43 protein-coding genes (1 of these 43 running past the window's edge) are annotated in these 57,671 nt (G+C 62.1%); 16 read left to right on the forward strand and 27 right to left on the reverse strand.

The window, feature by feature from the left end:
• From EK23_RS06160 to EK23_RS06175, 4 genes are all read right to left on the reverse strand, one after another.
• Window positions 1–215, reverse strand: a 215-nt coding sequence (locus EK23_RS06160) for a transposase (RefSeq protein WP_145998572.1), incomplete at its 3' end; no start/stop codon positions are given.
• 113 nt (window positions 216–328) lie between these two features.
• Window positions 329–1,462 carry an LBF_2804 family protein gene (locus EK23_RS06165; RefSeq protein ID WP_045224477.1) on the reverse strand — a complete coding sequence of 378 codons (1,134 nt, stop codon included), beginning with the start codon at window positions 1,460–1,462 and terminating at the stop codon, window positions 329–331.
• 67 nt (window positions 1,463–1,529) lie between these two features.
• The gene (locus EK23_RS06170; RefSeq protein WP_235281934.1) at window positions 1,530–2,852 is read right to left on the reverse strand and encodes an MFS transporter; all 1,323 of its coding nucleotides are present in this window, start codon (window positions 2,850–2,852) and stop codon (window positions 1,530–1,532) included.
• Complete coding sequence (locus EK23_RS06175; protein ID WP_045224478.1) at window positions 2,849–3,673, reverse strand: hypothetical protein; 825 nt, start codon at window positions 3,671–3,673, stop codon at window positions 2,849–2,851. Before EK23_RS06175 ends, EK23_RS06170 begins: the two co-directional genes overlap by 4 nt.
• 199 nt (window positions 3,674–3,872) lie before the next feature.
• On the opposite strand from EK23_RS06175, the gene EK23_RS06180 reads away from it, so the two are divergent.
• Together EK23_RS06180 and EK23_RS06185 are read left to right on the forward strand one after the other, a co-directional pair.
• Window positions 3,873–4,814, forward strand: coding sequence for an ABC transporter ATP-binding protein (locus EK23_RS06180; RefSeq protein WP_200892102.1), 942 nt, complete (start codon window positions 3,873–3,875; stop codon window positions 4,812–4,814).
• Window positions 4,811–6,178 (forward strand): hypothetical protein, encoded by a 1,368-nt coding sequence (locus EK23_RS06185; RefSeq protein WP_045224479.1) that lies wholly within the window; start codon window positions 4,811–4,813, stop codon window positions 6,176–6,178. The genes EK23_RS06180 and EK23_RS06185 overlap by 4 nt, the downstream gene beginning before the upstream one ends.
• Before the next feature lie 40 nt (window positions 6,179–6,218).
• Here EK23_RS06185 and EK23_RS21545 read toward each other — a convergent pair whose 3' ends face one another.
• Complete coding sequence (locus EK23_RS21545; protein WP_052807972.1) at window positions 6,219–8,210, reverse strand: proline dehydrogenase family protein; 1,992 nt, start codon at window positions 8,208–8,210, stop codon at window positions 6,219–6,221.
• A gap of 450 nt (window positions 8,211–8,660) precedes the next feature.
• Here EK23_RS21545 and EK23_RS06200 point away from each other — a divergent pair, with 450 nt between their 5' ends.
• Window positions 8,661–9,833, forward strand: a complete 1,173-nt coding sequence (locus EK23_RS06200) for a cytochrome-c peroxidase (protein ID WP_082053987.1) — start codon at window positions 8,661–8,663, stop codon at window positions 9,831–9,833.
• Window positions 9,834–9,873: 40 nt separating this feature from the next.
• Here EK23_RS06200 and EK23_RS06205 read toward each other — a convergent pair whose 3' ends face one another.
• From EK23_RS06205 to EK23_RS06265, 13 genes are all read right to left on the reverse strand, one after another.
• Window positions 9,874–10,560: a protein-L-isoaspartate(D-aspartate) O-methyltransferase gene (locus tag EK23_RS06205; RefSeq protein ID WP_045224480.1), complete on the reverse strand. Its 687-nt coding sequence runs from the start codon at window positions 10,558–10,560 to the stop codon at window positions 9,874–9,876.
• Between the two features lie 41 nt (window positions 10,561–10,601).
• Window positions 10,602–11,630 carry a zinc-dependent alcohol dehydrogenase family protein gene (locus EK23_RS06210; RefSeq protein ID WP_045224481.1) on the reverse strand — a complete coding sequence of 343 codons (1,029 nt, stop codon included), beginning with the start codon at window positions 11,628–11,630 and terminating at the stop codon, window positions 10,602–10,604.
• 339 nt (window positions 11,631–11,969) lie between these two features.
• Window positions 11,970–12,911, reverse strand: coding sequence for a methyl-accepting chemotaxis protein (locus EK23_RS06215; protein WP_082053988.1), 942 nt, complete (start codon window positions 12,909–12,911; stop codon window positions 11,970–11,972).
• A gap of 14 nt (window positions 12,912–12,925) precedes the next feature.
• On the reverse strand, window positions 12,926–14,047 hold the full coding sequence (locus EK23_RS24125) for a methyl-accepting chemotaxis protein (protein WP_045224483.1): 1,122 nt from the start codon (window positions 14,045–14,047) through the stop codon (window positions 12,926–12,928).
• A 39-nt stretch (window positions 14,048–14,086) separates the two neighbouring features.
• Window positions 14,087–15,178, reverse strand: coding sequence for a protein-glutamate methylesterase/protein-glutamine glutaminase (locus tag EK23_RS06225; protein ID WP_045224484.1), 1,092 nt, complete (start codon window positions 15,176–15,178; stop codon window positions 14,087–14,089).
• Between the two features lie 21 nt (window positions 15,179–15,199).
• Window positions 15,200–15,703 carry a chemotaxis protein CheD gene (locus EK23_RS06230; protein ID WP_045224485.1) on the reverse strand — a complete coding sequence of 168 codons (504 nt, stop codon included), beginning with the start codon at window positions 15,701–15,703 and terminating at the stop codon, window positions 15,200–15,202.
• Window positions 15,700–16,512, reverse strand: coding sequence for a CheR family methyltransferase (locus EK23_RS06235; RefSeq protein ID WP_045224486.1), 813 nt, complete (start codon window positions 16,510–16,512; stop codon window positions 15,700–15,702). The genes EK23_RS06230 and EK23_RS06235 overlap by 4 nt, the downstream gene beginning before the upstream one ends.
• Window positions 16,513–16,548: 36 nt before the next feature.
• Complete coding sequence (locus EK23_RS06240) at window positions 16,549–17,091, reverse strand: chemotaxis protein CheW (RefSeq protein WP_045224487.1); 543 nt, start codon at window positions 17,089–17,091, stop codon at window positions 16,549–16,551.
• 12 nt (window positions 17,092–17,103) lie between these two features.
• Window positions 17,104–20,064: a methyl-accepting chemotaxis protein gene (locus EK23_RS21550; protein WP_082053989.1), complete on the reverse strand. Its 2,961-nt coding sequence runs from the start codon at window positions 20,062–20,064 to the stop codon at window positions 17,104–17,106.
• Between the two features lie 94 nt (window positions 20,065–20,158).
• Complete coding sequence (locus tag EK23_RS06250) at window positions 20,159–22,342, reverse strand: chemotaxis protein CheA (protein WP_045224488.1); 2,184 nt, start codon at window positions 22,340–22,342, stop codon at window positions 20,159–20,161.
• Between the two features lie 11 nt (window positions 22,343–22,353).
• A complete protein-coding gene (locus tag EK23_RS06255; protein WP_045224489.1) occupies window positions 22,354–22,683 on the reverse strand; it encodes an STAS domain-containing protein in 330 nt (109 codons plus the stop codon).
• A 32-nt stretch (window positions 22,684–22,715) separates the two neighbouring features.
• Window positions 22,716–23,084: a response regulator gene (locus EK23_RS06260; RefSeq protein WP_045224659.1), complete on the reverse strand. Its 369-nt coding sequence runs from the start codon at window positions 23,082–23,084 to the stop codon at window positions 22,716–22,718.
• 535 nt (window positions 23,085–23,619) lie between these two features.
• Complete coding sequence (locus EK23_RS06265) at window positions 23,620–24,060, reverse strand: EamA family transporter (protein WP_045224490.1); 441 nt, start codon at window positions 24,058–24,060, stop codon at window positions 23,620–23,622.
• Window positions 24,061–24,260: 200 nt separating this feature from the next.
• Here EK23_RS06265 and EK23_RS06270 point away from each other — a divergent pair, with 200 nt between their 5' ends.
• From EK23_RS06270 to EK23_RS06320, 12 genes are all read left to right on the forward strand, one after another.
• A complete protein-coding gene (locus tag EK23_RS06270; RefSeq protein WP_045224491.1) occupies window positions 24,261–25,316 on the forward strand; it encodes an adenosine deaminase in 1,056 nt (351 codons plus the stop codon).
• 311 nt (window positions 25,317–25,627) lie between these two features.
• Window positions 25,628–25,936: a hypothetical protein gene (locus EK23_RS06275; RefSeq protein ID WP_045224492.1), complete on the forward strand. Its 309-nt coding sequence runs from the start codon at window positions 25,628–25,630 to the stop codon at window positions 25,934–25,936.
• 146 nt (window positions 25,937–26,082) lie between these two features.
• Window positions 26,083–26,601, forward strand: coding sequence for a DnaJ domain-containing protein (locus tag EK23_RS06280; RefSeq protein ID WP_045224493.1), 519 nt, complete (start codon window positions 26,083–26,085; stop codon window positions 26,599–26,601).
• 123 nt (window positions 26,602–26,724) lie between these two features.
• Complete coding sequence (locus tag EK23_RS06285) at window positions 26,725–27,114, forward strand: hypothetical protein (protein ID WP_052807975.1); 390 nt, start codon at window positions 26,725–26,727, stop codon at window positions 27,112–27,114.
• 440 nt (window positions 27,115–27,554) lie between these two features.
• A complete protein-coding gene (locus tag EK23_RS06290) occupies window positions 27,555–28,313 on the forward strand; it encodes a dienelactone hydrolase family protein (protein WP_052807976.1) in 759 nt (252 codons plus the stop codon).
• A gap of 244 nt (window positions 28,314–28,557) precedes the next feature.
• A complete protein-coding gene (locus tag EK23_RS24440; protein ID WP_268748165.1) occupies window positions 28,558–28,692 on the forward strand; it encodes a hypothetical protein in 135 nt (44 codons plus the stop codon).
• A 268-nt stretch (window positions 28,693–28,960) separates the two neighbouring features.
• Complete coding sequence (locus tag EK23_RS06295; RefSeq protein WP_045224495.1) at window positions 28,961–32,125, forward strand: metallophosphoesterase family protein; 3,165 nt, start codon at window positions 28,961–28,963, stop codon at window positions 32,123–32,125.
• Window positions 32,126–32,135: 10 nt separating this feature from the next.
• Window positions 32,136–35,609, forward strand: coding sequence for a DUF6603 domain-containing protein (locus EK23_RS21555; protein WP_145998573.1), 3,474 nt, complete (start codon window positions 32,136–32,138; stop codon window positions 35,607–35,609).
• Between the two features lie 10 nt (window positions 35,610–35,619).
• The gene (locus EK23_RS06305) at window positions 35,620–38,217 is read left to right on the forward strand and encodes a hypothetical protein (protein WP_145998574.1); all 2,598 of its coding nucleotides are present in this window, start codon (window positions 35,620–35,622) and stop codon (window positions 38,215–38,217) included.
• Between the two features lie 16 nt (window positions 38,218–38,233).
• Window positions 38,234–39,049 carry a coiled-coil domain-containing protein gene (locus EK23_RS06310; RefSeq protein ID WP_045224497.1) on the forward strand — a complete coding sequence of 272 codons (816 nt, stop codon included), beginning with the start codon at window positions 38,234–38,236 and terminating at the stop codon, window positions 39,047–39,049.
• A complete protein-coding gene (locus EK23_RS06315) occupies window positions 39,046–44,178 on the forward strand; it encodes a hypothetical protein (protein ID WP_045224498.1) in 5,133 nt (1,710 codons plus the stop codon). Before EK23_RS06310 ends, EK23_RS06315 begins: the two co-directional genes overlap by 4 nt.
• A gap of 2 nt (window positions 44,179–44,180) precedes the next feature.
• The gene (locus tag EK23_RS06320; RefSeq protein ID WP_045224499.1) at window positions 44,181–45,896 is read left to right on the forward strand and encodes a hypothetical protein; all 1,716 of its coding nucleotides are present in this window, start codon (window positions 44,181–44,183) and stop codon (window positions 45,894–45,896) included.
• Between the two features lie 318 nt (window positions 45,897–46,214).
• On the opposite strand, the gene EK23_RS06325 is transcribed toward EK23_RS06320, so the two are convergent.
• The 8 genes from EK23_RS06325 to EK23_RS06360 form a co-directional block, all read right to left on the reverse strand.
• Window positions 46,215–47,402: a glycosyltransferase family 4 protein gene (locus EK23_RS06325; RefSeq protein WP_045224500.1), complete on the reverse strand. Its 1,188-nt coding sequence runs from the start codon at window positions 47,400–47,402 to the stop codon at window positions 46,215–46,217.
• A gap of 45 nt (window positions 47,403–47,447) precedes the next feature.
• Window positions 47,448–48,578: a glycosyltransferase family 4 protein gene (locus EK23_RS06330; protein WP_045224501.1), complete on the reverse strand. Its 1,131-nt coding sequence runs from the start codon at window positions 48,576–48,578 to the stop codon at window positions 47,448–47,450.
• 193 nt (window positions 48,579–48,771) lie between these two features.
• On the reverse strand, window positions 48,772–50,025 hold the full coding sequence (locus EK23_RS06335; RefSeq protein ID WP_145998575.1) for a hypothetical protein: 1,254 nt from the start codon (window positions 50,023–50,025) through the stop codon (window positions 48,772–48,774).
• A gap of 449 nt (window positions 50,026–50,474) precedes the next feature.
• A complete protein-coding gene (locus EK23_RS06340) occupies window positions 50,475–51,740 on the reverse strand; it encodes a heme biosynthesis HemY N-terminal domain-containing protein (protein ID WP_045224503.1) in 1,266 nt (421 codons plus the stop codon).
• Window positions 51,737–53,800: a fused uroporphyrinogen-III synthase HemD/membrane protein HemX gene (hemDX, locus tag EK23_RS06345; RefSeq protein WP_052807978.1), complete on the reverse strand. Its 2,064-nt coding sequence runs from the start codon at window positions 53,798–53,800 to the stop codon at window positions 51,737–51,739. Before hemDX ends, EK23_RS06340 begins: the two co-directional genes overlap by 4 nt.
• Window positions 53,793–54,761, reverse strand: coding sequence for a hydroxymethylbilane synthase (hemC, locus tag EK23_RS06350; protein ID WP_045224504.1), 969 nt, complete (start codon window positions 54,759–54,761; stop codon window positions 53,793–53,795). The genes hemDX and hemC overlap by 8 nt, the downstream gene beginning before the upstream one ends.
• 44 nt (window positions 54,762–54,805) lie before the next feature.
• Entirely contained in the window at window positions 54,806–55,549 is a 744-nt protein-coding gene (locus EK23_RS06355) for a LytR/AlgR family response regulator transcription factor (RefSeq protein WP_045224505.1), read from the reverse strand.
• Window positions 55,527–56,549, reverse strand: a complete 1,023-nt coding sequence (locus EK23_RS06360) for a sensor histidine kinase (RefSeq protein ID WP_052807979.1) — start codon at window positions 56,547–56,549, stop codon at window positions 55,527–55,529. Before EK23_RS06360 ends, EK23_RS06355 begins: the two co-directional genes overlap by 23 nt.
• 192 nt (window positions 56,550–56,741) lie before the next feature.
• On the opposite strand from EK23_RS06360, the gene EK23_RS06365 reads away from it, so the two are divergent.
• Window positions 56,742–57,227 (forward strand): FKBP-type peptidyl-prolyl cis-trans isomerase, encoded by a 486-nt coding sequence (locus EK23_RS06365; RefSeq protein WP_045224507.1) that lies wholly within the window; start codon window positions 56,742–56,744, stop codon window positions 57,225–57,227.
• Window positions 57,228–57,306: 79 nt separating this feature from the next.
• Here EK23_RS06365 and rimO read toward each other — a convergent pair whose 3' ends face one another.
• Window positions 57,307–57,671, reverse strand: partial view of a 30S ribosomal protein S12 methylthiotransferase RimO gene (gene rimO / locus EK23_RS06370; RefSeq protein ID WP_045224663.1) — the end only. The gene runs 946 nt beyond the window's last position; 365 of the gene's 1,311 nt are visible here — the last part of the coding sequence; the start codon falls outside the window, past its right edge; it ends in the stop codon at window positions 57,307–57,309.

Genomic DNA, 57,671 nt, shown 5'->3' on the forward strand with positions numbered 1-57,671 from the left:
CGGATCGGCACGAAATCGATCGTTTCGACCGCCGGATATCTGGAGGCACTTACGCTGCCCGATTCGCGCAGCCAACGCCGCGCCAGGTTGGCGTTGATGCCGTGTGCCAGCGCGACCGCGGCAATTGAGGCACCGGGCTGTCGGCAGGCGTCCACCACCTGCCGCTTGAAAGCAACGCTATGGAAGCGCCGGGTACGCTTGGGAGATGAGTCCATGAAAGTGTCCACTAAAAACTGAAGTGGACACTATCTTGCGCAATCCATCGGGCGCCTTACAGATGGGATTACCGGACGGATACAGCGGGACGACAATGAGTGAGCCGTTCTGACTATCCCGCCGGCATCGCGACGGGGGCCGGATTCAGCAGTGACTGGGTCATGGCATCCAGACCTTGCCCATCCACGAAGGCACGTCCATAGGCGCGCAGATCGGCGTAACTCAACTGCAGGATACCGGCCTGGTTCAAGCGCTCCAGTTGGCGGCGCTCACGCCAGGAAACGCTGCCATCCAGCAGGAAACCCAGCACGATGACCAGCCGGCAGATGTCCGCCACCTCGCGCCGCGCGATCTTCAGCTTGTCCAGGTAATCATCCGGCAGCCGGTGCGCCTCTTCCAAGGGGATTCCGTAACGGTCGATGATGGCCTTGCTGAGGTGGTAGTGATTGGCGTGGTAATCCCGCTTGTTCACCGCGATGTACTGCAGGGTGTCGTAGATCAGGGAACGCTCGTCCTGGGAAAGCTGGAGGTCCGGCAACTGGCGGCACACCATTTCCACGGAGGTCTGCCCCATGATCACCACGCGGGCGTTGCGCAGGATGGCCCGGCAGGTCAGGACGTTGATCAGCATATAGAGCGGCATCCCGGAAAAATCCAGGTAGACCCGCAGGATCTCGCGCCCGAACAGGTTCACCAGCACGGCGCGGATGATGGCGCCTCCGATCAGGCCCTTCAGACGGTTCACCGCCAGGTAGAGGAACAGCACCCAGGGATGCATGCGCTCGAACGGATCGATGCCAAAGCGTTGCTGGTCCGCGAAACGGCTTTCCACGGCGATGCGCACCAGTTCGGTCGCGCGGGCCGCCTCCCGGCGGCGGTGAATATAGCCGGTGGCCACGGCAATGCCATGCACGGCGGCCAGGTTCACCAGCAGCAGCAGGTACAGTTCCCCCACCGTCACCACCAGCATCCAGGCGTTGCGCAGCAGGGGCAGCCCGTCGGTGGCGTGCACGAAGGGCCCCCCCAGATGCACGACGCTGGCCTCGAAAAACGCGGGGAAGCTGTAGATGGGAAGAAAGATCGTGAGGTAGGCGATCAGTTCCATCAGCACGGCGGCGGCCATGGCGTAGCGCTCGGTGCGCAGGACCAGGCGAAGCTCCTCGGGATTGAGCAGGCGCAGGTCATCGTCACCCGCGACCACTCGGATGGGCAATGCCTGAAAGATGCGCAGGTACAGTCGCTCCATGGGAGCTTGATTGTGCCGCCTTGCCGGCGGCGCGGCAAGACATCCCGGCGGCCTTCGGCCCTGTGGCTTAGTCCTCGCGGATCAAGCTGTGCCGGGCGGTGTCGCGCATGCGCACATAGACCAGCAGGGACAGGCCGATCATGGCGGTGACATACCAGTAAAAGCCACTCTCCAGCCCTTGCTGCTTCAGCCAAAGCGCCAAATATTCGGCCGTGCCGCCGAATAGCGCATTGGCCAGCGCGTAGGGCAAGGCAACGCCCAGCGCCCGGATGTGCGCGGGGAACAACTCCGCTTTCACCACCGCGTTGATGGCGGTGTAGCCGCTGACGATGGCCAGCGCCGCCAACACCAGAAAAAAGGCCACGAGCGGCTCGCGCACAGCGGCAAGGGTGCTGAAGATGGGATAGGTGAAGATCAGCCCCAGCACCCCGAAGGCCACCATCACCGGCTTGCGGCCGATGCGGTCGGACAGCGCGCCCACCCCCGGCTGAAGCAGCATGTAGACGAACAGCGCGGCTGCGGTGATGCGGGTGGCAGACTCGCGGCTGAAGCCCGAGGTGTTCACCAGAAACTTCTGCATGTAGGTGGTGTAAGCGTAGAACGCCAAGGTGCCGCCGGCGGTCAGCGCCATCACCAGCAAGGCCTGGCGCGGATGATGGCGCAGCAGCCGCCAACCGCTGGATTTCGGCCCGCCGCTGGACTGGGCCATGCGAAAGCTCTCGGTTTCCGCCAGTCGCCGGCGCAGCCGGAACACGAACAAGGCCAGCCCCCCGCCAATGGCGAAGGGCACGCGCCAGCCCCAGGCTTCCAGATCCGCTTCTGGCAAGCCCGCTTGCAAGGCCAAAAGCACGCCCAGCGCCAGTAACTGGCCCAGGATCAGGGTCACGTATTGGAAGCTGGAATAGAAGCCGCGCGCCTGACGCCCCGCCATCTCGCTGAGATAGGTCGCGCTGGCGCCGTATTCGCCGCCGACGCTGAGCCCCTGCATCAGCCTGGCCAGAACCAGCAACGCGGGCGCCAGGTCGCCGATCATGGCGTGGCCGGGCGTGACGGCAATCAACAGCGAGCCGCCGCACATGAGGGAGACCGAGAGGGTCAAGCCGGCCTTGCGGCCCTGCCGGTCGGCGTACATGCCCATCAGCCAGGCGCCGAAGGGGCGCATTACGAAACCCACGGCGAACACCGCCGCCGCGTTCAGGAGTTGGGCGGTCGGGTCATCCTGGGGAAAGAAAACCGGCGCGAAATACAGCGAAAAAGCGGAATAGACATACCAGTCATACCATTCCACCAGATTGCCGGCCGCGCCGCCGAAGATGTGCCGAAGGCGCTCGCCGCGGCTCGCACCCTGATTCAGAGCCCGAGCCACCGCCAACTCCGGCGGCTCTCTCAAGGGGATTTCTCCACCAGCAGCCTGCTGATATCGGTCTGGGCGTGGTATAGCACCAGGGCCGTGACATCCCGCCGCTCCACCGTCGCCACCATGCCAACGCCCTTGGCGAAAAAACGGTACTGGGTGTCGGCCACCGTCGCCGGCCCGATCCGCCCCTTGAAAATGGATCTGACCAGCACCGCATCGAAGCTGCCCGCCGGCACCGCGACCTTGACGACCCCCAGGTAGCGATACGTCACGTCGATCCGCCCCTCATGCTTGAGCGTGTCGGGCTGATCGAGTTCGTAGACCTTCACCTTCATGCGCACCCTATGCTCCTGCCCCGCCGTTACTCCCTTAATCAATACTGGTTCCGGTGGGTCGTAGCGGGTGACCACGCCCTCGTTCAGATCTTCGATCCCCGCCATGACCAAGCTGCCGTCCCCGGTCTTCTTCAACACTCCCACCTCGGGACTGCCGATCCCCACGCGCCAGACGCTGCCCCCCGAGGCATCCTTCTCGACACGGGAGCGGTGGCTCTCATGCCGCTCGCCTTCAGGGCGCAGAATGACCCGATAGCGGCGGTTGCTGACACCCAGGCCTAGATAAGGCTCCGGATCGTCCATGGCCGGCGCGCCCACGAACGGGCCGAGCACGCCTTCGCCCAAGCCATGTACGATGGCTTTGCGGTCTTCATCGGCCAGACCCTGCGGAGCGGCCTCGCCGGCAGCCTGAGCCAAGGCGGGCAAGGCTGCCAGCAGGGCCGCGCGGAGCAGGCTCAGACCGGTAGTTGCCCTGCCATCTTGGACCCGCTTCTGAACTATCGAAAATTCAGGCCTCATCGCGTCGAAAGAGTGTTCCCATGTTCAGTCAGTTCAGGCCGCAAGCCGTATCACCCACCTCAAAACCCGCCGCACAGCGTCGGGTTAACAGTGTCTCCTCTGGGCGCAGCCTTGTCCAACCCACGACAGCCTGTCTATCAGTGCTGTGCCTGCCGCCGCCGATGGGCGACAATGCCTTTTTGGGCACAGGAAAGCCTCCATGATGCAGCCTGCGATTACAGTCGATCGACTGGTCTTCGAATACCCAGGAGTCCGAGCTCTCGACGACGTCAGCTTCTCCATCGAGCGGGGCAGCATCACGGCGCTGGTAGGGCCCAATGGCGCGGGCAAGACCACCCTGCTGCGCTGCATAGCCGGCCTGGACCTACCCTTGTCGGGCGACGTCCGTGTCGATGGCATCGATGTGCAGCGGGAACCCCGCGCCTGCCACCGCCACCTGGGCTATCTCTCCGACAGCTTCGGCCTGTACGAGAACCTGAGCGTCCGGCGCTGCCTGCGTTATTCCGCCGAGGCCAATGGCCTTGCACCTGCCAGCGTGGAGCCGGCGGTGAAACAAACGGCCGAAAGGCTGGGCCTCGCCGACCGCCTGGAACAAAAGGCGGGCGAACTTTCGCGCGGCTTACAGCAGCGGGTAGCCATCGGCCAGGCTATCATTCACGGCCCCCTGATGGTACTGCTGGACGAGCCCGCCGCCGGCCTGGACCCGGAGGCGCGTCACGAGCTCAGTAGCCTGTTCCGCCACTTGCGGGCGGATGGGTTGACCTTGCTGGTGTCCTCGCACATCCTGGCGGAACTGGCCGAGTATTCCACCCACATGCTGGTACTGCAGGCCGGCCGGCTGGTGGACCATCGAACGGTCATTGGGCAGGCCAGCGCTTCAACGACACTGGAGCTTCAGTTAAGTGCGGCGGTAGCCGACGCGAGACGCCGTTTGGAAGTTCTGCCAGGGGTCTCGAATGTCCGGGCGGATACCGAAAATCGGGTCTGCTTTGACTTTGCGGGCAATCTCGATGCCCGCCACCAGCTCCTGCGTACCCTGATCGATGCCGGCCTGCCCATCTGCGGCCTGCAGGAGGTGGCGCCAGACATGCAATCCGCCTATCTGGACAGTATTTGCGCAGCGCGCAGGAACGAATCATGATCCGCAATCCCGAATTGCTGCGCAACGCCTGGCTGGAACTGACGGCCCACCGCCTCATAGCCACGCCGCTGGTGATACTGCTCCTGATCGCACTACTGGCCAGTTCGGACGCTGAGGATTGGAAGCGCACGGCAGCGCCCATCGCGATCGCGGGATTTGTGCTGGCATCGGTGCTATGGGGCGGACGCCGGGCTTACGACACCATCGTCGAGGAAGTGCGGGCGCATACCTGGGACATCCAGCGCATGTCGGCCGTGTCGCCCTGGTCCATGACCTGGGGGAAGATTCTGGGCGGCAACCTCTACACCTGGTACGTAGGGACCTGCTGCCTTGCGACCTTCATGTTCACTTACGACGCCTCGGCGGGTGGCGGGTACGCCAACTGGCCAGCTCCCAGCCTGTGCCTGTTGCTGGTTCTGAGTGCGCTGTTCGCCCACGGCGCAGGGCTACTGTCGGGGCTCAACGCGGTGCGCTCGGGCCGCCTCGTGAAGCCCGCCCGCAATCTGCCCATCACCGTCCTCGGCCTTCTGCTGCTGTTCTGGTTAGGACAGGTACTGCTGCATCAGGCGGATAGTCCGGTGTTGTGGTATGGCATCCCGTGGCCGGCGCATGACTTCGTGCTCGGCAGTGTGGGTGTGTTCGCGGCCTGGTCCTGGTTCGGGGCTTACCGGCTGATGTCGCAGGCGCTGGCCGTACGCCTGCTACCCTGGGGTAGCCTGGCCTTCGTCCTGTTCCTGACCTTCTACCTGTGCGGTTTCGTGGATTCGGCCACATGGAGCTATCCGAGCCGCTTCGCGGCCCTCGGTGCCCTGATCGGGAGCGCCGCCACCTATGTGGAAGCATGGAAGGAGCGCCGCGACTGGATCGCCGTCAGGCGTTTCCTGCGCAGCTGGCGCGCCGGCTCGATCGACGAGGCCCTGTTGGATACGCCTTCCTGGTTGGTCGTGGCGGCTTTTACCCTGCTGATGTCCGCGCTGACGGGGCTGCTTCCAGACAACCAGCCGCCATCATCACTGCCTGGCATGTCGCAGGAATTGTTCACGACGCTGGCGCTGTCGCCCACCGTTTTCGCCCTGCTGATGCTGCGCGACATTGGCCTGCTTTACTTTTTCAGCCTGGGCCGGCGCCCGGAGCGCGCTGCCTCGACGACCCTGGTCTACCTGCTCCTGCTGTACATCGTGCTGCCTGGCCTGCTGAACCTGATCGGGCTCGGCTTTCTGGCTTTTCCTGCCGCCTTTCCGCTGCAGCCCGGTGCAACATGGCTAGCCCCGATGATCGCAGCCGGCCATCTAGCGGCGGTAGGCTGGCTGCTAAAAATTCGTCTGCAAGAGCTGGGTCGCCATGGCACCCCGGCACCTTCGTGAGACAATGACCGCGGGGCATGATCGCAAGCAGGACATAGACCTAGAACTCGTCTCTTCCCAGGACTCGCCGTAGCGCCCTGACTACAGTATCCCGAAGTATCCAGGCCACGATGTGCGGTTTCCTGACAGCCTGGGACAGCGCGTAGGGCAGATAGGCCTCCCCATACGGGACATAGAGCCTGACACCGACGCCCATTTCCCGGGCAACGGCGCGCGCGGCCGCCGTGGGAAGACCGTACAACAGCTCCAACTCACAGGACGTGCCGGCCGCTTGCAGTCGGCGCAGCGCCTCGCGCACGAGCCACGCATCATGCGTTGCAACCGCCACATGCTGCGCACCGCCCGCTAAGCGGTCAATGACTGCAAGGTAACCCTGCCGCAGGTCAATGTCGGGAGCATCAGGATCCTTCCATTGGCCCTTCACGACTCGCACGTTCAGGCCCAATTCCACCGCCCGCTGCGCGTCGTCGAGGCTCCGCCGCCATCGGCCTGGCAGCGTACATCCAATCCGGGGAAAACGCTGGACGGCGGAAGAGATCATCTCGAAAGTCGCATCCGCCGCTTCCGGCCCAAGGGAATCGAAGTGGATACCGACATTGGCCTCGCGCGCCTGCTCGACCACCTCGGTCATCAAAGCGAACGAAAATGCCACGGTGGGGGCTTTTACCGACACGTAGGAATCCAGTCCTTCCGCACTGACCGCAGTCACGGTGGCAAGATAGGCGTCGGTGACTGACCGGGAATCTTCGTCTGCCTCGTTCCAGTAACCCACCGTGCTGGCAATTCCCTGCCCAGAGAACTTATGACAGGCAGCAATCGCATCCTCGAGCTTCGGACCCGCTATATAGGCCTGCCGCACACGCTCAGGCAACCGACGGTCGATGAAACGAGCCGCCCGACGTCTGATGGGCCTGGAGCGCCGCAGAATCGACTGCTTTAGACGCGGCAGGAAATTGGTAAGGCCGCTGCGATTGAATGGATAAACCCGGACCTCGACGCAGTCCCGCTTGAGCGGTGTCCACACGTTCGTCCAACTTTCGGCGTAGCCGAGAAACTCATAGGATAGGCAGCCCCTTTCGGCAGCATAACGCAAGGTATGCAGCATCAGCAGATGGCCGGCGGAGCAGCTTGCGTAGCTTTCGTCGTAGCCGACCTTGAGGAGCCAGAATCGGCCCCCGTGCTCTGCGGCAATCTGCGTTGCAACCGCCGTGCCGGCGATGCGCATGAAGCCGATGCGGAGAATTCCCTGCTCACAGGCCATGCGCGCATAATGCCGATAAAATTCACCGAGGGGCTCATCCCGTTGGAGTGAAGTACCCCGAATTCCCTTCCAGCCCAGTCCCTCAACCCGAAATGCCTCAGCCAGCAAGGGATCCAACTGGCTGGGCGTCGGCGCGTGAATTTCGAACGTAACCGTACCCAAGGCTTCAGCGCGGCGCCGGGCCCTTCGAAAATCAGAACGTCGACCGGCATTAAACCGCTGCTCAGGCTCCAGCCAACCCTCGTCGAGCGGAATGTAAGGACACGCCCCTTGAGGGACAAGGTGCACCCAGCCCCGCCCCTTGAAAGCCTGCGTCAAGGCGGCAATGACAGGAGAATCTGCGAAGACCCTTTCAAGGGCGATGGCACAGCCCTCTCGGCAGAGCTTGTTAGCCAGCCCGGCAAGCGCCGAAGCATCCGTGTAGAGGAAATCCATGGGCTCACCCAGCCGCCTCACCCCCAGCATATTCAGCAGCCGCGGAGACTCAGGACTATGGGTCAGGGGTGCGATGGCAAAGGAACCGTCCGGCTCACGGTGGACAAAAATGCGCAGTTGATCGCCAGCACTGATGGTCTCCAAGGCGGCCTTTGACCAGATCAGATCCTGAATGGGACTGTCCAACTGACAGGCGGAAGACTTCCAGATGTCGACCAACCCATGCACTGATTCGAGACCATCGACCGCATCGGCCTTGCTGCAGCCCCCATCAGGCCCGCCATCAGACGCTGAGCGGATCGTCCCGCGTGTCGTTTTCCAATCGTTCACTGTCATCAAATACCTTATCAGTCTGCTGCTGCGATAAGCCCGCGGAGTAAGATCTTGGGCCTCACTCGCTGCGCTATCGAATTCACTCGGGGGCTTACGCCTTTGTCCGAGATCAACAGGGATTCCCCAAGCTGCCGATCACATCTCTCTGACACCGGTATCGTCATTGGCGCCCAATTCACAGCGCCAAACCATACGACCTTGACCTACAGAAAGCGCCTTAACGATCTCTAAAATGGCCCAGCTTGATAAGCTTTATAGTTATTTCAGCGAAAAGCCAATTAATATTAAGTTAATGATTTTATTAAATAAAATAGTCATTAATAATCTGTAGTTTTACTTAATGTGCGCCAATGATGCTAGACAGCACCTAAATTTGATAAGGCAATTAGCCTTGCACGGGAGAGAAGTTGAGAGCTATTATCAAAAACACATCTTTCGTGACCGCTCCTCTCAATGCAAAAAGCAGTATTCAAGGCCCTAATGGCCGCCGTTCTCGGACTCACCCTGGCCACACCTTCGCATGCACAGCGCTTCTTGCGGAATTTCGGACTCACGGCCAAGGAGGATCTGGGCAGGCGCATCTTCTTCGACACTAGCCTGTCCTCACCGCCGGGCCAGGCCTGCTCCAGTTGCCACGACCCGGCGTTTGCCTTTTCGGACCCCAACGCCGCCTCGCCCACCTCAAAAGGTGCCAATCCGGAAATTAGAGGCAGCCGCAACGCGCCTTCGATCATGTACGCCAGTTTCAGCCCGCGATTTCACTTCGATCGTGACGAAGGCTTATTCATCGGCGGGCAGTTTCTCGACGGCCGCTCGCCTACCGTCAATGACCAGGCCAAACAGCCGTTCCTGAACCCCATCGAGATGGGCAACGCCAGCGGCGACGAAGTCGTCGAGAAAATCCGCCAGGCAGACTACGCCCACCTGTTCGAGCGGGTATTTGGAGCCGGCGCCCTCGCCAATCCGAAGTCCGCCTACAACAAGGTGGGCGACGCCCTGGCCGCTTTCGAGCGCAGTCCGGCCCTGCGTCGCTTCACCTCAAAGTACGATTACGCCCTAAAGGGACGCGCCAGACTGACGGCTCAGGAGACCCGCGGTCGCAAGCTCTACGAAGCGGCCGACAAGGGCAATTGCGCCGCCTGCCATCCGAATCGGCCCGGCGCGGACAGCTCGCCGCCCTTGTTCACCGATTTCACCTACGACAACCTGGGCGTTCCGAGCAACCCGGACAACCCGTTTTACTCGCAACCCGGCGCGGTCAATCCGCTCGGAAAGCAATTCGTGGACAAGGGGCTAGGCGGCAGGCTGGACGTATTCGCCGAAAACGGCAAGTTCAAGGTACCGACCCTGCGCAATATCGCCGTAACCGGCCCTTACATGCACAACGGCTATTTCACCAACTTGCGCAGCGTCGTCGAGTTCTACAGCAACCGCGATGTCAAACCGGTTTGCCCCAACCGATTTACCCGGACAGGAGAGGCGCAAAAGCTCAACTGCTGGCCGGAACCCGAGGTGAAGGAGAACCTCAATCGCGACGAGTTGGGCGCCTTGAATCTGAGCAATCAGGAAATCGACGATCTGGTCGCATTTCTGAAAACCCTGACCGACGGCTACAAACCTAAGTGACGGTTCTCCTTTTGACGGACCGTCACGGATCGACCCGCAATCATGGCCCGCCCAAAGTCTCGGGCTTAGCGAAGGGATGCTGTCCCGTGAGCGGCACGAAAGCGACTCCGAGAATTTTCCGACTCGCATAGGAGCCATCCTCGGCCTTTTCTATCAGCCGCAATTCCTGATATTGATAGGGCGGTCCAATCGGGATCACCAAGCGTCCGCCAGGCTTCAGCTGTTCGAGCAGCGGCTCCGGCACCTCCGGCGCCGCCGCCGTCACGATGATGCCGTCATAGGGCGCATGCTCCGGCCATCCGTAATAGCCGTCACCCAGACAGGCGGAAACATTGCGGTAACCCAGCCCGTCCAGACGCTCCCGCGCTTGCCGCGCCAGTTCGGGAATGATCTCGACCGAATACACCTGCCTAACTAGGAGCGAGAGAACAGCGGCTTGGTAACAAGACCCGGTGCCGATTTCGAGCACGCTGTGCTCGGGCTCGGGCTGCAACAAGTCCGTCATCAGCGCCACGATGAATGGTTGCGAAATGGTTTGGCCGAAGCCAATGGGGACCGGTCCATCATAGAAGGCGTAGGCGCGGGTTTCCTCCGGCAGAAACTGATCCCGCGGCACCTGCCGAATGGCTTGTATCACCCGTGGCGCCAACGCCTCCATGCCCGTATAGGGCCGCGTCAATTTCATTTCGGCATCGATGTCGAGCATCATGCGGGTCATGTCATTCATCGCCACCTCGCCGCTCAGGGAGGGCCTGTAAGGGCAGACATTCAGCCTATTCTTAGCACCTTGGCGCCACGGACCTCGCGCTGCTTCAACTCCACCAAAGCGCGATTCGCCTCCTCCAGCGGAAATTCCTCCACATCCGGGCGAATCGGGATCTGCGCCGCCAGGACCAGAAACTCCCGCACGTCGGCCCGCGTCACGTTGGCGACGCTCTTGATCTCCTTCTCCAGCCACAGATGGGCCGGGTAATCGAGGCGCAACAAGGCGTTCTTATCGGAATCTTCCTTGCGGATCGCGTTGATCACCAGCCGGCCCCCGGGTTCCAGATGCCCCAAGGCGGAAACCACCGTGTTCCAAACCGGCGTGGTGTCGATGATACTCGCCAGTTTCTGCGGCGGTGCGTCATCGCTGCCACCGGCCCAACTTGCGCCCAATTCTAGCGCGAAGGCGCGCTCCTTCGGATTACGCGCGAACACGTATACCTTCAGATCCGGGTGAAGATGGCGCAGCACTTTCAAGACTAGATGGGCCGAGGCACCGAAGCCGGTCAGCCCGATCGCCTTCCCCGCCACCGGTGCAGCCAGCCGGATCGAACGGTAGCCGATGGCTCCCGCGCACAGCAGCGGTGCCGCTTCCACGTCGCTGAAGACATCGGGCACCGGGTGGGCGAAAGCGGCGGGAACTGTCATGTATTCCGCATAACCGCCGTTGACGTCCCGTCCCGTGGCGCGGAACCGGCTGCAGAGGTTTTCGTTACCGCCCAGACAGTGATGGCAGACACCGCAAGCCGAATGAATCCAGGCCACGCCCACGCGCTGTCCACACGCGAAGCCAACCGTACCGGCGCCCAGCGCGGCCACGCGGCCCACCACCTGATGCCCTGGCACCGTCGGCAAATTGGGCGGTGGGGTTCTGCCCTCGATTTCGTCCAGTTCGGTGTGGCACACGCCGCAGGTGACGACGCGAACCAACAGTTCACCGGGCCCCGGCTCCGGAATCGGAAGATCAGCTAAGGTCAGTGGCTCGCGGCATTGTTCCAGACTGACGATCTGCTTCATCACCATGGCTCGCATGAAAGCTCCCCTCCTATGTTGTTGTTCGTTGTCGTCTCGGACAAAAGAACGATCGATTCAATCATCCACAATCGATGTCTGAGAAACAATTTGTAGGACTACGCTTACGAAGCAGCGTCAATGGCTTATCTATGTTTCTGAAATGTCAAGACTAATTTCGGGTCAAAAATTAACCGATCTAAGGTTTGTACCCGAAAAATCAATAATTAGCCTGATCAAGCCGCAGCTTATGCACGGAGTTATCCACAGCTTCTGTGAATTTCCGCGGAGGTGTGGACCGCAGTAAGGGCGGCCACGAATCGAATGGTGGGTTGCGGCGTCGAACGCCGCCATTTTGGGTCAGACCGAGGTCATTGGCTCTGTAAATGCGCGCGACACATCAGCCAGTTCATCACTGACCGCATGAGCGAACTCGAGCGACTGCAGTATCTGTCCAATTTCTGCCTGAACGCGCCCGTTGGTGCGCTGCAGCGTTTGCCCGTAGACACTCAACCGCTGGGTCACCGCCTTGAATTCCTCGATCATGCGGTCGATGGAAGCAGCAATGGTGCTGATCGCCTCGGCGTCGCGCCGCATCAGTTCCGAGGACAGTTCCACGGTGGTCTTGATCGCCTCGTTGATGGTGGAAGCAATCTGCCCCATCTTGCTGCTGGTCTCGGCAGAATAGACCGCGAGCAGATGTATCTCTCCGGCGATAACCGCCAGGGCTAATCCATGCCGGCCCGCGTGGGCAGCCTTGATAGCCGAATTCAGGGCCAGCATCTTAGTCTGCCACGCGATCGCATGCATCTGCGTGGCCATGGTGTCCAGATCCCCGGTAAACCGCATCAGTCCATTGAGCTGCTCGACGATGACTGCCTGTCCGGCACGAGCACCGCGCAGCGTCTCCACCACCTCGCCCAGTTCACGCTGACTCTCGGCGACGACGGCCAAGGGGTTGCCCCAGCCATGGGCCCGGGCCAGATCGGATGCCGCGACGCCCTGGTTCAGGTCAGCCAGAATGCGCTGAAATTCCCCGGCTATGGCGGCCACCGCCTCGTCCATCTGGCTGCGCACGGTATCGATCTGACGGGACCAGATGGGCAAGGCCTCGCGGCAGATAGCTTGGCGCACCTGCTCGGCATCGTTCGCGAAGGCATCGGAATCCGCCGCCATCACTGCGTCAGCAAGCGAGGCTGCCTCGCCTTGAGCCACGACGGTCAGGCCCAATTTTCCGGCTGCAGCGGTAATCGCATCCTGGGATAGTGACGGTGAAGTGATCAGGAGACAGGTTCGGGACATGCTTGCATTCCCTCTCAAAAGAACGTTATGTCGGAATCTGCAGGTGACTCCTGGGAAGCACCCACGTGGTCGTAGTGCTGCTCCTGGGTGGTGTAACTCTGCTTCATCCGATCCAGCCAGGCGGAGGCGTCCAGCGACGCCAATTCGGAGGCTGCGGTTTCGTCACCCAGCAGGCGTTGCAGTTCCTGCATGTGTTCCATCACGTGCTCGAGGATCTGGGCGATCCGGTCCTCGAACTGGAGCGAGACCAGCACCTCGCTTATATCGTCGCCCACCCGCGCGTGCGCCTCATGCAGGATTTGCGACGCCATGTGCAGGCCTTTGGAGATCTCGCTGAAATTGCCTAGCACCTTGGACACAGCGGTCTCGGTCTCGCTCACCACGGCCGCGTCCCGCCGGGTCCACTCTGCCGAAACCTGCGAGGTATTCTTCAATGCATCGGCGACGAGGCGCACATCGTGGTTCATCTTCTGACTGGTTTCTGCCGTGTGCGCCGACAGCTTGCGCACTTCCTCGATCACCACGGCGAAGCCCTTGCCCGACTCGGCCGCGTGCGCCACCTCGATGGCGGCATTCATGGCCAGCAGATTAGTCTGCATCGCGATATTGGCCATCTGCGCGGACATGTCGGTCAATTCCGCGATGTAGCGGCGCATGCCCGCGATATCCTCGGCAATCCCCAGTCGCCCCTTACGTATCTGCTCCAAGGTGTCCATCAGGGCTTCCAACTCCCTGCTGCTGCGCTCCATTGCATCCGCGGCGCTGTCCTGGGCGCCGTCTTCGCCGCCGCCAGGCAGATGCGCTGCCTGCAGCAAATTGATCAAAGAACTGAAGCGAGCGGCGAGGGCCGTCACCTTCTCGCGGGTTTCGGTCCGGGCGGACTGCAGTTGTTCGCGACAGGCGCCAAGCTTCTCCACAGGACAGGTAGGCACCGGCCCACCCGATTCAACCCGGGCCCGCATCCAGGCGGCCGGCTGCCTCGCTTCCGGCAGGGCTTCAAGCATGGGCTCTGTGATCTCCTGAACCTCCCAGCCTACAGTCTGCATTCGAGCGCATAGGCCCCTGGCATCTACCCCGTCAGTGTCTTCGAGGATCAGCAGAATTTGATGCATGCCTTCGCTGGCTGTTGTATGCATCTTGGGTATCCTTATCGAACCGGGTTCGATCGCTATCAATCAGACGAGACCCGGCGAGTGCGCCGACTGCCGGGCAAACGTAACGATTTCCGTGGGAATCTGGCTCAGGCTGACGATCCTGTCCACCGCGCCGAGCTTCACCGCTTCCTTGGGCATGCCGTAGACCACGCAGCTCTCCTCGTCCTGCGCCAAGGTCTTCGCCCCCATGTCGTGCATTTCCTTCATGCCTTTGGCACCGTCATCGCCCATCCCGGTCATGATGATGCCCAAGGCATTGCGGCCGGCGTATTTGGCCACGGAACGAAACAGCACATCCACCGAGGGACGGTGCCGGCTCACTAGCGGGCCATCCACTACCTCCACGTAATACTGCGCGCCACTGCGCTTGACCAGGACATGCCGGCCGCCTGGCGCAATCAGGGCCAATCCCGGCACCACGGTATCGCCATTTTTCGCTTCCCGCACCGAAATCTGACAAAGGCTGTCAAGGCGTTTGGCGAAGGCCTCGGTGAAACGCTCCGGCATGTGCTGCACGATGACGATGCCAGGGCATAGCCGTGGCAAGGCGGTCAGCACCGCCTCCAGCGCCTGGGTGCCCCCGGTCGAAGTGCCGATGGCGACGACGGAATGGGTGGTCTGTGCCAATGCCGCGGTGGGCGCCGACAGGATGGCGTCGGCCGAAAGCTTGGGCGCGGGCGTGGCAGCGGACGCAGGCGCCAGGCGTCTGACGTTGGCCCGGGCCGCCGCGCGGACAGCGCTTACCAGATCCTCGGAGGCTTCCTCGAGGAACCGCTTGAGCGCGTTCTTCGGTTTGGTGATGATGCTGACGGCGCCGGCGGCGAGAGCCTGCATGGTGGTTTCGGCGCCGCGCTCCGTGAGAGTCGAACAGATCACGACCGGGGTGGGATGTTCCGCCATGATCTTGCGCAGGAAAGTCAGCCCGTCCATGCGCGGCATTTCCACGTCCAGCACGATCACGTCCGGCCACTGCAGTTTCATCTTTTCTAGCGCGAACACGGGATCAGCCGCCACGCCGATCACCTCGATGCCCACTTCGTCGGCAAACTTGGCACTCAGTACCTGCCGGACGACCGCCGAATCATCGATGATCAAAACCTTGATCTTGGACATGCAGACAGCCTTTTCCGAATGCTAGGAGTCACACGGTTCCTGATGCTTGAGCCAGACGTGCCCGCTCCAGACATCGAATATCACATTGCGGTGACCGATACCCTCCAGGTGCTCGCCCACGCAATTCAGGTTATAGCGCTTGATCAGATCCCGGGCGGCTTCCACATTGCGGCGTCCCACCTGGGTCGCGGGAATCTTGGGCGATTTGGGAAACATGTCGCCGCCACCGAACAGCTTCACCTGATATTCGCCTGGCAGGGTTCCACAACGGCGGATCTCCCTGAGCAGCAATTCCAAGGCCTCATCAGCATAACGCCCGTCAAGCTCGCCGGACTTGGCATTGCCATTGCGCGAGGGCAGCAAGTAGTGACACATTCCGCCCACATGGCGATCCGGATGCCAGAACACCAGGGAAACGCAGGAGCCGAGCACCGTGCGAATGCGTTTGTCCGGACCACCGAAATGGAACTCACCGGGCTTCAGGAAAATTTCGACGAGATCGTCGGGCTTGGGCGCAGACTTCATGGCTTTCGGTAGATGGACGGGGAAATGAACTCGAAGGCATCGCTGACGCCATTGAGACTTTCCGAATGACTGATGATGAAATAGCCTCCTTTCCTTAGTAGCGGCAGCATTCTGGAAATTACGCGGCGCTTGGTCGCGATGTCGAAATAAATCATCACATTCCGCAGGAAGATCGTATCGAATTGCCCGAGTTCCGGCAGGTCTTCAATCAGGTTCACATAGAGGAATCGGACCCTCTCGCGCAAACCGCGTTCAATCAGAAATTGGCCCGACTGGCTGCCCACGCCCCTGAGGCAAAACCTGCGGAGGTAATCCTTGGGAATCTCCGCCGCGCGCTGCATCGCATACAAGCCGCCGCGCGCCTTTTCCAGGCAGCGCATGCTGATGTCCGAACCCGTAATTTCCCAGGGCCCATTACCGAGCGTATCCGCCAGCACCATGGCCAGGGTGTAGGGTTCCTCGCCGGTGGAACTGGCCGCGCACCAGAGACGGAAGGACTGGCTCGGCCTCCAGCCGCTCAACACATGGTCACGCAGAAACTCCATGTGCTTGGGCTCGCGGAAGAAGTGCGTTTCGTTGGTGGTCAGCAGGTCGATCGCCGTCTGCAACTCGTCAGCGTACTCGCCGCCCGAGATCAAACGGAAGTAATCGCCGTAGCTCTCCAGTTGGTAGTGCTGAATTCGCTTTGCCAGCCGGCCGCTGACCAGCGCCATCTTGGAGTCCGGCATGTGAATGCCGGCACGGTCGTAAATGAGCTTGCTGAACTGCGAGAATTCACGCTCGGTGATCGAGGCAGGCTTCGGGCTCACGACGGTCTCTCCTTGGCGCGGCGAAGCCTGCGGTGATCAGTCGACAGTAGCCGGAACCGTCGGTTCTCCACCCAGGCCGGCCAGCAAGGCCATCTCGTCCAGAGACAGCACCGCTTCGATGTTGAGGATGATCACAAAGCCGTCATCCACCTTGCCCATGCCGCGTATGTAATCGGCACGGATCTTCGCTCCGAAGGCAGGCGCGGGTTCCACCGAATCCTCCGGAATTTCCAGGACCTCGTAGACCGCATCCACCATCACGCCAATATCGTGCTTTTCGTCCTCGATGGCTATCTCCACAATGATGATGCAGGTGCGGCGCGTGATTTCCCGGGTAGGCTTGCCGAAACAGGCGCCCAGGTCGATGACCGGCACCACGGCGCCGCGCAGGTTGATCACGCCGCGGATGAACTGCGGCATGCGCGGCACTTCGGTCACTTGGCCGTACTCGATGATCTCCTTGATGTTCAGTATGCCAATGGCGAAGGTTTCCTTGCCGACCAGGAAGGACAAGTACTGCTGCTGCCCCTCCATGGCCGGCTTCGCCGTTTTGGTCTCCACGCTGGCGATGGCTTTCATGTCGCCGCCTCCCTAGAACCTGACGAATTCGGACTCATCGGGATGGGACGTTAGTTCCACCTCGCGATGCGCCGGCTTTTTCGCCTTCCCCGGTTTATTGCCGGCCACCGAGACGCGGGTCGGGCGCGGAGCGGCGCTGTCGAACTCGGTCGCCACCTTGAAGAAGGCCATGAGGTTCTGCAGCTTCTCCGCCTGACCACTCATCTCCTCTGCCGTTGCCGCCAACTCTTCCGATGCCGAGGCGTTCTGCTGGGTGATCTGGTTGAGTTGGGACATGGCATTGTTGATCTGGCCAACCCCGGAGGATTGTTCCTCGGACGCGGAGGAGATTTCCTGGACCAGATCGGAGGTCTTGCCGATGCTGGGTACGATCTCGTCCAGCAGCTTGCCGGCCTTTTCCGCCATGCCAACGCTGCTCCCCGCCAGTTCGCCGATCTCCTGGGCCGCGACCTGGCTGCGCTCCGCCAGCTTGCGCACTTCCGCGGCAACCACGGCGAAACCCTTGCCGTGTTCGCCGGCGCGGGCCGCCTCGATGGCCGCGTTCAAAGCCAGCAGGTTGGTCTGATAGGCAATGTCGTCGATGATGCCGATCTTGCCGGCGATCTGCTTCATGGCGTCCACCGTCTGGGTCACCGCCTGACCGCCTTCCTTCGCCTCCTTCGAAGCCTTGCTGGCCATGTCATCGGTGATCTTGGCATTCTCGGTGTTCTGCGAGATGGAGGCGCTCATCTCCTCCAGGGATGCGCTGGTTTCCTCCACGCTGGCCGCCTGTTCGGTGGAAGACTGCGATAGCGACTGCGCCGTAGCGCTCACTTCAGAGGTTGCCTCCGCAAGGGAATTGGCCGTATTGCGAACCTCCGTCATGGTCTGCGCCAGCTTGGCGACGGTGTTGTTGACCGTATCCCGCAACTGACCGAGGGTACCGCGATACTCGGCGTCGATGCGCTGACGCATGTCGCCATTTTCCAGCGCCACCAGGATCTTCATCACCTCGTTGACCGGCCCGATGATGGCGTCCAGGGTGCCGTTGATGCCCTGGATGATCTTGTGGAACTCGCCGTGGTGGCGGGCTGCCTCTGCGCGGATATCCAGTTTGCCGTCCTGCGCCGAGCGAGCGAGCATGTCAGTGTCGTCCACCAGCGCCTTGATGTTGTTCTTCATCAACACCAGCCACTCGTGAATCTGATCCTCGTCCGAGGCCTTGGCCATCTCCGCCGTCATGTCGCCGTTGGCAATCTTGGTGACATAGGCAATCAGATCCGACAGCCACGCATGCACGCCATTGATGGCGTTCTTCATCTGCTCGTGGTCGCCTTTGCAGGCGATATCCACCCGCTCGCGCAAATTTCCGCCGCGGATCAGGCGCAGAACGCGGTTGCCCTCGCCGATGGGCAGCAGGATGGCATCCAGCATATCGTTGGTGCCCCGCACGATGTCCGCGTAAGCCCCCTTGAATTGCTCCGGCTTGCCGCGCTCCGACAACTGGCCGTCCCGCGAGGCCGCCGTCAGTCGCTGTAATTCCTTCTGCAGGCCCTGCACCACGACCGCGACATTGTTCACCGCCTGCTTCATCTTCTCGTGGTCGCCCTTGTAGGTAGCGGCGATCAACTCGTCGATCTTGCCGTCGGAAATCTGCGCCAGGATGCGGTTGCCCTCGCCGATGGGCAGCAGGATGGCATCCAGCATCTCGTTGTTGCCCCTCACGATGTCCGCGTAAGCACCCTTGAATTGTTCCGGCTTGCCGCGCTCCGACAGCTGGCCGTCCTTGGAAGCCACGGTCAGGCGTTGCATCTCCGTTTGCAGGCCTTTCAGGGCATCGACCACCTGAATCAGGCTCTTGGCCACCACGTCCTTGTCGGAACGGACTTCGATCCTGGTGGAGAAATCACCGGCGGCAATGGCCTGCGCCGCCAGGCCCTGTTGCGCAATGCCATCGATGGCCAGGTTGAAATTGTTCTTCAGTATGTTGAAGTCGCCGTTGTAACTGTCGGTGATCTTGGGCGGCGTATCGCCCTTGGCGATCTGGCTGATGTAGTCAGCCGCCAGGTTCAAGGGAGCGACAAAGGTGTCCACGGTCTTGTTGATGCCCTCGACGATGGCCTTGTAGTCGCCCTGATGCTTGCTGGTGTCGGCGCGCACGTTCAGCTTGCCTTCCAGTCCCGCCTTGGTCAGCGTCGCCGTGTCATCGATCAATGCGCGCAGCGCTTGTGACATTTGCTTCATCCTGGCCAGCACGCTGGTGGCGTCGCCAGCGCGCAGATCGATCTGGCTGGAGAGGTCGCCCACAGCAATGCGGTCGGCGATGGCCGCCGCCAGGGCCGGCTCGCCGCCCAATTGCGCCATGATGCTGCGGATCATGAAATAGGCCACCGCGACCGCGATCAAAGCAGCCAGGACACTCAGGACGATGATCTGCTGCCGCGCGGCCTGATAATTCGCCGTGGCGACCTTGAGACCCTCATCCTTCAGCTCGATCTGGTAATCGCTGAGCGCCTTGAGCGCCTCGATGAAGCGGGTGTTGGCCGGCCCCCAGGTGTTCAGGAGCAGATCCTGCGCCTTGGTGCGATCGGTCTTGAGGGTGGTGATCACGGCGTCGTAGTCGAGCTGGTTGCGCTTCTGATTGATGTTCTCCAGCAGGCGCTTGCCTTTGTCGCTGACGACTTGATCTTCCAGGAGCTTGAGCGCCTCCGAGTTTTTGTCGCGGTTTTCCTGGATCGTCCGCCGCGCGGCCTCGACGTCATCGTTGTCGGTCGCCAGGAACAACTGGCGCATCCAGCGTCCGTTGTCGACCGAGCGGGTCGTCATGTCCGCCAGGGCCAACACCTTGGGGAAGCGGTCATTGGCGATCTTCTCGCTGGCTTCGTCCTGCTCGGACATGGTCGTGATGCCCTTCCATGAAATTATGCACAACAGGACGACCATCACGCCAAAGCTCAGCGCGAGGCGCACTTTCAAAGACATATTACCTAACATGTTTGCTCTCCCTCACCAAAGTTGCTCACCACGCGAGGACTTTCTCTTGTCTTCGGCCCGACGTGGTACCGAATCGCTTCCGCGACGCCGCGACCTAAGCCCGGCTCGTCGCATGATTCAAATGGGCATTGTCGTGCTCTTCGATCCGGACGATCTGCCGTATCAAGCCCGGCACATCCAGGATCAGCCCGACCTGCCCGCTGCCCAGTATCGTGAACCCGCCCAGCCCCTGGGTCTGGCTGAACAGCCGGCCCAATGGCTTGATGACTGTCTGGAACTCGCCCAGCAGGCGGTCCACCACCAGGCCCGCTCGCTGCGCGCCGTGGCGCACGACCACCACGTTCTCGCGCCGGGGCACCGGCCCTTTCACGTCGAACAGGTCGCGCAAGCGAATGCACGGCAGCACTTCTCCGCGCAGGTTGATGTAGTCCGTCTCCGAATCCTGCGCCAGTTCGATGCACTCCATGACCATGTCCAGCGGCACCACGTAGGTGGCGTCGCCCACCGCCACCATGAAGCCGTCAATGATGGCCAGGGTCAGGGGTAGCCGGATGCGGACCGTCGCTCCGTAGCCTTCTTCGCTTTCCAGCTCGATGCCGCCTCTCAGGGCCTGGATATTGCGGCGCACCACATCCATGCCGACGCCGCGGCCGGACAGGTTGCTGACCTTCTCGACGGTGGAAAAGCCCGGCTCGAAAATCAGCTGGTAGATCTCCTGATCCGTCAGTGCCTGATCCGGCTTGACCAGATCCTTTTCCAAGGCCTTTTCCAGAATGCGTTGCTTGTTGAAACCGGCGCCATCGTCCGCCACCTCGATGACGATGCTTCCGGCATCGTGAAAGGCATTGAGCTTGAGGCTGCCGCGCTCCGGCTTCCCGCGCGAGCGGCGCACATCGGCCGGCTCGATGCCATGATCCATGGCATTGCGCACCAGATGCGTCAGCGGGTCGCCGATTTTTTCCACCACGGTCTTGTCCAGTTCGGTCTCCGCGCCGCTGATGGTCAGCTCGATGTCCTTGCCCAGTTCCTTGCTGACATCGTGAACCACCCGTTGGAACCGGTTGAAGGTGGCGCCGATGGGAACCATGCGCAAGGTCAACGCGGAATCGCGCACTTCTTCCACGAGCCGCGACAGGGTAGCCGTCGCTTCGAACAGCTCCGCCGCCCCGACGCTCTTGGCAATCAGGTTGACGCCGGCACCGGCGATGATCAGTTCGCCAATGAGGTTGATCAGGCCGTCAAGCCGCTCCGCATCCACCCGGATCAAGCGGCTTTCGCTGCTCCTGCTTTCCCGTACCTGCTCCTGCCGTTCCAGGGCCGTGGCCACCACGGAAGGGCGAACCAGGCCTTGCTCCACCACCACTTCGCCGATGGGCGACGGCGGCACCTTGTCGTCGGCGGCCTGGAGCTGCAAGGCGACCTTGAGTTCCTCTTCCGTCAAAGTCCCGCAGCGGACCAGGATCTCTCCCAGCCGCATGTCTTCTTCCGGCAGGTTCTGGATCAGTTCCTGATACTCGGCGATCTTGCTGTGCGGGGGCAGTATGCGCACCACGCTGTCGTCGCGGACGAACTCGAAGGCATTTTCGATGGTGGCCTTGTCGGCATCGGTCTGATAATCCAGTTCGAAGCCGAGATAGCACGATTCCGGGTCCATCTCGTCCGCAGGCGGCATGTCGTCCGTCAGTGTCACGATGCGCACAATGCGGCCGAAGGTGTTCAAAAAGCGTAGGAACGACATGGGATCCATGCCGTTGCGCAGAACGTCCGGACCGAAGCGCAAGGAAATGTGCCAATGATTGCTTTCCACCGCGTCATGAGCGACTTCGCGCTCGACCCTGGCTTCTTGCACGGTGGGCAAGCCTTGCGTGCCTGCTCGCTCCGAAGCGGGAGCGCCCAGATACGCCTTGAGACTGGCCGCCAGGCCATCGCTGCATGCCTGGATCGCGGTGTCGGGCTGTTCCCCCTTGGCGATCAGATCGATCAGCACGCCAAGCTGATCACACACCTTGAGCAGCAGGGCGACCAGGTCGGGAGTCACGGAGAGCTGGCCACCGCGCACCCGGTCCAGCACGCTTTCCCCTGCATGGGTAAAGCGCACCACGTGGTCGAACCCGAACAGACCGGCAGTACCCTTGATGGTATGCGCGGCGCGAAAGATGGCGTTGATCAGGTCAGTGTCGTCGGGCCGCTCCTCGATCAGCAGCAGGGAATCTTCCATGTCCCGCAGCAGTTCTTTGGATTCGGCGACGAATGTGGGTAATGCTTCTTCCAGTTCCATGGCAGTCCTCGCTAGACGGTCGTGCCGCCGGAGCGGATTACGACGGGGTCGCCAAGCCGGCCGCTCAATTCGAACAGTTCCAGGGCATCCACCACTGCCTGGCTGTGTTCCACGAAGCGGAAGGTTTTAGCCCGCGCGGCCGCCTCGCGCTTGGCCAGCACCATGAGTTGAAGCCCTGAGGTATCGATTTCCTCGACCTGGGACAGATTGACTTCCAACTCGGCGTTTTGCTCGAGGGCGTTCAACAGCACGCCCTTCAACTCCATCGCGCGGTAGATGGTCATCTCTCCTTCGATGTCCAGCCGCGCTGGCTTTTGCGGCGGTCCATGATGCTTGGCCATGCACGCCCCCTTATTGTTTTTGGACAGAATCGCTACGGCAGGATCAGCTTCGATACCGCCATGAGCATCTGTGCAGGTTGAAATGGCTTGACGACCCAGGCTTTGGCGCCGGCAGCCTGGCCGGCACGCTTCTTTTCTTCCTGGCTCTCCGTGGTCAACATGATGACCGGGGTGAACTTGTAGGCAGGTAGTTGCTTCATCTCCTTGACAAAAGTAATGCCGTCCATCCTGGGCATGTTGACATCGCAGATGATGAGATGGATCTTCGTGCCGTTCAGCTTGGCCAATGCATCCACGCCGTCGCAAGCCTCCATGACGGCATAGCCGGCGCCCCTGAGTGCGATGCTGACGACTTGCCTCAGGGAAGCCGAGTCATCCACAATCAGGATTGTCTTCGCCATCACGACCTCGGGCACCTGGTTTTGATAGGCAAAGTGTAGACAAAGCCACCAGAAAATTTGTCGCAGCAGAAGCTTTGAGGCCTGAGCGCAGACTTCTTCCTGAAGCGAAACAGAAGCTTACTCAGGCAAAAATACTTATATTCCGATGAACACTGAAGATCGCCGGATCAAGGACAAGCAGTCCTATTTCGTTGCTTGCATAAGGTACAGATGGGGCACGAACATCTGCTTGTGGCGGGCGTCAAAGCGAAAAAAAGCCCCGGCGCGGACAGCGAAACCGGGGCGTCATTGACCCCTGAAACTGAAAAGCAGGGGTACACACACTCAACTCACTCACCAGTCACTCTAGACCCGGCCGGGAGAATCGGACTCTCGTGGGTGCCGGCGCTAGCCAGTGATCCGCCCCGGGGTAGGGAGCGGACGGGATAAATATAGCGGGAAAGACAAGCGTGACTGAACCGTAGTTATACGTATGTGGCAAGCATGGGAAGGAGGCCGCATTCGGCTTGCCGCGGGGAATGGCGCCTGAACCTGGCTAAGCTCGGTTGGCCAGGTAAACCACTGCGACGCCACTTAGGATCAACGCGGCGCCAAGAACGGTCATCGCGTTGAATTGCACTTCACGAAAAAAGGCCCAGGCGAAGAAGGCGACGAACAACGGATAGGAAATTTCGATGAGCGACGCCAGCGTCGCGTTCTTTTCGCCGATGGCCAGGTAGATCAGCAAGGCCCCAACGCCGGAGGTAACGACGGCGACAACCAGCCAGACCCAATCATCGCCGATAACACCCCTGATGCGAAACAACATGCCCAACCTGCCGGTGGCCAGCAAGGCCGCGAGGCCCATGACGGTAGCAACCGCTGCGTAAAGCGTGAAGAAGAGTACCGGCGGTATGCCGCGCTCGATCGCCCGGCCACTTGCGGCATAGCTGACGCCCCAGATCACGGCTGCGGACAAGGCATAGACAAACCACATGACTGATTTCGCAAACTTGATGCGTTGAGTTGATTGGCCCCTTTGCGCCCGGTCGAAGCAGATAGGATACCTTTTCCGAACCATGCCGGCCCTGGCTGGCGACGCGACTTCCGTTCGAACATCCTAAGCTTAATTGCGCGGCCGATGGGCCGCCGAACGCGGTTCGCCCCATTTTGAGTGCATGTGCCAAGGAGCTTCCCATGCCCCCACCCATCGATTTCGACCGTATCCCGCGCGACCAGCTGCCTTGGCTGCTGCGCAAGATGCCCAAGGCCGAGTTGCACATCCACATCGAGGGCACCCTGGAACCGGAGTTGATCTTTACACTCGCGCAGCGTAATGGCGTCAACCTGGCCTATCCCGGCGTCGAGGCACTGCGCGAGGCCTATGCTTTCACCAACCTGCAGAGCTTCCTCGACATTTACTATGCCGGGACCAGCGTGTTGCGGCAAGAGCAAGACTTCTGCGACATGGCCTGGGACTACCTGGAGAAGGCCGCTGCCGACCATGTGGTACGCGCCGAAATCTTCTTCGATCCGCAGACGCACACTGAACGCGGTGTCTCCATCGGAACCGTGATCCGCGGTCTTCGCCGCGCCTGTCAGCGAGCCAATTCCGAGTTGGGCGTCAGCGCGGACCTCATCCTGTGCTTCCTGCGTCATCTCAGCGAAGACGCAGCTTTCGAGACGCTGGGGCAGGCGTTGCCGTACCGGGAGCACATCATCGGCGTCGGGCTCGACAGCTCCGAGATCGGCCACCCGCCCGAGAAATTCGCGCGCGTGTACGCCAGATGCCGCGAATTGGGCCTGAACGCGGTGGCGCATGCCGGCGAGGAAGGCCCTCCGGCCTACATCAGCGGCGCATTGGACATGCTTGAGGTCCAACGCATCGACCACGGCGTGCGCAGCGCCGATGACCCGGAACTGCTGCAGCGCTTGGCGGCAAGCCGCCTGCCGCTGACCGTCTGCCCGCTATCCAACGTCAAGCTGCGCGTCTGTCGAACCCTGGCGGAGCATCCACTGCCTGCGCTGCTTTCGGCCGGCCTGTGCGCGACGGTCAACTCGGACGACCCGGCCTATTTCGGCGGCTACATCAACGACAACTTCCTTGCTCTCTTCGAAGCCCTGCCGCAATGGGGTGCGCGGGAAGCCTGGCAGCTGGCTTCCAACAGCTTCGAGGCCAGCTTTGTGCCGCCGGCGCAGAAGGCGATCTGGCAGGCCGAGCTCGACCGCCTATTCGCTGCAGCGGTGGTCTGAGCAGGGGTTCCGAGGGCCGGATGGCGCTAAGGATTCAGCCGCGCCCTGGCATTGAGGGCTTGCATGCCCCACGTGCCGTTTGTCCGATTTGTCGCCTCCCGGACAATTGACGTCCCGATCAAGCCCATAACCTTCAATGCCTTACAAAGCCAGAGCGACTGGCACGTTTCTCGCGTGATAGCTCAGGAGCAACGTCATTCGTGGCCTGCTTTCGCGTGGGAGCCCGGTTGACTACAGGACGCGCCGCGCCGGCTGAAACGATCAGGCGAGCCACGTAAACAGACTGCATGAATCAACGATGGGAGTCTTCCATGGCATTTGATATGAAACAGGCCTGGTCAGAGGCCGAGGTTGCTGAACTTCTGGCATCGGTGGAGGACGACCGGGACTGGCGCCTGGAAGTGGATAAGCAGGGGATCGTTGACCTGTTCGACAAGACCAGCCACCCCACCGACGCCGCATACGACGAGGAACTGCACTGCTACTTCGAACTGTGGCAACAGGGCACCGATTTCGTCGGCTCTTCCGCGGCATCCGATAAACAGTTGGTGGCCACCCTTTCGAGTGCCTTGCGCAGAAATTATCCCGAACTGCAGCAAGGCGCGTTCATCTACGTCTGAAACCCTTGGTGCCCGAATGGCTCCCGCCTTACCTGCCCCCTTTATCAAGCGCTGCGGCGCCCGCAAGGCGTTGTACGAAACATTACGCGTCCAGGCCGCTGGGAAACCGGGAGACTGCTTGATCCTGCAAAAACTGATGAACGCGGATGCGTGACGACAGGCCCTGGTTTTCGGAGAAAGAACCCTGGGTGGTCTGGAACGGCTCCTACGGAATCGCCACCACGGCCGCAACCGGCCGGGTGGAAATTGGCCCGGAGGGCAGGCGCGCCTGGCTCGAGCAACCCTTCGACATGGTGGGACCGTTCGACCTCGATGAACTCGAGACGCGCGGCCGCATCGACTTTGCCGCGTGTATCGTCATGTCACGGCAGAAATGGCAGGACGATCAGGTGGAACTGCGCCGGGAAGCCCACGCGAAACGCCGTGCAGAACAGGAACGCGCCCATCGAGGCCGCGGCAGGCACCGGAACCATGGCCAGCCATTCAACGAGCGGCAATACCGCGAAACGCTCAACCTGCCGGTCGACGGCAAGCTCAAGCCCTCGCAGATCAAAGCGGCTTTCCGGCGTCTGGCCCAGAAGGCGCATCCCGACGTCGGCGGCAGCCACGAACAATTCATTCGCATAACGGATGCGCGCAACGCGCTGCTCGATAGCATTCGGTAAACACCACCGGTGACGCTGGCCTGCCAGGGACTCGGCATGCGCCAGGCTGCGCCTGCCACTTCTGACTTCGCGAAGTACCCTGATTCATAGCCCCAAAAAGCCACACCAACCGGGAGATAGCCCATGATCGATGGCCTGATGCTGAACCTGATTCGAGAAGCCTGCATGAACATCGTCATCCTCGCGGAGAACACCGAGGAAGCGGGTTTCGCCCGATCGATCATCACCCGCGAGGAAATCCGCAAGCAGCTGCACACCATCACCCAGACCGCGGCCAATCTGGCGCCGGAAACCCGCCAGGCATTGCCGAAGATCGACTGGGCGGGCTGGTCCGAGACCTGGCGACGCATGCAGATCGGCGGCAACGATGAGCACCATGCCATGTGGAATGCGGTGTGTATGCTCGCGCCCGCAACCCTGACATGGCTGCGGGTGTACCCTAAATACCAGCCTGATCTTTTTGTATTCAAACCCAACACCACCGCCTGCGGCGATGAACCGGACAAGGTGTGAACGGCAAGCGCTGTGGACAGGGTACGCGACGGAAGCGGCCGGCGCTGCATCCGACGGGACCGGCTTCGCGCATGCACGCGCGGTTGCAGGGCGGACCCTCAATGTCTCGCCTGTTACAAAGCGCGGTAATGCCCCACCGCAATCGTCAACATAATTACACGCATTCGGGTGTGGAATTTGGTGCCCGCGCCCGAACTCAATCTGCGAAACGGCCTCATCGCTGCCTCCAGGGTACGGCCTGCCTGAGCGCGGGCGGATCTTGAGCAACCCAACCAGGAACCGCCTTCCTGAATCCAGGCTTGGCACCATTTCTGCGTTACCAAGAGCAGCATCGAGACGGCGCCTCTAGCCTGGATCGCCCAGCGCAGACTGCCCGGTGTCGGCGGAATCCCGCCTTTCCTGCTTTTCGAACCCCTTGGACCAACACGATGAGGTGCGCGATGGATATCACAGCCGGCGACGGTCATAACTTTACCGCTTATCGAGCCGAACCGGCCGAAGCTCCCACGGCTGCCGTGATCGTTCTTCACGAGATTTTCGGCATCAACGCCAATATACGGCAGACCGCGGATGCCCTGGCCGAACTCGGCTATCTGGCCGTGGTGCCCAGCCTGTTTGATCGGGTACAAAAGGATGTGTCCCTGGGCTATGCGGCCGAAGCTGTACAGGAAGGATTGGACATCGTGAAGCAAATTCCGCTGGAAAAGAGCCTGGCGGATCTGCAGGCGACCGCCGAAGCGGTGGCATCCGCGGGCAAGGTAGGCGTGCTGGGCTTCGACTGGGGCGCGTTCGTGGCTTTCCATGCCGCCAACCGGGTCAGCGGCCTCGCGTGCGCCGTTGCCTATTACGGAGCCGGCATTCCCCATCAGACAGGCACCAAGCGGCGTATCCCCACCATGCTGCATTTCGGACGACTCGACCCTTACATCCCCATGGACTCGGTCGTCAATTTCCGCTTGGCCAGACCCGATGTCACGGTTTACGACTACCCGGCCGGGCACGGCTTCGCCTGTGCTGACCGGGACAGCTACGATGCCGATGCTGCCGCCAGAGCCTGGGCGCTCACGACCACCCTGTTCTCCCATCGCCTGGTGGCGCTTCCGGTGGTAACCCTGATCAATCAGGGCGCCTACGCTTCCAGCGGCGGTAAGGACAAAAAGAAGAAAAAGCTGGATCTGGAGGAACCCGTCGGCATATGAGGGTCATGGCTCTCGCAGAATGGTGGAGACGTGAATCAATATCTCGCACCGGGTTCCAGCCTTCGCACCGGCCGCAGGGCCAGGCTTGAAGCGTAAAGGGAGGTAGCTGAGGAAAAAGTCGCGGCCAGCGGAGCGCTGTTTTGGGATAAATGGCCAGCCGCGCAAAATAATGACAGGGAAGGAGGAGGAGACCCTGCCACGATCCCAGTTTATATCGCTTTTGCGTCTTGCATAGGCTTTCGCCATGGACAGTGTATTTCGATCTGCCGAGCCGAAATTGGCAGTCGGCACTTACATGGCCGCTGAGAACGCTCATTTCGACATTCTGGCCACCCACTTCGGCGAGGTGCGCGTGGCACGCCCGATCAAAATCGCATAAACCGCCAGCCCGGACCTGAGCGCTCACCAGTCAGTTGGCGACATGAACACAGTGCGGCCCCTATCCGGATGCTCCACGCGGTTTCGGCACCATGCACTATTGCCCGGCACGGTGCGATTTATCACTTCACCGGCTTTTCGGTAATTTTTCGCATCGCGGTGCTCGGAAATCCGCCTTACTATGTCCACCCGGTAGCGGCCTTCCCGTCCATTGCGGCGGTGAAAGCCCCTTGCGGGGCAGCCTTTCAATGCGATCAGGGAGAAGAGGCATGGATTTACCACTCATCCTGGCAGGACCGATTCTGCGGCGGACGGAACCGAATCTGGTATCGGTCTGGCTGGCCCTGCGGGAATCAGCGGACATCACGCTGTCCATCTGGGATGGCCTGCAGAGCCACAGCGAATCCATGCCGACTGCCCTCGCGAGCAGCGCGCCGCAGCGCAGCACCCGCCTGGGCAAGGCGCTGCATCTGGCGGTGGTCACGCTGGTTACGCCAGCACCCGGGCTGCAGCCGGGCCGCAATTACGCCTACGATCTCGCCATCAAGACCCAGGGCAACCCCCAGCCACAGACCTTGAACTCGTTGGGGCTGCTGGAGGACAAGCCGTTCAACTGGGACGATCCCGCCAGCTTTGCCAGCGCCCATCTGGCCCTGGGCTATGGCCAGGGGCAGTTGCCCAGCTTCGCCCTCCCGCCCAAGGATCTGGATCAACTGCGCCTGGTTTATGGCTCCTGCCGGTTGCCCTGCAATGATCATCTGGACGCCATGACCTGGATCGATGATCTCATCAGCCGGAGCCGCCCGGAAACTCCAGGCGCGGACGCCGATAGCCATGCCCTGAACCGCCCGCACCAACTGGTTCTGGGCGGCGATCAGATCTACGCCGATGACGTCGCGCCCGAGCAGATCTGGATCATCAACCGTCTGGCGCACCTGCTCATCAGCGGCGCCGGGGAGCACGGCATTCCCGGCCTGTCGGCGGGCCCCGTGGAAAACCTTTCGCTCCCGGCCAACCGGGTCAAAACCTTGATCCCGGATGAGGGGCCGACTCAGCAGCGACTGGCTGACAGCCTGGAACTGGGTTACGCGGCAAGCGATGAAACCGCGACGGGCGAAGTGCGGTTGCCCGCGGACTTGGCGCATTTTCCTCCGGGTGGCCGGCTGGACCTGCTGCAGATCGAAGCGCGCATGACGAGCAGCGACGGCCACAGTCATCTGCTCTCCTTCGGCGAGTTCGCCGCGATGCATATCCTGGTCTGGTCCAATGCCTGTTGGCTGCCCGAGTTCTGGCCGGCAAAGGCCGATCTGCTCAGCGGGCGCGTCCAGAGTGCAAACCGCCCTGAGACGGTCGCCATCACCGCCCGCACCCTGGCCGACACCCAAGCCTGGGGAGACAACAGTTTCACCTTCCCGTCGGCGATAAGGCCCGCGGTTCCGGACAAGACCAGTAGTCCCCCGGACATCGAGTGGCAGGACTATCTCCTGCAGAAGCTGGCGGAAGCCACCGGCTTGGCGGCGCTGACCCGGCGCGGCGAGGTCATGGCGTCGGACTTGAAGGACGTCAAGGCGAAGTCGGATGCCGAATTCGACTGGCAAGACCATATTTCCAAGGTCTTGCACGATGCCGTCCAGAAGGAATTCCCGGCCTGGGCCGATGACCTGCCCGCACCGCCAGGCTTTACCCTGCGCAACCGCAAGGGCGGCGCCGACAGCCTGGCGCCCCTGGCCAAACGCCTGGAAGAGTCCACCGAGACGGGCCTCTGGATGAGCCTGGTCAATCTGGACCGGCATCATCGCCTGCTGCGCCGCTTCGTCATGGGCCTGCCCAAGGTCCGGCGCGCGCTGGCCAATGTGCCCACCTACATGATCTTCGACGATCACGATGTCACTGACGACTGGTTCCTCAATCCGGTGTGGTGCAAGCAGGTGCTGGAAGCGCCGCTGGGAAGGCAGATCGTCCGCAATGGCATGGCCAGCTACGCGGTGTTCCAGGATTGGGGCAACAATCCCCTGCGCTACCAGGATGACGATCCGCAGGCCGCGCCGCCGCAGCTGCTCAAACAGATCGCCGCGCTGTTCGCCGATTCCACCGGGGAATGGCCGGTCGCCGCCGCAGCCACGGAAATCGACAAGCTCCTGGGCCTGAATGAGCGCCAGCAGCTCACCCTGAATGCCACCAACCCGCCCATGCGCTGGCATTTCCGGGTCGACGGTCCGGCCCATGTGCTAGCGGCTCTGGACAATCGCACCCGCCGCAGCTACGTCACCCGCCAAGGCCCGCCCGGGAATGTGGCCAAGGAGGCCCAGGCCGAACAGATCCCGGCCGCCCCCCTGGACAACGGCCGCCTGCTGATCTTGGTTGCGCCGCTGCAGGTGCTGGCTCCGTCCGTGTTCGACGAAATCGTCGCCCCGGCCTCCTACCGGCTGTTCGATGCCTTTGGCGCCGCACCCGACAAGCCCAAGGGTCGCGGCGGTGAGTTCATGGTCGGCACCAACCCGGACGCCATCGAAGGCTGGGCGCTGGATGTCGCCACCTTCGAGGCCCTGCTCAAGCGGCTCGCGGCCCACAAGCGGGTTCTGCTGCTGTCGGGCGATGTGCACTACAGCGCGGCCACCCAGATGAGCTACTGGCTAAAGGACCAGGCGGAACCCGCCCGACTGGTTCAGTTCACCAGCAGCGGCATCAAGAACGTAATGCCCCAGTACCTGACCGTGGTCGACCGCAGCCTGGCATTTGCCCAGGAATTGATACGCTCCGACGTGGGTGCGGACCGCATGGGCTGGAACGATGGCGCCGCCAACGCCATCGAGTTTGCCGAGGGCAGGAAGGAAGCCGATCTGCCGTCGGTGCTGCGCAAGCGCATGCGCCGCAAGCCGGCCATGCTGCCCACCCACGGCTGGCCGGAACAGAAAGAACCCAGCGACCCGCAGCGGCGATACAGCCGGGTACGCTCCGATCACCGGCCCGACTGGTCATGGTGCCTGAGCCCCGTGTTCGACCTGCGTCCCGACGCCGAGCGGCCGGAGGCGATGCGTCCAAAGGGCATCGACACGACGCCGGACATCGCCAAGCAGATCAAGGCCGGCGCTGATCCCGCCCAGGCCTATCGGCGCATCGCCGCCCGCCATCAGGCGCAGTTGGACAAGCTGGGTAATGCCCGTCAGCTCCTGTTCCGCAGCAATATTGCCCTGGTGCGCTTTGAGCGGGTGGACGGCAAACTCTGGGCCGTCCAGGAGCTTTACAGCGTGGTCCCCGACCCCTCGGCCAATCCAGTGACGAATCCGCCCTTTAAGGAAGAGGGCGTCCTGGATTTCGGCAAACTGCCCAAACCCCAATGCCTGGTGCTGCAACGGGCATCCCTGGACCCGCTTGCTGACGAGCAGCGCCCCGAGGCCAAGCCCCTGAAAAGCGGGCTTGCCGAACCCGCCTGAGGACCTGCCCATGGCCAGCGAACTGAATTTCGTGCAGGGACTGCTCAGTGGAGCAACCGACTTTACCGGCTGGGCCGAAGAGGTCCTGGCCGATGCGGAGGCCCGCGAAGCCCTGCTGAAAGACCTGGGACTGGAAGGCATCGGCAGCAGTGTGGCGCCCCATGTGCCGGACGATCTGAAGCAGCGGCTCAAGGCCTTCGGCGAGCTCGATCATCCCCAGTTGACGGATTATCGGGAGGCCCTGCAGGACATGCACGCGGTTCTGGAGTGCTTCCGCGAGATGCTGCGGGTGGGCGAGTTGGACGACGTCGCCTTCCTGGAGGAAACCTTCGATTTCATGCTGAACGTGCTGGCCAGCAGCTATGCGCGGGACCGCGCGCCCAAGGTCTATTTCATCGCCCAGGTCATCCAGTTTGCCTTCGACAACCTGTCCCATTATGGCGAAGGCGATAATTCCTTCACCCGCGCCTTCTGGGGACTGGTCGGCCTGTTCGGCCACCTGCTGACGGGTCCTGGCGATGCCCACTGGGAACTTGTGACCGAAGAGGAAGCCGGCAACTGGTCTTTCGGGCTGCGCATCCTGGCGGGCCTGCTGGTTTTCTTCGACAAGCTCGGTCCCAAGATCGGCCTCGGCCGCGCCGGCGACCTGCCCACCATCGACGTGCTCTACGGCTGGGACAGCCTGCCTCAACTCTGGCCCAAGCCGGCAGACGCCAGCCAGCCACCGCGCAAGCCCATCGCCGACAGCGTGTCCGGCCGCATGCTCACGGTGCGGTTGTGGAACCAGTCCCGCGACGACCTGGCCAGCGCCGACGAAGCCGCCGCCGCGACCCTCAGCCTGGCCCTGGTGCCGCAAGACCAGGGGGGACGCGGCCTGTTCATCAGTCTCGGCGGCGACTACCGGACGATCTATCCCATCAACGACCGCTGGGAACTGGTGACGAAGCTGGATGGCCGCTCCAACCTGAGCGTTCTGCTCAGCGCCGACCACCCAAGCGACCTCGCCGGGCCTGACCTGAAGGACAACGCCATCGTGTTCGGCATCCGTTCGCGCCCAAAGCCGGACGGAACGCCACTGCTGGCCTTGCCGGATGCCGAAGGCACGCACCTGGCCATCGGACAATGGCTGAGCTTCGTGTCGGTTAACGGGGGCCAGTTTGAAATCCAGACCCTGTTCCAGGATTGCAGCTTGCAATTGGATACCTCCAAGCTCGACGGTTTCCTGTCCTCTCTGATCCCCGGCGGCACGCAGAAGACGGACTTCAGCTTCGGCGCAGGCTGGTCGACCCGGCGCGGCTTTTTCACCACCGGCCAGTTGCCGTCCCTGAGTCCAAAGACGTCCCCAGCCGGGCAGCCCAAGCCGCTGGCCCTGGCGAAAAGCGCAGCGCCAGTCCCGGAAGCCGATCCCTTCGACATGGCGCAACTGGAATCCCTCGCAGCCCGCCGCGATGGCCGCGGCGTGGAAATTCCGCTGCTGACCCGCAAATCCCTGCCAGGTCTCACGATCGACGAGACCGCCATCCGCATCCGCATGCGCGGCTCGTCGGAGGAGCCCGCCATCGCGGTGGCAGCCGAACTGTCGCTGACCGCCAGCATCGGCCCGGTCATCGTCCATGTGGAAGACCTCGGCCTCCAGTTCGACCTGGCGCGTTTCAAGGACACCTCGCGCGCCAATCTGCATTTCGCCCATCTGGACTTGGACCTGAGCACGCCCACGGCCATCGGCCTGCTGATCGATACCCCGCAGATTCGCGGTGGCGGCTTCCTGAAACTGGACGCGGACGCGCACCAGTACGCCGGGATGTTCGACCTCACCCTGTCGGACCTCACCACGGTCAAGGCCATCGGCCTGCTCAACACGCGCTTGCCGGACGGCTCTCGCGGTTACTCCCTGGTGGTCATCATCACGGCCCAGGGCTTCGCCCCCATTCAGCTGGGCATGGGCTTCACGCTGACCGGCATCGGCGGCCTGCTGGGCATCCATCGCAGCGCACGCACGGAACAACTGCGGGAGGGCATCCGCAACGGCACCCTGGGTTCCGTGCTGTTCCCGCAGGATCCCATCCGCCAGGCGGCACGCATCCTCAGCGACCTGGGAAGGGTCTTCCCGCCGGTGCGTGGCCGTCACGCCTTTGGCCCCATGGTGGAGATTTCCTGGGGCACGCCGCGCTTGCTGAGCCTGCAACTGGCAATCCTGCTGGAACTGCCGGAACCGGTCCGGTTGCTGGTGCTGGGTCGGCTGGCGGCGGACCTGCCCAGCGCGGATCATTCCCTGGTGCGGCTGCGCATGGACGCCATCGGCCTGGTCGATTTCCAACGGGACAGCGTCTCACTGGATGCCACCCTCTACGACTCCCGCATCCTCGATTTCGTCCTCACCGGCGACATGGCCCTGCGCGCCCAATGGGGCCGGCAGCCCACATTCCTGCTGGCGGTGGGCGGCTTCAACCCGCGCTTTCTGCCGCCGGCGGACTTCCCCAGACTGGGCAGGCTGGCACTGAGCCTGGGGGACACCGGGAGCCTGCGCCTGCGCTTCGAGGCCTACCTGGCGCTGACCTCCAACACGGTCCAGTTCGGTGCCGCGGTTGACCTGCGTTACCACGCGGGCAAACTGGAACTGGCCGGGCACCTGGGATTCGACGCCCTGTTCCAGTTCGAACCCTTCGCCTTCGTCGCCGACCTGGGCGCCATGGTGGTGGTGAAATACCGCGGCTACACCTTGCTCGGCATCAAGCTGGACATGACGGTCTCGGGTCCCGCGCCTTGGTTCGTGCGCGGCACGGCCCGCTTCAAGATCCTGTTCTTCAGCAAGTCGGTGGACTTCAGCCACCGTTTCGGCCATCAGGCTCCACCGCCTTTGCCCCCCGCCATCGACGTGCTGCCCCTGCTCGTGCAAGCCGCCGCCGACCGGCGCAACTGGAGCACAGCTCTGCCCGCTGGCGTCGCGTCCACCGTCAGTTTCGCGGTAGCCGCAGGCGAGGATGCGCGGGTCCACCCCCTGGCGGCGGTCAGCCTGCATCAGCGCGTGGTTCCACTTCGAACCCATATTTCCCGCTTCGGCAACTCCCCCTTGGCGGGTGGTCCGCAGCGATTCGACCTGGAAGCCCGCAGCGGCGCCGCCGAGCTGCGCCACAGCTATCGCCAAGACGCCTTCGCCCCCGCCCAGTTCAATGCCATGAGCGACGATGAAAAGCTCAGCAGCCCTGCCTTCGCCCAATACGACGCGGGGCTGGCCCTGGGCGATGGGGACGTGTCCTTTGGCGAGTTGTTCGCCGATGACGCCGGCTTTGACTATGAAACCCTGATCATTGACCCGTCCCGCCCCGCGGGCACGCCCGCCCCGAAAGAAAAAGGCTATGCCCTGTTGCAAGCCAACCTGGATGCCCTCATCGACCTGGGAGCCGCGGGACAGGCGGCGGCGAGGCGGCGTGCAGGACTATCGGCCGCGGCAGGTCCGGCCGGTCGAATGGCAGTCAGGCGCTGAGGAGAACCCCATGGCTGAGCAAGCAAAGGCGCGATTTCTCACCTATTCCTGGCTGCGCCAGGGTTTGTTGGCCGGTCTCGGAAACGACCAGGCCCTGGTGCTCAAGCGCGACCACCTGAGCCTGCCCCTGACGGTCTCGGTCAATGCTCAGGCCACCTCGGTCAACCTGGATCTCTATGGTCCGGGCGATGTCACCGGCATCGATCGCAGCGAGATCATCCGCATCGAGCCGGCTGTCGGGAACGGCGGCTTCGAACCCAACCTGTTTCCGCTGATCGAGTTCGACCGGCCTGATTTTCCCTGGCTGTTCACGCCCGCGGCGGCGGGGGCCGGTAGCACTCTGTCGCCCTGGCTTTGCCTGGTCGCCATACCCCAGGCGCGAGCGCGCCTCGCCGTCGGCGGCGAACAGCTCCTGCCCAGGCTCACGTGCCCGCGCGGCGAACTGCCCGATCTGCGGGAAGCCTGGGCCTGGGCCCACGCCCAGGTCACGCCGGCGGCCGCCAGTTCCGATGTGCCCGGCGCCAGCGAGCTGAGCGCCATCCTTGCCAGCCAGCCCCAGCGCAATCTGTCCCGCCTCATCTGCCCCCGGCGCCTGCAAGCGGAGACCGGGTATCTGGCCTGCCTGGTGCCCGTCTACGAATGCGGGCGCAGGAGCGGTCTGGGCCTGCCGCCGGTGGACGACCAGGCCGATCCGCTGGCCCACGCCTGGACTTTCGACTCAAGGGACCCGAGTGAGGTGGAACTGCCGGTTTACTTCCACTGGTACTTCAACACCGGATCGAAAGGCGATTTCGAGCTATTAGCCAGCCAGCTCAAACCGCTGGATGCGTCGCCGAGCTTGGGCGTGCAGCCCATCGATGTGAGCGCGCCGGGCTGGGGCATGCCGTCCAGCACGGCGCAGCCGGTCTTGGACTTCCAGGGTCCTTTGCTGGCCGACGGCGCCATCGAAGGCCGCGGTCCCGCGCCTTCCTTGCAGGAAGCCTTGCGCGCACTGCTCAACCTCAATGCGGACGCCGGCGCTGCGCCAACCCTCACCCCTCCCCTTTACGGCCAGCATTACCTTGGGCTGCATGCGGTGCCCGCGCTCAGCGACCCGCCCGGCTGGTTTGCCGAGTTGAACCTGGACCCGCGCTACCGGGCCGCCGCCGGCCTGGGCGCGGATGTGATACGCCGTGAGCAGGACAGGCTGGTGGCAGAAGCCTGGGAACAGCTGGCCGCCCATTATCAGCGCACGGGCAATGCCACACTGGCGGGTTCCGGAGCACAGCCTGAATCCCTCGCGCAGACTCTCGCCCGGCCACGGCCCCTGGAGCGCATCCAACGCGCGCGCCTGGCGGCTGAGCTGAGCGAAAGCCTGAAGCACCGTCAGCTGTCCGGCGTGAACGCAGCGCGCATGTTGCAGCTGACCGGGATGCAGCCAGAGGAAAAGGGATTCGCGCCGCCCGAGACGTTCTCCCGGCTCCTGACGGACAGCCAGTCCGCGGCTTTCCGCCGGCTGACCCGGAGCGGAGGCCCTCTATCGGGGCGCTTGCGGCGCCTGGGTCAGGCATCTCCGGGGCAGGCCTATTTATACGACGGCCCGGCGAATCCGCAGGAGCCGGCGATGGCTCTGCAGGTGAGGGCGCAATTTCGTGCGCTGGATGCCCGCGGCAGCCTCCTGCGCGAGCGCATAAAGCCAGGCGACGGGGTACGCGCGTCCCTGGAAAAAGAACACCTGGCGGCGGACAGCGTGGAGTCGCCGGGCTTCGCACCGCGTTTCGAGCGCCCCATGTACGAGACCTTGCGCACGGCCCACCGTGACCTACTCCTGCCCGGCTTTCAAAGCGTGGCCAACGAATCCGTCACTCTGCTGCAGGCCAACCAGCGCTTCATCGATGCCTATATGGCCGGACTCAACCACGAAATGGGCCGCGAACTGCTTTGGCGCGGTTATCCTTCGCCGGCCGATGCCACCTTCTTCACCCGTTTCTGGGACCGCACGGGCTGCATGGGCGCGACGGCGGACGATATCCAGCCCTTGGCGGACTGGCATTTGGCGAGCCGCCTGGGTGATCACGGCACCGGCAGCAGTTCGGCGCCCCTGGTTCTTCTGGTTCGCGGAGAACTCATGCGGCGCTATCCGCGCGCCCTGGTCTATGCGGTCCAGGCGGGCAAGGACCCTTTAACTCAGGAGCGCAGACCCCTAGGCCCAGAAGCATGGCCCAGTTTCCGCGCCAGCCTGGATGTGGATCAACTGCTGTTCGGCTTCGACCTGAAAGCCAGCCAGGTCAGCGGCGGCGGGCCAAGCTCCGCCGATTTGGGCTGGTTCTTCATCATTCAGGAACAACCCACCGAGCCCCGCTTCGGGCTGGACGAAGCCGCCCCCGGGCCCCACGGGAAGTTCACCGCGGCCCAAGCGAGCTGGCGAAACCTGTCCTGGGCCCATCTCGACGCGGAGCCGGCCGACGGCCGTCCACGGCCTTACCTGTGGCTGGAGACGAGCTTCAAGGACTTGCTCCTGGAGCGCGCCCAATGGGGCAAGAGCTCCGCGGCAATGGCCTTCATCGTCCGCCAGAAGCCATTTCGGGTCGCCATCCACGGCAGCGTCTGGGTGCCGCCTCCCGCTTAGACTCAGGAGCGAAAGCATGTCGTACCTCAATTCCGAGCGAACTCGGTTCCAGCAGCAAAAGCAGGCAGCCGAGGCCCGCATCGCCGCCCTTCAGCCGCAATTGAGCCAATTGGAGCAATTGCGCCAGCAAAGGTCCGCCCTGAACCCTGCCTTGCAACAGGCGCAGGCGGCGGTTGCCCAGAGTCAGGGCGACTTTGACGCCAAACAGCAGCAGGTGGCGGACATCGAGCAGTCCATCCTGGATGCCCAGGAACCGGATCAGGAACTCCCCCGCCGCGGCGGCATCCCGATACGCCGGATTTCGCCCGTCCTGCAGGAACTGAAGCGCAAGCTAGTACAGGCCAAGGCGGAAGCCAATGCGGCCAAGGTCCGGCTCGATCAGGCCCGGGCGCAACTGGCGAGCGTGCAGGCGGAAGCGCAGCGGCTCGACGGTTTGATCGCAGGGATCATCAACTCGGGCCTCGATTCGCAGCTGAAGCTGGCTCAGGACGACTCTGCCCTGGCTGGCAGCCAGTTGGCGGCACTGGAGGCCGATCTGGCCCTGTTGATGCAGGATCCCCTGGACCGCCCTGCGCTGGAGCAGATCGCGGGGGTCTGGAGTGACAGGGCGGGAGAATTGGACCTGCGCATATTCGACCTCGAGGCACAGGTGTATGAGATGACACGCGCCCGGGCCGCCCTGGTCGCCGAAGCCACCGCCGTTCAGGCCAGCCTCGCCAGCGCCATGGAGGAGTTCAATTCGGCCAGCGCAGCGCTTGCGGATGCCGAATCGGCCTATCAGGAACTTCAGAATGAGCTGAACAGTATCCCCGACGGAGGCGAAATTCCATGAGAAACATCGGTGATGGCTCGATCCCGCCGAGCCGCCGTCCCGGGCTGGTCAAGCTGATCAGACGCAATGATCCGCTGGTCATGCAATTGGTCGCGGCCCGCCGGCGCCTGCAGCGCGCCACCGCGGCACGGGATCGCCTGCAGGCGCGCAGCACCGCCTTGGCTGCCGAAATCGCCAGCCTGGACCAGCGCATAAGCGCCAATAACACGGAGGCCGAACGCCTGCGCCCCGATGCCTTGGAGTTCGCCCAGGCGCGCGACGCCGCCACCGCCAGGCTGCTGGGACGGCCGGCCCAGGATGGCCCGGTATCCACCGCCCTGCCCCTGCTGCTGCTTCCGGTACGGCTGGAGACCCGCTTCATGACCCGGGCGGAAGGCACCGAGTTGTGGCTGCGCATCTACCCCGACGATATCCACGTGACGGACCATGAGCCTCGCCTAACGGAGATGGAGCGCCAATGGGGCGAGAATTACTGGAACCAGTTGCAATCCGGTGTTGGCGGCGATCTGGCGCAACGCGCGTGGCAGCAGCTGCAAGGTCAGTTCGGACCGCGCCGCGCCGCCTGGATCGCGCGCTCGACCCGGCCCGGCAGCCCGCAGGCGGAAATACGCGGTACTCCCTGGGGACGTGCACCGCAGGCTGAAGCCCTGCCGGACCGCTTCGTGGCTGTCGGCTTCAGCGACGAACGGCCGGTGTTCACCTCCTGGGGCCGGACGATTCCCGACACCCTGGATGTGGGGCTCGATCCCGATGCCGAGGAGGACGAATCTCCCGCAGGCATGCCGCCGGTAAGCAAGGGTCTGCGCTGGCTGGTGGATTTCGACGAGGCCGTGGCCCAGGGCATGGCCATGCGCATTCCGCTGGGCCCTGAGCTGGCCAGCCGCGGACTCGACCGCCTGCTGGTCCTGGGCCTCAAAACCAGCATCGGCGATTCCAGCACCGTCCAGCTGCAGGCGCTGCTGGAATCGCACCGCTACAGCAGCGGGCTGGACCTCCTGGCGGCGGGCACGCCCACCAATAATTCGGAAGCGGAAGCCTCCGCCTTCAACTCCCAGGCGGAATCCGATACCCCCGTCTGGATGGACGAAAGCGCCAGCTTGCCCGCGGATTCACGGGGCGGGCGGCTCGCCCGGGCGCTGGGCCTTGAGTCGGACGCGTTTGCCGCGCTGAAAGGCGCCAAAGAAGCGGAGCACGAACCTTGCCGCATGATGCAGCAACTGCTCTGGGAGGTACTGTCCGCCCCGCTGAAGAGCGATATGATTGCTTCCGGAGGCGATGGCGCCGCCCTAGGCCGCCATTTCGCCGAATTCGTCCGTGCCATGGGGCCCCTGGCGCCGCTTAGAGTCGGCAGCCAGCCCTACGGTATCCTGCCGGTCACCAGCCTCATGCGCTGGAATGTGGGCGAGCAGGACAGTGCCGGAAAGCTGGCCGCCTGGTGGCGCAGCAACCGCCTGAACTGGAGGGGCATCGCCGCCAGCACGAAGGCGTTCGACGACAGCGAAGGCGCGCTCGCGCCATTGGATCATGGGGCGGGCAGCCGGCAGGAGATCGTCAGTGGCGAACGCAAGGAGAAGCCTCCCGAGCCGACCGCTTTCCTGTCCTTCCTAAAAGGCCTAGTGCTACACGCCCTCTCCCGAGCCGATGCGCGGGCCCAAGCGGCGCTGGCGGCCCTGCCGGAGGAAACCCGGCTGCGGCTGGCCGCCGACGCGCTGGACGCGCTGGCATATCGGGCCGACGCCTGGGCCACCTCGCTGGCGACTTCCAGGCTGTCCCAGTTGCGGGAGAGTCAAGCAAACGGACTGTGCATCGGGGCCTATGGGTGGCTGGAGCAACTGCGCCCGGCGCCGCCCCTGACACCAGTGGATTCAGACGGTGCGCCGCTGTGGAAAGCTCCGGCCAATCACGGCCACTTCCAGGCGCCCTCCCTGGCCCAGGCGGCCGCGGCCTGTCTGTTGCGCAGCGGCTTCGTGGATGACGAACTGGCGCCCCGGGACGAGGCGAATGCCTTCGCCGTGGACCTGTCCTCGGCGCGGGTGCGGCGCTCCCTCTGGCTACTGGATGGCGTGCGCCAGGGTCAATCCTTGTCCACCCTGCTGGGCTACCGTTTCGAGCGCACCCTGCACGAACGAGGGCTGGACGTTTATATCGACCGATTCCGGCGTCTGCTGGCGCTGTCGGGGGGTTCCCGGCTGAGCGAACTGCTCTCCCGGCTCAGGGCCATTCAAGGGGAGTGGCAGGTTTTGCAGAGCCTGGAACTCAAGGTGGAAGCCCTGACCGCGGAGCAGACAGCGGCGCGCGGGGCGCAGGCGCAACTGCAGGCCGAGCTGGCCCTGCATCAGTCCGTCATAGACACCATCCAGCATCTGCCGGCACGCGCGCAGTTACTTCAAAACGAGGCTGCGCAGTTCCTGCAGCAGGCGGCGCAGCTCAATGCCCCCCGGACTCCCAGTTCGACCCAGGCCGGACAGCTGCGCATCCTCGAACCGGCGGATGTGGAAGCCCAGGAGCAGACGCGCCAGACCCTGGAAGATCAAGCCGCGAACAAGCAACTCGAAGCCAGCGCGGTAAGCGCCCAATTCAATGCCGCGGCTGCGGGCCTGACCCAGGCCCGAGGCGCGCTGGCAATGCTGCAGGACCCTGCCCGGCCCGCATCGGTGACGGCACTGGCCGGGCGCATCGCTGCGCTGGACAACGCGCTCGTAGAATCCAAAGCGACGGTAAAAGGGCTACAAGGGCAACGGATCCCGGAACGCAGGCAAGCCATCGTGGCGGAACTGACCGAGCAGATCCGGAAGATCTGGAATGATGCAGGCGCCGCGGCCGTTGGCAGGATCACCGATGGACTGGAACTGCGGCGTCGCTGGCAGCTGGCCCACGCCGAGGCCGGCGCGCCGCACTGGTCGGTCGCGACGATCCCCTTCGGCGCGGCCGAGCTGGGCTTCCCCGGAGTGGGCTCGGCCGAGTACCAGAGACTCCTGGCGGTTCTGGCGGATTTGGACGATCTGGTAGACGGGGTCAGCGACGTCTTGACAGCGGAAAGCGTCTACCAACTGGTCCAGGGCAATCCCCTGCGCGCCGGAGCCAGCCTCGAAGCCATCGCCACGGGCTCGGTGCCTCCGCCAGACCTGGAGATGGTGCGGACACCCCGCAGTGGCGTGAGCCTCTGCCACCGCTTCATCTGCCTGATGCCCCTGGGCGGAACCGGCACCAGCGCGATATGGCCGGGCAGCGAGAACCCCCGTGTGCTGGCGGAACCCCGCCTGAATGCCTGGCTCGCGCAGCAACTGCCGGACCCCGCCAAGATCGCCTGCCGGGTGGTGTACCGACGGGATCAGACCGCATTCGCGGCCCGGGAGGTGACGCTTCTGGAACTTGGGCTTTCGCCGCTGGATTACCTGTACTTGACGGAGGGAGACGAGAAGCCGCAGCAATCAGAGCTGGAGCAGCGGGTGGCCGAGGCGGCGCTGCGCCAGCTTCCAGCCGGGGTTCCCGCGGATGCCGCTTTGGAACTGGGGTTCGGCCGCGGCGAAAACTGGCCGCTGGAGCGGCGCAGCTTCGCCGAGTTCCTGGAAATGCTGCGCGCCTTACGCCAGCTTGTATTGTCGGCCCGGCCGCTTCTGACCCAGGATCTGGCTCTGCCCGGCGCGGCAGACACGACGGATGAGCTGGACCTGGCGGAACTGCGCCAGCGCATCGCTAAAGCTGTCCAGGCTTTACAGACGCGGCGCGATGCCTTGGAAGCGCTGCTGGCCTTGCCTGAACCATCTTCCGAACAGCTGCGCTTGGCGCTGCTCGCCGCCTCTGAGCTGGGGGTCGCGGGAACGATGCCCGCCGCGGTGCTGGACCCGGAGGCAGCCCTACCCGCGCTGCGTCAACAGTCGGAATCAGCCCTGCGCACGCTGGATGAGCGCCTGCGGCAGCTGGCGGAAGCAGGGTCCGCGGAGAACGCCGATCCGAACACCGCCTTTCAGGCGGAGGCGTCGCGGCTGGATCAGGTGTTTGGCGCCGAGTTCCGCGTTCTGCCCTTGATTCGGTTCCGTGACGCGACGCTTCAGTCCAGTTTCGACGACAGTCTCGGCCTTCAGGACGGAAAGCCCCTCGCGGCTACCGACTGGGCCCAGACCGCAGGCAAGGTGCGGGACGGCCTCTCCCGCTGGAACACGGTCCAGTTGTACGGCGAAACCCTGGGGGTAGCGGCTGACCTTCGAGTCGGTCAGCTTCCCTACAAGGCCGGTGATCGCTGGATCGCCTTGCCCTTTGCCGGCGCCCTGCCTCAGGGCCGGCTTTCCCTGGTCGTCCAAAGCCCAACGGCAGACCCGATCCGTCTGGAGACCGGCGTAGCTGGCCTGTTGGTGGAAGAATGGACCGAAATCGTCCCGCACCAGCAGGAGCAGACCGGGTTGGGATTTCATTTCGACCAACCCAACGGCGCGCCGCCAAACAGCCTGCTGCTGGCGGTGGCGGGCGATAATCGACCCGTCTGGGATCTGGACAGCCTCACCACCATCCTCAATGAGACCCTGGACCTGGCCAAGATCCGCACCGCACCAGCCGAAGGCGCGCGTGAAGAGGTCTGGATTCGCGACAGCCTGCCGGGGCGCGCGCGCCTGTTCGCCGACAACGATGCCTGGAGTTGGACCCATCGCAATCCAAGACCACCCAACAGCCGCGCGGCGCATCAATCGGCTCTGGCTGCGGGCAAACATCAGCACTTTTTCGACAACGCGGCAGATCCCCTGTATCCCGCCGCGGGCGACCGCTTGTTCGTCTATGTCTATCTGGACCCCGCGCACCCGCCCCGGACAGTCATGCTGCAATGGAATTGCAGCGACAAACCGGACCAGGCGGATTGGGAGCACCGCGCCTACTGGGGCGAAAACCTGATCGACTGGGGCCAGGACGGCACGCCCAGCCGACGGCCACAAGGACCCTTGCCACCGCTAGGACGCTGGTGCCGCCTGGAAGTGCCGGCGAACGAGGTTGGGGTGGCGGGCCGGCCAGTATCCGGGATGGCCTTTAGCTTGTTCGATGGCCGCGCCAGCTGGGGCACGGCGGGACGCCTGACAGGCCACGATGGGCCGCAGGCGGCCACATGGGTCAGTTACGAATCCGTGAATGCAGGGGGTTGAACATGGCAACGGTCGGTTTCGCGATTACCAATGGCACCCAAGGAACCGGCCTTGCCGGCGAACTGCAGGCGCGCTTCCATGATCCCCTGTGGACCCTGGGCAGACAGTGGCAGCTGGGTGAGTTCCGCGGCGAGGACTGCGGTTCACCGACGGCCGTCCATGTCGAAATGGAGGAAGTCGCCGTCAATGGTTACCGCCCCGGAGGCCACGGTGAACTGACGGATTACGCGCCGGCCTCGCTGCCCCTGGAAACGATGGTGGAACGGGAAACGGCGGACCTTGAGCGAGCTGTCAGCTGGCGCGAGTCCGCGGAAACCGGGCAGCACTTGCTGCGCATCCTGAACGGCCTCGGAGCTGCTCCCGCCCACTACACGGACCCGCTGCTGCGCTCCTATGGCCTGAAAGCACCCGACCCCGCCGTTCTAGATGCCTTGGACGCGGACAGCCGTCGCATGATGGCGGTCCTGGCGGGCCGGGTCGTGGACGGCGCGCTCCTGCGGCAGGACATCCAGGCAACTTCCATCGCAGCAGTGATCGAGAAGCTGGCCGCGGCGGGGCTGGCGACTCCTGTCACTGCGGCCGACGCCGCGCCGCTGACGCAGGGACTTATGGACTGGCTGCGCTGGTGCGAAAACCGGCTCAGCCGCTCGGCGCCAGAGCAGGACGCCTGGCAGCCGGAACGCATGGAATATCGCTTCGACCTGGCTGTGCGCACTGCCACAGACACCCTCGAGCTCAAGGCCGAGGAATACTACAGCGGCGAGTTGGACTGGTACGCGGTGGACATGGAACCGCCCACAGGGCCCCAAGCGCGGTTGAACCCCGCCCTACGGAATCTCGACCTGCTGCCCGTGCCGGTCAGCTATCACGGCATGCCCTTGGCGCGTTTCTGGGAAATGGAAGATGCCCGCATCAACTTCGCCGCAGTCGAGGCTGCCCCCAACGATCTGCCGAGACGGCTGCTGCTCAAATTCGCCCTGGAGTTCAGCAATGACTGGTTCGTGGTCCCGGTAGAGCTACCGGTAGGCTCTCTCAGCCGCGTGCGCAGGCTCGTGGTCAGCAACAGCTTCGGCGAGCGCCATCTGATTTCCCCCGCCGCCGAGACCGACCAGGCTCCGGGGCGATGGCGTGCCTTTTCCATCAGCGGCGACGGCCAGAACTGGTTCTACCTGCCCGCGGCGCTGGCCAAGGGACTGCAAGGCAAGACTCTGGAAGAAATCTGGCTGCAGCGCGACGAGGGCGCCAACCTGGGCTGGGCTGTGCAGACGCAGATGCCGAGCCTTGCGGGTGGCACTCTCAACCGAAGTGAACTCTCGGACAGCAGCGCCGAGGAGATTCTGCCCGCGCCTCTGGAAGGCACCCGCGCCTACCGCCTCGGCACCCGCGTGCCCGCCTACTGGAAACCCTTGCTGCCGGCCAGGCTGGACTCCGGCATGCGGCTGCGCCAGGCGCGCCTGCAGACCGCGGGCGATGATCTGCCGACCATCATGCGACTGGACCAGTTAATGCCCATGGGCCGCGACCTGGATTTGTACGACGAAGAAGTCCCAGCCGAAGGCGTGCAGGTCACTCGAGCCTACCAATACGCCCGCTGGTGCGACGGATCGACCCACCTCTGGATCAGTCGCCAGAAGCGACCCGGGCGGGGCGACGCTGCGTCAGGCCTGGTATTCGATCTACTGGAGTTAGGCGGAGGAACCAATCGGCCTCGGCCCTAACCGCTAGACCGACACGATCCCGGAGACCCGGAGATGCGCTTCGCTCTCCGGCCACTCGGCTTTTAGCGGAACCCACAGCAATTGGACCGCAAAACGATCGCCTGAATTTGGATGCTTAAGGCAGCAAAAACAGTCGCACAAAGTTGCCAGGAAAAGCTTTGACAAGTCACGGTCGCTGCAAAGGCGGCTATTCAGACCAATGTCTCTGGCTATGCCGCCAATGACTCAGGGCAAACTCCAAACTCCAAAATGAATCCGACCCTGGCAAATCCGCGGCCTGGCAAGCTCCACGGCCGTCAATCCGAATGGATTCAGTGGCTAGGCACGTCCAACACGTTGCAAGCCTAGACTCAGGGCGTCGCTGATGCGACGTGCCGAAGCCGCCCAGGTCCAATTGGCCGACACCTCCGATGCATGTTCACCCAAGGTCTGCAATTGCCGGCGCTGGTCCCAGCAGCGCGCAAGGGCTTGCAACAAAGCAGCATCATCGCTGCCGTCCGCCCAGAATACAAAGTCCTCTCCGCCCACCACGTCGGTGTGGCAGTCAATTCGGGTGGCGATGATCGGCATACCCGCGGCCATGTATTCGAACAGCTTGATGGGACTTGAAATCCTGAACTTTTCCTCGTCCGGGAAAGGAAGCACGCCAATGCAGGCACCAGAAAGCACGCGCGGCACCTCGGCATGGGGAACTGAAGGCAGAACGCGCACCCGGCCGCCGCTAGTTTCGGCAAATTCCCGCAGATCATCGAACTCATCGCCCCCACCGACCACAGTGAGGGAAAAATTCATGCCCTTCTCACAAGCGGCAACCACTGCACGGCAAAACGCCATCACATTGCGTTCCTTGTAAAGGGAACCGATATAAATCACCGGCAGGGGCTGGGATTCCTCCGGCCAATGCCGCCAACCGATGGCCGCACCAAAAAGCTCTCGGTTTGCGCCAGAAGGCCAGATGCCGAGCAGATCAGACGGCACGATGCCTACGTAATCGGCCAACCGGCGCGTGATCGCTGTTTGACCGTCGGCACACAAATTTGCAAAGTGGTTCATTAAACGCCTGTAAATGTCACGCAGCTTCGCTTTCGGCGTGTCGACCACCATCTCCACCGTCCGTGTGTCCATAACCAGCAAGGGAAATCGGCCAGGAATCAGCCAGCGCAGAACACGCAGCGGCAGAATGAACAGAGCCGACTCTTGGTGAAAGTAGACCACGTCGGTGCTCTTCCAGTTTTTTGCCACATCGGCCATGACGAACAGGTGGTAGATAACTTGTCCCAACACGTAGACGCGCGGCATGGGTAGGTAACGCACGCGAAAATCCCGAGGCAGGATTTCGCCTGCACCGCCTTGTGCTAGAAGCGTGACATCCCAACCCAAGCGCGCGAGCTCGTGGGCTGGTTCATTGAATGCGTTTATGTGAAGGGTGGGCGTCAGGGAAGCCGGAACGATCCAAATCAAACGACGGGAGATTTTGTCATCGGCGGCCGGTCTGCTGTCTGCCATTCAGTGGGCTCCTGGGTACATGTGGGGCGGAAATGCCGCGAATTTTCACGACGACGCGGACGTTTCGATTATCCCGCGGAACATGCTTTCGTATTGGTCAACCATATGGCCAACCCGATGGTGTGCGTGGGCATACTCCTGGGCCTTGCGTCCCATCGCCATGCGCTTCTCTGAATCCCGCATCAACTCGCCTACCCTGGCGGCAAACTCGTCCATTGATTGGGTCACAAAACCGATCCCCTCACGTTCCATGATGCCATCCACGTTGTACGACAGACATATCGTCGGAACCGCTCTAAACCACGCCTGAAGCAGAGAATTCCCAAATCCCTCCGTGTCGGGTTTACTCGTGTAGACCAGAATATCACTCTGTCCAATCTGCTTGTTGACCTCTTCAACGGGCAAGCCGCCCAGATAGTTAAGGTTTTTTGGCGCGTCCGCGAGCATCCTACGACAGGCCTCGGCGTACCGCCCCTTGGACTGTAGGGAACCGATCATGACGAACTGAAACTCCGGCAAGCGCCTGGCAAGCTCGACGAATTGTTCCGGCCGCTTCCATCGCTTCACGTTGTTCACCCAAATCACCTGCTTGCCAGGCAACTGATGCACCTCGTGTTCTGGTGGCAGCGGCGAGCCATTGTAGACGGTCTCGATCCGAACACCCGGAAGCCAGCGCCGGATTCGCTTCGACATGTCCTCTGAGTTACACACGTGAACGGCGGAATGGCGAATGGACCAGAATGCCTTCCAGTGTAGAAACAGGGTGCCATTAACCACACTCCGCAGCATGGTGCGCGGATCATGACCAGTAAAAAGCGGCGAGGTTTCCATGAAACTGCTGGTCACCGAAACCAGTGGAATCTGCATTCCCCGAAAGACGTCACTGACGCCGGCCAGTTCCAGCAAATAGCGAAGATAACCAACGTCCGGCCGGAAATCGCTAATAATTTCACGAATGCGCTGATAGTGCGCAGGTCTACCAATGGCGCCCCACCCGGGAAGTTCAATAACCCTAACACCCTCATCCTGGTACTCAGCGGTCTGCCCCGCCTCCACAGCCAGATACATGACTTCATGACCGCGCATGGCAAGTTCCTTGCCCAAGAGGGAAGTCTGGTATTCCGCGCCGCCGATGCGCTTTCCTGGATAAATGGCAGTCATCAAAACTATACGCATTGGTTTTACTGGCACCTTGATTCTAAAATTTCAAACTTTCTCCGTCGCAGGCGCGAGCGCTCCAAATCGATGAGGTAGGCCATGTGGTTGAACGACAAATAAACCTGCCAACAACCGCCTGACGAATCATGAACTTTTATGACGGAAAACCTCCGGCGCTCTCTAACAACCATGTTACACAGCCCGTGATTCCTTAAGACCGTCGCCAGTTCTTGCTCCAGTCGAGCCTGTTCTTGGCTGCGATAACCTGTCCGGAGAAAAACCAAAAAAGATAACTGATGGCGTTGAAGACGATGTTACTCTGGTAGACCATGACGACCACAATCATCACAGTTACCGCAACCCAACCGATGGCAAATGCCCCATAGAGATCAGAACTCCGGGCTAGAGCAAAGGAATCAAAGAATATGAATGCCATCAATATAAAGACACAAAGAATTCCAAGAAGGCCAATCTCCCAAAGAGCGAGACTCAAATCTGTAATTCCAGCACTAAAGTAAATACTATAAAGAGCATATTTTCCAGCAAAATTTTTCCCAAGGAAAGAATCCGTGACGTTTCCTATCCCTACCCCAACCAGAAGCTTGGCCCAGTCGGCGGATAAAACCTTCCAAGCCACGATTATGCCATCGAAGCGCTCCGCCCGCTTTGCAGCCTTCTTTTTTGCTCCAATAACTTTGGGACCTTCACGATCGATTCCTCTCACAGTCGCGCTTTCTGCAGCGCCTCCATAGACATAGGTCTCCAGCATTTTCGGATCCGTCAGAAAGCCGAATATACCCCCTTTCTGCATGTCCCCACGTGACGAGTAAAGCGTTTGATACATGCCAACAAAAAGCACAAATACAATTCCACCCATAACCGCGAATGGAACAAGGGACCGTAGATTTTTTTCGAGCTTCGCAACAATAAAGACCGGTATTCCCAGCGCCAAAGGAAGAAGAATAACGGTAACCTTTGTCTCATCGAGACCAGCTGGCGCGATGAAAAATATCATGAGCAGAGCGGCATGACGGAGCGAGAGTTTCTTGCGTAGATACATGCCCATCACAATTGACAAAAAGCTAAGCATCATGATGGTGAGCACCCCGGATGTCTCCAGGGTGCCCGTAACTACGTCGCCAGTAGCCAAATCGGAGTACAAGACAAACCGCTGAAGCGCAGCCATGGGCAATTGCAATAGCCCTAGACCGGCCAACAACAATAACTGCTTCTTAAACTCTTCCTCTGAATACTCGTATACCAAAGGCATGAGAAAGAATGGAACATACTTGAAATATGTACGCGCCCCAATAAAGATAGTACCTGGCTGCACGTCATTGATGATGAGAGACGACGTGAGCAAAAGAAAAATAAAGCCAAAAAGCAGGACGTATTTTGCACTTATCATCAACCGCTTTTCATACGCACCTCGAAGCACCACCAGTACAAATGCGATCGCGGACAATATTTCCGGAAGCCAGGATAACTGTCTCGGAAGAAATCCTGACTCCGAATGGAACTGCAGGAGAAATGAAGCCAGGAATATTAAATAGGGTAATAGAACCATGGCTCGAGGGAAGGTTGGACTGTACGCGTCATCGCACGACTTGACCGGCTGGATTTCGTACCACCAACCTCAAAAGAATAGCGATAGAGTTACGTAGTGTAGCAGGCATCTTGCTTTACCTTGTGTGCATGCACTTCGGCGGCCTTACCGAACAGCTTGCCGATTCACAAAGAGCACTAGTAATTTCACCTATTTGAATTAGGTGCCTAAAGGCGTTCCAGCATCAAAAGCCATCCCGCTTGAGCAAGTTTTGGCGCCTGCGCCTGGCACACATCAACGTGGAGCGGGGCGCGCGAGGCTAGATTTAGCAAACCAATGAAAGTTCAATTGGTTCAAGCCTATGCAATCTAAGTTTGCGCCTCGTCCTCGGCCTGTGGCTCGTTCTCCGGATTCATTTCTATCTGCGCCACCACCTCGTTGGAGGCGAACAGTAGCCCGTTGCGGAAGTACTGGCACGCGTTTACGGCATCATCCTGTCTGAGCAGCAGATCCCCCATCATGCGGAAGGCCTCGACGCTGGATTCAATACCGAGGCTTCTTTCCAGATACTCGCGCGCCTTCTCCGGCTGCCCGGCCGCCAGGGCCAGCTTGCCCAGCACCCTTAGCAAAACCGCATCCTGCGTGTGTTTGGCAAGCCAAGCTTCCGCCGTTTCGAGCTGCTGCGCCGCATCGGGTAATTGGATACAGCCGTACAGCACTAGCAAGGTGTCGTTCCACTGCTTGGACAGGGTCTGGCGCAGCAAAGGCTCAATTTCGTCCCCGGCACCCGCTTCGATCATAGCCGCAAAATACAATTCCTGGATGCCAACCATGGCCTTGATATGATCGGGAACATGCTGCCAGACTTCCCGCAGGGCGCCCGGCTTGCGAGACTCCGAGCGTTGCTTGAGCATGGCGCTGAACGTCTCCGCTTCAAGCAACTTGATTTCGGCCTCCATCAGCACCTTGTTCTGATGCAATTGCGGAATCAACCGCGTCAGGCCTTCCCAGTCTTCCGCCTGAGCGTACGCCTGATGCATTAGCTTCAGCACTTTCGCGTGACTCGGTGCGATCTGGTTGAGATGGGTCAGTGTTTCCAAGGCCTCGGTGAACTGCTGGTTGGACATCTGCAGTTCCGCGCGGGTCAAGCCGATGGCCAGTTCGGCTTCCGGCGTTGATTCATGGGCGAGGTTGAGGTATTCATCGCGCAGGTCCACCGCGCCCCGGGAATGCGCCGCGTGGGCCGCCGTCAGATAGTTGATGAGCGGCACGCCGCTGTTGGCCGCATGCCGTATCAGATGCTTCTCCGCCTTTTCCCAATTTCCTTCCGCCGATTCGATCAAACCGGCAATCAGGGCTTCCTGTGATTGCCGGCTCCGCTGTTCGGAACCTCGGCGCTTTATGGCTTTTGGAAGCCGCAAGGTTCCGATGACCAGACGAATCGTGAGGTAGAACGTCAGGAAAGCCAGCAGAATCAGCATGGCCATGAGAAACAGTGATGTCTCTATGGACCAGTGGCCGATGCCGATGATGACATAGCCGGGATCGCCCTGCGCGACCAGCTGTTCATGAATGAAAAACGCGGCGCCGACCGCGATGAGCAGCGCGATGAGCAGGATGACCAGGGACTTCACGGCTGTGTACCCTCGGGTGCTGCGGCAGGCTGAGGTTGAGCTTGACTCTTGCCCTTCTCCTCCGCTTCCAGGCGCAGCTTCTCGATATTGCGCAGCAGTGTCAGGGACTTGCTGATATCGGGGAACGGGACCGCGATCTGCTGCGCCTTTAAGTCGACCAACTCCGCCACCAGATCTTTGGTCGCCGCCGCCTCCGCATCAAAATGCTCATTAAGCCAGCTGAGTACCGAATCCAGGCTTGACTTATAGAGTCCGTCGTCGCCCCGCAACAGGGCCAGCCGGGTTATTTCCATGCGCAGCAACAAGACCTGACGCAGCGCCTCCACCTCTTCCGGAACCAGCACCGCCTGTACCGGTCGGTCGGTGCGGCGCACCGTGACGAGCCCTTTGAAATCGCTCAATGCGGAATCCAGCAGCCCCGCTCCGCCATCCTCCGTAGCAGGTGGCTGCTGGGCTTTCTCATCGGGTCCAGCCTCCACTTTGGCCTTGCCTTTGTCCGTGTGGGGCAAGAACAGGGGCAGGTCTCTGACGACAGACTCAAGCGCCAGGATCTGGGCCGACAGACCCACCACGTCCGCTATCTTCACCTCTTCCAACTGGTTGATTTCCTCGGCCAAGGCTTCACGCACCTTGAACACGCCGGGGTCACCGCTGTCATGGAGCCGCTGGTCGGCAGCCGCCAAAGCAGCGAGCACGGCCTTCACGTCACCGGTCAGGTGCAGCTTCTGGTTGGCAATACCCAGCAAATACTCCGCGTCCGCCACCATCATGTCACCGCGCGTCTTATTCATTTGCCGCTGTATGTGCTCGATGGACGCCGCAAGCTCGTTCTTGGTCGAATCCAGTCGCTCCCCAAACGTACTGCCCTGCTCGCCGATTTGACGCTCGAACTTGGTATCCTCGGTGGTGACTTGTGACTGCAGGGTGGCGAACTGCGAATGCAGGGCCGCCAACTCCGTCTGAAATCCGGATATCTGATGGAGCAGTTCCTGCATCTGACGGTCGCCTTTGTCCAGACCGGAGCCCAAACCCTCCTGCTTGGTTCGCAATTCATTCAGGATGAAGAAGCCACCGCCAGCTAGCGCGAACACCAGCAACAGGATCATATAGCCGACCCAAGCACCTACTCTGGATTTCTTCGGCGCGGGCGGAGCTTCTTGGGACTCACCATAAGCATCCGTTGCCGTAATTTCGTCCGGTTGATCCGCCGGCAGCGTCACTTCTTTCTCCTCGTCAACCAATGCTGTGTCCCCGTTTTCGGAATGGTTTGGAACCTCTCGCCGGTTGCCCGCCAGGGCAATCACCGCAGCCAGTAATGACTCGTCACCCGCCTCTACCGCCATCACATTCGCGTAGCCCAGACCCCGCGCCTTCTGCGCAATGCGCTCGCCAATCACGGCAAGCGGCGTGGACCGCAGCTGTCCGGAATGGTCGCCGACCACGATCTGTTCAAGAATGTCGAGGGCTTCGCCAGAGGTGACCGTGACGAGATCGATCTCGCCGGACCTCCAGCGTTCAAGCAAGGGCGCGGGATCGACCTGCGACGCGGCGCGGCGGTAGACTTCCGCGTACGTCACTTCCGCCCCACGCGCCTTCAATGTATCCGCCAGCACTTCGCGCCCGCCCGCTCCCCGCACGATGAGGATACGCTGGCCAGTCACATCGGCAAATTCCGGCAAGGCCAGCAGGGCTTCGCTATTAAACTGCTGTTTGGGTGCCAGGTCCACCTCCACACCCTGGCGCTCCAACTCATCCGCCGTCGCCTGACCGATCGCAGCCACCTTAGGCCAAGCGGCAGGTTCGCCAACGCTCCGGATACACGCCAGCCCGTGACGCACCGCGTTGGAACTGACGAAAACCAGCCAGTCGCAACCCGCTAGATCCGCCAGCGTACGAGGACCTTCCGCATCCAATGGCACCGGCACGATCTCAAGCAGTGGGAACCGGATCGCACGCCCGCCCGCGGCCTCGATCAATTCACTCAGGTTCTCGCCCTGGCCTTGTGGTCGCGTGACCAGAACGCCCAGGCCCGCCAAGGGCTTGAGGACGCCTTCAGCCATGCGCCTCGCCATAAAGTTCCTTGAGGATTGCATCGGCTCCACGTGACAGGAGATCCTCGGCCAGTGCAATGCCCAAAGCCTGGGCCTGGATTACCGGACCTGTCACCTCGCCCCGGACCAGGCAGGAACCATCGGGTGCCCCCACCAGGCCGCGCAGGCGCAACTGCTCCCCGTCCAGTTCCGCATAACCCGCTATGGGCACCTGACATCCACCCTGTAAGCGCTCGTTCATGGATCGCTCCGCCAATACACGCCACGCCGTCTCACTGTGGTGCAGGGGCTTCACCAGATCATTGATTCGACCGTCTTCGCTGCGGGCCTCGATGCCGATAGCGCCCTGGCCGATGGCCGGCAAGCTGATCTCCGCGGGCAGAAATTCCGAAATGCGCTCCGCCATGCCAAGGCGCTTCAAGCCTGCGGAGGCCAGCACGATGGCGTCATATTCGCCGGCGTCCAGCTTGGCCAGCCGCGTGTTTACATTGCCGCGCAAATGCCGGATTTCGCAGTCCGGCAGGAGGGTCTTGATTTGACACTGTCGGCGAAGGCTGGATGTCCCGATCCTTGCCGTGGGGGGAAGCTTTTCGAATGATGCGTATTTCGTCGAAACCAGCGCGTCACGCGGGTCCTCGCGCTCCAGTATCGCTGCCAGATGGAGTCCCTCGGGGAATTCCACAGGGACGTCTTTCATGGAATGGACTGCGATATCCGCGGTTCCGGCCAGCATGCCCTGTTCCAGTTCCTTTACGAATAGCCCTTTGCCACCCACTTTGGCCAAGGGTGCGTCAAGGATTCGGTCACCCCGCGTGGTCATTTCCACCAACTCGGTTTTGAGTCCCGGATGAGCTTCCCGCAACAGGCTGGCAACATGCTCGGCCTGCCAGAGGGCCAATGGACTCCTGCGGGTAGCGATACGGATGACTTCTTGAACCACGGTCACAACCAGGCTGATAAATGGCGGCATTGTAACAGATCGCGCCTGACGACCAAGGTTTGGCGCAGGTGGATTCAGCCCGTGACACCCAGGCCTTGGCGCAAGCGCGGCAGGAGACGCCGGCTGACTTCAATCCTTTCGGGGATACCTTTCAGCTTCAGCGCCACCCCGCCCGACGCGAGCCGGTCCAGCCTTTCAATGTGGGCAGGGGCGACCAGGGCGCTGCGGTGAACACGGAGAAAGCGCTCGCCGAACTCGGCCTCGAGCGACTTGAGGGGTTCGTCCACGTGAAGCCGGCCGGTCACCGTGCGCGCCAGCGTGGATTTTCTGTCGGCCAGAAAATAAAGGATGTCCTCGATGGCCAGAAAGCACACGTTGCCCTGTTCGAAGGAACAGAGATGCTGCCTCGACACCGGCACTTCCGGGAGTTCCGCCGACAGCTTTTCCCACGCCTTGGCGCTGAAACGTCGCGCTCGTTCCAATGCGCCTGCCAAACGCTCTCGCCGCACCGGCTTGAGCAGATAGTCGCAGGCGCAGACTTCGAACGCCTTAAGGGCGTAGTCGTCGTAGGCCGTGACAAACACGATTGCCGGTGCCTGCGGCAAGCGCGCCAGCTCCCGCGCACATTGCAACCCACTCATCAGGGGCATGTGAATATCCAGAAGCATGACGTCAGGCTGCAGGCAAATCGCGGCTTTCAGGGCCTCCTGTCCATTGGCGGCTTCCTCGATGACCAAGTCAGCCAGCGCCAGTTCCTCCAACAACCTTCGCAAGCGGGCCCTCGCCAAGGGCTCATCATCGGCGATCAGAATCTTCACTCAGCGTCGTCCGATAGGGAAATACGATGCGCGCCTGGTAGCGTCCGTCCACCACACTGGTGTGCACGGCCCCACTTCCCGGAAAACAGTTCTCCAGCCTTAGCCGCAGGTTGGCGAGAGCCACGCGATTGCCGCTGCGGTGCGGCTCCGCCTCAGCGCGGGGTGCGGGACTCCGGACTGTCAGGACCACCTCGCCCCGCCGCAAGCGTCCATCGATCTCCACCATGCCACCGCCGGGCAGAGGTTCGATACCGTGATACAAGGCATTCTCCACCAGGGGCTGCAGACTGAGGGGTGGCAGCAGCGCATCCATCGGCGCGCCGTTCAGGTTCCAGACCACCCGCAGGCGCTCGGCCAAACGCTGTCCCTCCACATTGAGGTATTGCCGCACCAAGTGCAATTCTTCCTCCAGCTTCGCCATTCGCGCGTTTCTCTTCAACACCGCACGGAACATTTCGGCAAAATCCAGTATCAATTCCTCCGCCTTGGCCGGATCGGTGCTGATGAGACTGGCTATGGTGTTGAGACCGTTAAACAGGAAATGCGGCCGCATGCGCGCCTGCAAAACGTCCAGCCGAGCCAGTCCCTCGGCCCGAACATGCCGCCGCCACTGATATTGAACATAGCGGTAGCGGAGCCACAAACCCGTCAGGAGCGCCGCGACGGCGACGTCGCGCAGGCAGCGATAAGGCGTCTGGCTCAATTCCGTGCCCCCATTCAACAAGCCTTGGCCCAAGCCGTTCCATGCGAGCCACCCCACCAGCAGCACCATTGCCTCGACCACGCAAACGACGACACCCCCTGCTCTCAGCGGACTCGCGCTTTGGAGCCAACGGTTGAAGGTACTCAAAACTGCGATGCTGAGCAGGACGACCCAGACGATGTAGAGGGAGACCAGCCCCAAGCTGTTCCAGAAAGCCTCCGCATCGGGCGCCGCGATCAGGCCGATTGCCAACGCCAGGATTTCGGCCAACAACAGCAGCACAAAGGCCGTACGCACGCGTCGGAAGTCCGGAAGAAAACTTTCGGTGTCTGCCCAGAGTGGAACTTTCGATCGGACCACTGGCTCCCTCGGGATTCCCTGTCAGGTCGATGGATACGGTTCAGTTTAGACAGACGCCGGCACTTCTCGCCCTACCTGGGGCGGGAAAAAACCGATATGATGCAAATTTGAAAATAACGAGGGACACCCATGCAGATTTCCGCCGAGAAAGTGGTTCACATTCATTACACGCTGACCAATGACGAGGGGGACGTGCTGGACAGTTCAGAGGGTCAAAATCCTCTAGCCTACATCCACGGCCAGGGCAATATCATTCCGGGCCTGGAAAACGCACTGGCGGGTAAGCAGGTAGGCGACCGCCTGAGCGTAACGGTCTCTCCCGAAGAAGCTTACGGCCTGCGCGACGACGACCTGATCCAGGCCGTGCCGAAGACCGCCTTCGAAGGCGTCGAGCAGATCGAGCCCGGCATGCAATTCCATGCCGAAACACCCGAGGGCGTACAACTGGTGACTGTCATCGAGGTTCTGGATGACGAAGTAATTCTGGATGGCAATCACCCGATGGCCGGCATGACCCTGAACTTCGCCGTCGAGGTCACGGACATTCGCGATGCCACCGCAGAAGAATTGGATCACGGCCATGTGCATGGTCTTGGCGGGCACCATCACGACTGAACTAGCACTCTAGGAGCAGCCAGCCGCAGGGATGTGAAGGCCGGTTAAGCGCCTCAGTCCGTGATCTGGCCCCCGGCGTTCAGATCAGGTGTGCCCAGAGGTCATGTTCATCGGCCTCCTCGATCTCGACCTCGACCCACTGGCCCACTTGAAGATGGGTAGCTCCATCGATGAACACCTGACCATCGATCTCAGGGGCATCGGCTCGGCTGCGCGCTACCGCGCCTTCCTCCACCACTTCGTCGACCAGTACGGTTTCGCGACCACCTACACGAGCCTGGAGTCTCGCAGAGCTGATTTCCTCCTGGAATGCCATGAAGCGGGCTAAGCGATCTTCCTTTACCTCCGCTGGCACCTGACCCGGAAGCGCGTTGGCCGCCGCGCCCGCCACCGGGGAGTACGCGAAGCAACCCACACGGTCCAATTGCGCCGCATCCAGGAAGT

Source organism: Methyloterricola oryzae (assembly GCF_000934725.1).
In the GTDB taxonomy this organism is placed as follows: Bacteria; Pseudomonadota; Gammaproteobacteria; order Methylococcales; family Methylococcaceae; genus Methyloterricola; species Methyloterricola oryzae.

Excerpts from the sequence above, each read along its gene's own strand:
- EK23_RS06165 (WP_045224477.1), bottom strand. The coding sequence starts at position 1,462 with ATGGAGCGACTGTACCTGCGCATCTTTCAGGCATTGCCCATCCGAGTG.
- EK23_RS06175 (WP_045224478.1), bottom strand. The coding sequence starts at position 3,673 with ATGAGGCCTGAATTTTCGATAGTTCAGAAGCGGGTCCAAGATGGCAGG.
- EK23_RS06180 (WP_200892102.1), top strand. The coding sequence starts at position 3,873 with ATGATGCAGCCTGCGATTACAGTCGATCGACTGGTCTTCGAATACCCA.
- EK23_RS06185 (WP_045224479.1), top strand. The coding sequence starts at position 4,811 with ATGATCCGCAATCCCGAATTGCTGCGCAACGCCTGGCTGGAACTGACG.
- EK23_RS21545 (WP_052807972.1), bottom strand. The coding sequence starts at position 8,210 with ATGACAGTGAACGATTGGAAAACGACACGCGGGACGATCCGCTCAGCG.
- EK23_RS06200 (WP_082053987.1), top strand. The coding sequence starts at position 8,661 with ATGCAAAAAGCAGTATTCAAGGCCCTAATGGCCGCCGTTCTCGGACTC.
- EK23_RS06205 (WP_045224480.1), bottom strand. The coding sequence starts at position 10,560 with ATGAATGACATGACCCGCATGATGCTCGACATCGATGCCGAAATGAAA.
- EK23_RS06210 (WP_045224481.1), bottom strand. The coding sequence starts at position 11,630 with ATGCGAGCCATGGTGATGAAGCAGATCGTCAGTCTGGAACAATGCCGC.
- EK23_RS06215 (WP_082053988.1), bottom strand. The coding sequence starts at position 12,911 with ATGTCCCGAACCTGTCTCCTGATCACTTCACCGTCACTATCCCAGGAT.
- EK23_RS24125 (WP_045224483.1), bottom strand. The coding sequence starts at position 14,047 with ATGCATACAACAGCCAGCGAAGGCATGCATCAAATTCTGCTGATCCTC.
- EK23_RS06225 (WP_045224484.1), bottom strand. The coding sequence starts at position 15,178 with ATGTCCAAGATCAAGGTTTTGATCATCGATGATTCGGCGGTCGTCCGG.
- EK23_RS06230 (WP_045224485.1), bottom strand. The coding sequence starts at position 15,703 with ATGAAGTCTGCGCCCAAGCCCGACGATCTCGTCGAAATTTTCCTGAAG.
- EK23_RS06240 (WP_045224487.1), bottom strand. The coding sequence starts at position 17,091 with ATGAAAGCCATCGCCAGCGTGGAGACCAAAACGGCGAAGCCGGCCATG.
- EK23_RS21550 (WP_082053989.1), bottom strand. The coding sequence starts at position 20,064 with ATGTTAGGTAATATGTCTTTGAAAGTGCGCCTCGCGCTGAGCTTTGGC.
- EK23_RS06250 (WP_045224488.1), bottom strand. The coding sequence starts at position 22,342 with ATGGAACTGGAAGAAGCATTACCCACATTCGTCGCCGAATCCAAAGAA.
- EK23_RS06255 (WP_045224489.1), bottom strand. The coding sequence starts at position 22,683 with ATGGCCAAGCATCATGGACCGCCGCAAAAGCCAGCGCGGCTGGACATC.
- EK23_RS06260 (WP_045224659.1), bottom strand. The coding sequence starts at position 23,084 with ATGGCGAAGACAATCCTGATTGTGGATGACTCGGCTTCCCTGAGGCAA.
- EK23_RS06265 (WP_045224490.1), bottom strand. The coding sequence starts at position 24,060 with ATGTGGTTTGTCTATGCCTTGTCCGCAGCCGTGATCTGGGGCGTCAGC.
- EK23_RS06270 (WP_045224491.1), top strand. The coding sequence starts at position 24,261 with ATGCCCCCACCCATCGATTTCGACCGTATCCCGCGCGACCAGCTGCCT.
- EK23_RS06275 (WP_045224492.1), top strand. The coding sequence starts at position 25,628 with ATGGCATTTGATATGAAACAGGCCTGGTCAGAGGCCGAGGTTGCTGAA.
- EK23_RS06280 (WP_045224493.1), top strand. The coding sequence starts at position 26,083 with ATGCGTGACGACAGGCCCTGGTTTTCGGAGAAAGAACCCTGGGTGGTC.
- EK23_RS06285 (WP_052807975.1), top strand. The coding sequence starts at position 26,725 with ATGATCGATGGCCTGATGCTGAACCTGATTCGAGAAGCCTGCATGAAC.
- EK23_RS06290 (WP_052807976.1), top strand. The coding sequence starts at position 27,555 with ATGGATATCACAGCCGGCGACGGTCATAACTTTACCGCTTATCGAGCC.
- EK23_RS24440 (WP_268748165.1), top strand. The coding sequence starts at position 28,558 with ATGGACAGTGTATTTCGATCTGCCGAGCCGAAATTGGCAGTCGGCACT.
- EK23_RS06295 (WP_045224495.1), top strand. The coding sequence starts at position 28,961 with ATGGATTTACCACTCATCCTGGCAGGACCGATTCTGCGGCGGACGGAA.
- EK23_RS21555 (WP_145998573.1), top strand. The coding sequence starts at position 32,136 with ATGGCCAGCGAACTGAATTTCGTGCAGGGACTGCTCAGTGGAGCAACC.
- EK23_RS06305 (WP_145998574.1), top strand. The coding sequence starts at position 35,620 with ATGGCTGAGCAAGCAAAGGCGCGATTTCTCACCTATTCCTGGCTGCGC.
- EK23_RS06310 (WP_045224497.1), top strand. The coding sequence starts at position 38,234 with ATGTCGTACCTCAATTCCGAGCGAACTCGGTTCCAGCAGCAAAAGCAG.
- EK23_RS06315 (WP_045224498.1), top strand. The coding sequence starts at position 39,046 with ATGAGAAACATCGGTGATGGCTCGATCCCGCCGAGCCGCCGTCCCGGG.
- EK23_RS06320 (WP_045224499.1), top strand. The coding sequence starts at position 44,181 with ATGGCAACGGTCGGTTTCGCGATTACCAATGGCACCCAAGGAACCGGC.
- EK23_RS06325 (WP_045224500.1), bottom strand. The coding sequence starts at position 47,402 with ATGGCAGACAGCAGACCGGCCGCCGATGACAAAATCTCCCGTCGTTTG.
- EK23_RS06330 (WP_045224501.1), bottom strand. The coding sequence starts at position 48,578 with ATGCGTATAGTTTTGATGACTGCCATTTATCCAGGAAAGCGCATCGGC.
- hemDX (WP_052807978.1), bottom strand. The coding sequence starts at position 53,800 with ATGGCTGAAGGCGTCCTCAAGCCCTTGGCGGGCCTGGGCGTTCTGGTC.
- hemC (WP_045224504.1), bottom strand. The coding sequence starts at position 54,761 with ATGCCGCCATTTATCAGCCTGGTTGTGACCGTGGTTCAAGAAGTCATC.
- EK23_RS06365 (WP_045224507.1), top strand. The coding sequence starts at position 56,742 with ATGCAGATTTCCGCCGAGAAAGTGGTTCACATTCATTACACGCTGACC.